Annotated in this window: 58 protein-coding genes and 3 pseudogenes (2 of these 61 cut by a window edge); 37 read left to right on the top strand and 24 right to left on the bottom strand. The window is 65.7% G+C overall.

Going from position 1 to position 56,041, the window contains the following annotated elements; all coding sequences use genetic code 11:
- The 11 genes and pseudogenes from BLS42_RS17075 to BLS42_RS17025 all read left to right on the top strand — a co-directional run.
- Positions 1–45 carry the 3' end of a toxic anion resistance protein gene (locus BLS42_RS17075; RefSeq protein WP_090583288.1) on the top strand. It extends 1,152 nt beyond the left edge of the window, so the window shows 45 of its 1,197 coding nt (coding positions 1,153–1,197); the start codon falls outside the window, past its left edge; it ends in the stop codon at positions 43–45.
- A gap of 34 nt (positions 46–79) precedes the next feature.
- Positions 80–601, top strand: coding sequence for a hypothetical protein (locus tag BLS42_RS17070; RefSeq protein WP_143019227.1), 522 nt, complete (start codon positions 80–82; stop codon positions 599–601).
- 8 nt (positions 602–609) lie between these two features.
- The gene (locus tag BLS42_RS17065; RefSeq protein WP_256336533.1) at positions 610–1,152 is read left to right on the top strand and encodes a TerD family protein; all 543 of its coding nucleotides are present in this window, start codon (positions 610–612) and stop codon (positions 1,150–1,152) included.
- Between the two features lie 200 nt (positions 1,153–1,352).
- The gene (locus tag BLS42_RS17060) at positions 1,353–1,910 is read left to right on the top strand and encodes a hypothetical protein (protein ID WP_218122128.1); all 558 of its coding nucleotides are present in this window, start codon (positions 1,353–1,355) and stop codon (positions 1,908–1,910) included.
- An 85-nt stretch (positions 1,911–1,995) separates the two neighbouring features.
- Complete coding sequence (locus BLS42_RS17055; RefSeq protein WP_256336531.1) at positions 1,996–3,126, top strand: HpcH/HpaI aldolase/citrate lyase family protein; 1,131 nt, start codon at positions 1,996–1,998, stop codon at positions 3,124–3,126.
- Complete coding sequence (locus BLS42_RS17050) at positions 3,123–5,768, top strand: phosphoribosyltransferase domain-containing protein (RefSeq protein ID WP_176803497.1); 2,646 nt, start codon at positions 3,123–3,125, stop codon at positions 5,766–5,768. Before BLS42_RS17055 ends, BLS42_RS17050 begins: the two co-directional genes overlap by 4 nt.
- Positions 5,765–6,658 (top strand): HAD family hydrolase, encoded by an 894-nt coding sequence (locus tag BLS42_RS17045; protein ID WP_218122127.1) that lies wholly within the window; start codon positions 5,765–5,767, stop codon positions 6,656–6,658. Before BLS42_RS17050 ends, BLS42_RS17045 begins: the two co-directional genes overlap by 4 nt.
- A gap of 94 nt (positions 6,659–6,752) precedes the next feature.
- Positions 6,753–8,144: a GmrSD restriction endonuclease domain-containing protein gene (locus tag BLS42_RS17040; RefSeq protein ID WP_256336530.1), complete on the top strand. Its 1,392-nt coding sequence runs from the start codon at positions 6,753–6,755 to the stop codon at positions 8,142–8,144.
- Positions 8,080–8,641 (top strand): annotated as a pseudogene (locus tag BLS42_RS17035) (histidine phosphatase family protein). Before BLS42_RS17040 ends, BLS42_RS17035 begins: the two are co-directional and overlap by 65 nt.
- Positions 8,642–9,000: 359 nt before the next feature.
- Positions 9,001–9,657, top strand: coding sequence for a TM2 domain-containing protein (locus tag BLS42_RS17030; protein ID WP_090583276.1), 657 nt, complete (start codon positions 9,001–9,003; stop codon positions 9,655–9,657).
- A 217-nt stretch (positions 9,658–9,874) separates the two neighbouring features.
- Positions 9,875–10,282, top strand: coding sequence for a hypothetical protein (locus tag BLS42_RS17025; protein WP_090583275.1), 408 nt, complete (start codon positions 9,875–9,877; stop codon positions 10,280–10,282).
- Between the two features lie 293 nt (positions 10,283–10,575).
- Here BLS42_RS17025 and BLS42_RS17020 read toward each other — a convergent pair whose 3' ends face one another.
- The 4 genes from BLS42_RS17020 to BLS42_RS17005 form a co-directional block, all read right to left on the bottom strand.
- On the bottom strand, positions 10,576–10,839 hold the full coding sequence (locus BLS42_RS17020; protein WP_090583273.1) for a hypothetical protein: 264 nt from the start codon (positions 10,837–10,839) through the stop codon (positions 10,576–10,578).
- 66 nt (positions 10,840–10,905) lie between these two features.
- Positions 10,906–11,169, bottom strand: a complete 264-nt coding sequence (locus BLS42_RS17015) for a hypothetical protein (RefSeq protein WP_143019225.1) — start codon at positions 11,167–11,169, stop codon at positions 10,906–10,908.
- 59 nt (positions 11,170–11,228) lie between these two features.
- A complete protein-coding gene (locus tag BLS42_RS17010) occupies positions 11,229–12,047 on the bottom strand; it encodes a zinc ribbon domain-containing protein (protein ID WP_090583269.1) in 819 nt (272 codons plus the stop codon).
- Between the two features lie 135 nt (positions 12,048–12,182).
- Positions 12,183–12,632: a hypothetical protein gene (locus BLS42_RS17005; RefSeq protein ID WP_090583268.1), complete on the bottom strand. Its 450-nt coding sequence runs from the start codon at positions 12,630–12,632 to the stop codon at positions 12,183–12,185.
- A 280-nt stretch (positions 12,633–12,912) separates the two neighbouring features.
- On the opposite strand from BLS42_RS17005, the gene BLS42_RS17000 reads away from it, so the two are divergent.
- Positions 12,913–13,806 (top strand): potassium channel family protein, encoded by an 894-nt coding sequence (locus tag BLS42_RS17000; protein ID WP_090583266.1) that lies wholly within the window; start codon positions 12,913–12,915, stop codon positions 13,804–13,806.
- Between the two features lie 170 nt (positions 13,807–13,976).
- Here the strand turns inward: BLS42_RS17000 and BLS42_RS16995 are convergent, their stop codons facing one another.
- On the bottom strand, positions 13,977–14,357 hold the full coding sequence (locus BLS42_RS16995; RefSeq protein WP_090583341.1) for a VOC family protein: 381 nt from the start codon (positions 14,355–14,357) through the stop codon (positions 13,977–13,979).
- Between the two features lie 377 nt (positions 14,358–14,734).
- On the opposite strand from BLS42_RS16995, the gene BLS42_RS16990 reads away from it, so the two are divergent.
- Together BLS42_RS16990 and BLS42_RS16985 are read left to right on the top strand one after the other, a co-directional pair.
- Positions 14,735–16,477: a RecQ family ATP-dependent DNA helicase gene (locus BLS42_RS16990; RefSeq protein WP_090583264.1), complete on the top strand. Its 1,743-nt coding sequence runs from the start codon at positions 14,735–14,737 to the stop codon at positions 16,475–16,477.
- 59 nt (positions 16,478–16,536) lie between these two features.
- The gene (locus BLS42_RS16985) at positions 16,537–17,004 is read left to right on the top strand and encodes an SRPBCC family protein (protein WP_218122126.1); all 468 of its coding nucleotides are present in this window, start codon (positions 16,537–16,539) and stop codon (positions 17,002–17,004) included.
- Positions 17,005–17,079: 75 nt separating this feature from the next.
- Here the strand turns inward: BLS42_RS16985 and pdxA are convergent, their stop codons facing one another.
- A complete protein-coding gene (gene pdxA / locus BLS42_RS16980; RefSeq protein ID WP_090583261.1) occupies positions 17,080–19,584 on the bottom strand; it encodes a 4-hydroxythreonine-4-phosphate dehydrogenase PdxA in 2,505 nt (834 codons plus the stop codon).
- Positions 19,585–19,851: 267 nt separating this feature from the next.
- Between pdxA and BLS42_RS16975 the strand changes: the two genes are divergently transcribed.
- The 13 genes and pseudogenes from BLS42_RS16975 to BLS42_RS16915 all read left to right on the top strand — a co-directional run.
- The gene (locus tag BLS42_RS16975; RefSeq protein ID WP_090583258.1) at positions 19,852–21,426 is read left to right on the top strand and encodes an ABC transporter substrate-binding protein; all 1,575 of its coding nucleotides are present in this window, start codon (positions 19,852–19,854) and stop codon (positions 21,424–21,426) included.
- Between the two features lie 3 nt (positions 21,427–21,429).
- On the top strand, positions 21,430–22,365 hold the full coding sequence (locus BLS42_RS16970; protein ID WP_090583256.1) for an ABC transporter permease: 936 nt from the start codon (positions 21,430–21,432) through the stop codon (positions 22,363–22,365).
- Positions 22,362–23,312 carry an ABC transporter permease gene (locus BLS42_RS16965; RefSeq protein ID WP_090583254.1) on the top strand — a complete coding sequence of 317 codons (951 nt, stop codon included), beginning with the start codon at positions 22,362–22,364 and terminating at the stop codon, positions 23,310–23,312. The genes BLS42_RS16970 and BLS42_RS16965 overlap by 4 nt, the downstream gene beginning before the upstream one ends.
- Before the next feature lies 1 nt (position 23,313).
- Entirely contained in the window at positions 23,314–24,192 is an 879-nt protein-coding gene (locus BLS42_RS16960; RefSeq protein WP_090583252.1) for an ABC transporter ATP-binding protein, read from the top strand.
- Positions 24,185–25,012: an ATP-binding cassette domain-containing protein gene (locus BLS42_RS16955; RefSeq protein WP_090583250.1), complete on the top strand. Its 828-nt coding sequence runs from the start codon at positions 24,185–24,187 to the stop codon at positions 25,010–25,012. The genes BLS42_RS16960 and BLS42_RS16955 overlap by 8 nt, the downstream gene beginning before the upstream one ends.
- 58 nt (positions 25,013–25,070) lie before the next feature.
- On the top strand, positions 25,071–26,060 hold the full coding sequence (locus BLS42_RS16950; protein ID WP_090583247.1) for an aldo/keto reductase: 990 nt from the start codon (positions 25,071–25,073) through the stop codon (positions 26,058–26,060).
- A 41-nt stretch (positions 26,061–26,101) separates the two neighbouring features.
- Complete coding sequence (locus tag BLS42_RS16945; RefSeq protein WP_090583245.1) at positions 26,102–26,878, top strand: HpcH/HpaI aldolase family protein; 777 nt, start codon at positions 26,102–26,104, stop codon at positions 26,876–26,878.
- 27 nt (positions 26,879–26,905) lie between these two features.
- Positions 26,906–28,222 carry a sialidase family protein gene (locus BLS42_RS16940; RefSeq protein WP_090583339.1) on the top strand — a complete coding sequence of 439 codons (1,317 nt, stop codon included), beginning with the start codon at positions 26,906–26,908 and terminating at the stop codon, positions 28,220–28,222.
- Between the two features lie 16 nt (positions 28,223–28,238).
- Positions 28,239–28,949 carry an SDR family NAD(P)-dependent oxidoreductase gene (locus tag BLS42_RS16935; protein WP_090583244.1) on the top strand — a complete coding sequence of 237 codons (711 nt, stop codon included), beginning with the start codon at positions 28,239–28,241 and terminating at the stop codon, positions 28,947–28,949.
- Positions 28,950–29,058: 109 nt separating this feature from the next.
- Positions 29,059–29,844 carry a DeoR/GlpR family DNA-binding transcription regulator gene (locus tag BLS42_RS16930; RefSeq protein ID WP_090583242.1) on the top strand — a complete coding sequence of 262 codons (786 nt, stop codon included), beginning with the start codon at positions 29,059–29,061 and terminating at the stop codon, positions 29,842–29,844.
- 195 nt (positions 29,845–30,039) lie between these two features.
- Entirely contained in the window at positions 30,040–30,285 is a 246-nt protein-coding gene (locus BLS42_RS16925; RefSeq protein WP_256336529.1) for a response regulator transcription factor, read from the top strand.
- Between the two features lie 90 nt (positions 30,286–30,375).
- On the top strand, positions 30,376–30,534 hold the full coding sequence (locus BLS42_RS20860; RefSeq protein WP_371129604.1) for a hypothetical protein: 159 nt from the start codon (positions 30,376–30,378) through the stop codon (positions 30,532–30,534).
- Positions 30,535–30,689: 155 nt separating this feature from the next.
- A pseudogene (locus BLS42_RS16915) lies at positions 30,690–31,568 on the top strand (flavin-containing monooxygenase); the annotation flags it as partial.
- Between the two features lie 350 nt (positions 31,569–31,918).
- Here BLS42_RS16915 and BLS42_RS20855 read toward each other — a convergent pair.
- The 3 genes from BLS42_RS20855 to BLS42_RS16900 form a co-directional block, all read right to left on the bottom strand.
- Positions 31,919–32,248 (bottom strand): cupin domain-containing protein, encoded by a 330-nt coding sequence (locus BLS42_RS20855; RefSeq protein ID WP_371129606.1) that lies wholly within the window; start codon positions 32,246–32,248, stop codon positions 31,919–31,921.
- 558 nt (positions 32,249–32,806) lie between these two features.
- Complete coding sequence (locus tag BLS42_RS20670; protein WP_256336527.1) at positions 32,807–33,034, bottom strand: hypothetical protein; 228 nt, start codon at positions 33,032–33,034, stop codon at positions 32,807–32,809.
- A gap of 122 nt (positions 33,035–33,156) precedes the next feature.
- Positions 33,157–33,537: a VOC family protein gene (locus BLS42_RS16900; protein WP_090583335.1), complete on the bottom strand. Its 381-nt coding sequence runs from the start codon at positions 33,535–33,537 to the stop codon at positions 33,157–33,159.
- A gap of 418 nt (positions 33,538–33,955) precedes the next feature.
- Between BLS42_RS16900 and BLS42_RS20850 the strand changes: the two genes are divergently transcribed.
- The 6 genes and pseudogenes from BLS42_RS20850 to BLS42_RS16870 all read left to right on the top strand — a co-directional run bounded on the left by BLS42_RS20850 (position 33,956) and on the right by BLS42_RS16870 (position 36,619).
- Positions 33,956–34,243, top strand: a complete 288-nt coding sequence (locus BLS42_RS20850) for a sigma-70 factor domain-containing protein (protein WP_090583240.1) — start codon at positions 33,956–33,958, stop codon at positions 34,241–34,243.
- The gene (locus BLS42_RS16890; protein ID WP_090583238.1) at positions 34,143–35,102 is read left to right on the top strand and encodes a sigma-70 family RNA polymerase sigma factor; all 960 of its coding nucleotides are present in this window, start codon (positions 34,143–34,145) and stop codon (positions 35,100–35,102) included. Before BLS42_RS20850 ends, BLS42_RS16890 begins: the two co-directional genes overlap by 101 nt.
- Positions 35,103–35,111: 9 nt before the next feature.
- Positions 35,112–35,612, top strand: a complete 501-nt coding sequence (locus BLS42_RS16885) for a hypothetical protein (RefSeq protein WP_090583236.1) — start codon at positions 35,112–35,114, stop codon at positions 35,610–35,612.
- Positions 35,609–35,815, top strand: a complete 207-nt coding sequence (locus tag BLS42_RS16880; RefSeq protein WP_090583234.1) for a hypothetical protein — start codon at positions 35,609–35,611, stop codon at positions 35,813–35,815. Before BLS42_RS16885 ends, BLS42_RS16880 begins: the two co-directional genes overlap by 4 nt.
- 62 nt (positions 35,816–35,877) lie before the next feature.
- Positions 35,878–36,081, top strand: a pseudogene (locus tag BLS42_RS20665) (glycerophosphodiester phosphodiesterase); the annotation flags it as partial.
- Positions 36,082–36,154: 73 nt separating this feature from the next.
- Entirely contained in the window at positions 36,155–36,619 is a 465-nt protein-coding gene (locus BLS42_RS16870; RefSeq protein ID WP_090583232.1) for an SRPBCC family protein, read from the top strand.
- A gap of 163 nt (positions 36,620–36,782) precedes the next feature.
- Here BLS42_RS16870 and BLS42_RS16865 read toward each other — a convergent pair whose 3' ends face one another.
- From BLS42_RS16865 to BLS42_RS16835, 7 genes are all read right to left on the bottom strand, one after another.
- Positions 36,783–37,202 carry an ester cyclase gene (locus tag BLS42_RS16865; RefSeq protein WP_090583230.1) on the bottom strand — a complete coding sequence of 140 codons (420 nt, stop codon included), beginning with the start codon at positions 37,200–37,202 and terminating at the stop codon, positions 36,783–36,785.
- 315 nt (positions 37,203–37,517) lie between these two features.
- A complete protein-coding gene (locus BLS42_RS16860; protein WP_090583228.1) occupies positions 37,518–37,931 on the bottom strand; it encodes an ester cyclase in 414 nt (137 codons plus the stop codon).
- A gap of 86 nt (positions 37,932–38,017) precedes the next feature.
- Positions 38,018–39,379: an MFS transporter gene (locus BLS42_RS16855; RefSeq protein WP_256336526.1), complete on the bottom strand. Its 1,362-nt coding sequence runs from the start codon at positions 39,377–39,379 to the stop codon at positions 38,018–38,020.
- 49 nt (positions 39,380–39,428) lie between these two features.
- Positions 39,429–40,196 carry an amino acid ABC transporter ATP-binding protein gene (locus BLS42_RS16850; protein WP_090583224.1) on the bottom strand — a complete coding sequence of 256 codons (768 nt, stop codon included), beginning with the start codon at positions 40,194–40,196 and terminating at the stop codon, positions 39,429–39,431.
- On the bottom strand, positions 40,193–41,212 hold the full coding sequence (locus tag BLS42_RS16845; RefSeq protein WP_256336525.1) for an amino acid ABC transporter permease: 1,020 nt from the start codon (positions 41,210–41,212) through the stop codon (positions 40,193–40,195). The genes BLS42_RS16850 and BLS42_RS16845 overlap by 4 nt, the downstream gene beginning before the upstream one ends.
- 6 nt (positions 41,213–41,218) lie before the next feature.
- Positions 41,219–42,121 carry an ABC transporter substrate-binding protein gene (locus BLS42_RS16840; RefSeq protein WP_090583222.1) on the bottom strand — a complete coding sequence of 301 codons (903 nt, stop codon included), beginning with the start codon at positions 42,119–42,121 and terminating at the stop codon, positions 41,219–41,221.
- An 81-nt stretch (positions 42,122–42,202) separates the two neighbouring features.
- Complete coding sequence (locus BLS42_RS16835; RefSeq protein WP_090583220.1) at positions 42,203–43,474, bottom strand: alpha-hydroxy acid oxidase; 1,272 nt, start codon at positions 43,472–43,474, stop codon at positions 42,203–42,205.
- A gap of 106 nt (positions 43,475–43,580) precedes the next feature.
- Between BLS42_RS16835 and BLS42_RS16830 the strand changes: the two genes are divergently transcribed.
- Positions 43,581–45,236 (top strand): PucR family transcriptional regulator, encoded by a 1,656-nt coding sequence (locus BLS42_RS16830; RefSeq protein ID WP_090583218.1) that lies wholly within the window; start codon positions 43,581–43,583, stop codon positions 45,234–45,236.
- 44 nt (positions 45,237–45,280) lie between these two features.
- On the opposite strand, the gene BLS42_RS16825 is transcribed toward BLS42_RS16830, so the two are convergent.
- The 3 genes from BLS42_RS16825 to BLS42_RS16815 form a co-directional block, all read right to left on the bottom strand.
- The gene (locus BLS42_RS16825; RefSeq protein WP_090583215.1) at positions 45,281–46,639 is read right to left on the bottom strand and encodes a diacylglycerol/lipid kinase family protein; all 1,359 of its coding nucleotides are present in this window, start codon (positions 46,637–46,639) and stop codon (positions 45,281–45,283) included.
- Between the two features lie 182 nt (positions 46,640–46,821).
- Positions 46,822–47,157 carry a cupin domain-containing protein gene (locus BLS42_RS16820; RefSeq protein ID WP_090583214.1) on the bottom strand — a complete coding sequence of 112 codons (336 nt, stop codon included), beginning with the start codon at positions 47,155–47,157 and terminating at the stop codon, positions 46,822–46,824.
- Between the two features lie 89 nt (positions 47,158–47,246).
- Positions 47,247–47,564, bottom strand: a complete 318-nt coding sequence (locus tag BLS42_RS16815; protein WP_090583213.1) for an acylphosphatase — start codon at positions 47,562–47,564, stop codon at positions 47,247–47,249.
- A gap of 213 nt (positions 47,565–47,777) precedes the next feature.
- Here BLS42_RS16815 and BLS42_RS16810 point away from each other — a divergent pair, with 213 nt between their 5' ends.
- Entirely contained in the window at positions 47,778–48,038 is a 261-nt protein-coding gene (locus BLS42_RS16810; protein ID WP_090583212.1) for a YegP family protein, read from the top strand.
- A gap of 113 nt (positions 48,039–48,151) precedes the next feature.
- Here BLS42_RS16810 and BLS42_RS16805 read toward each other — a convergent pair whose 3' ends face one another.
- Together BLS42_RS16805 and BLS42_RS16800 are read right to left on the bottom strand one after the other, a co-directional pair.
- Entirely contained in the window at positions 48,152–48,922 is a 771-nt protein-coding gene (locus BLS42_RS16805) for a hypothetical protein (RefSeq protein ID WP_090583331.1), read from the bottom strand.
- Between the two features lie 15 nt (positions 48,923–48,937).
- On the bottom strand, positions 48,938–49,726 hold the full coding sequence (locus BLS42_RS16800; protein ID WP_090583211.1) for a hypothetical protein: 789 nt from the start codon (positions 49,724–49,726) through the stop codon (positions 48,938–48,940).
- Between the two features lie 164 nt (positions 49,727–49,890).
- Between BLS42_RS16800 and BLS42_RS16795 the strand changes: the two genes are divergently transcribed.
- Positions 49,891–51,141 carry a mechanosensitive ion channel family protein gene (locus BLS42_RS16795; protein ID WP_256336524.1) on the top strand — a complete coding sequence of 417 codons (1,251 nt, stop codon included), beginning with the start codon at positions 49,891–49,893 and terminating at the stop codon, positions 51,139–51,141.
- A gap of 123 nt (positions 51,142–51,264) precedes the next feature.
- Positions 51,265–53,118, top strand: a complete 1,854-nt coding sequence (locus tag BLS42_RS16790; RefSeq protein WP_090583210.1) for an alpha-glucosidase — start codon at positions 51,265–51,267, stop codon at positions 53,116–53,118.
- Between the two features lie 301 nt (positions 53,119–53,419).
- Here the strand turns inward: BLS42_RS16790 and BLS42_RS16785 are convergent, their stop codons facing one another.
- The 3 genes from BLS42_RS16785 to BLS42_RS16775 all read right to left on the bottom strand — a co-directional run.
- Positions 53,420–54,217, bottom strand: coding sequence for an alpha/beta fold hydrolase (locus tag BLS42_RS16785; RefSeq protein WP_090583209.1), 798 nt, complete (start codon positions 54,215–54,217; stop codon positions 53,420–53,422).
- A gap of 143 nt (positions 54,218–54,360) precedes the next feature.
- A complete protein-coding gene (locus BLS42_RS16780; protein WP_090583206.1) occupies positions 54,361–55,272 on the bottom strand; it encodes a pullulanase X25 domain-containing protein in 912 nt (303 codons plus the stop codon).
- 165 nt (positions 55,273–55,437) lie between these two features.
- Positions 55,438–56,041: the 3' end of a SulP family inorganic anion transporter gene (locus BLS42_RS16775; protein ID WP_090583204.1), read on the bottom strand. The gene runs 1,130 nt beyond the window's last position; 604 of the gene's 1,734 nt are visible here — the last part of the coding sequence; its start codon lies off the right edge, out of view — the gene reads right to left on this strand; the stop codon is at positions 55,438–55,440.

Here is a 56,041-nt window from a genome sequence, read left to right as displayed (position 1 = left end):
GCCCGCCCCTACCTGGACAGGGTGCGGCAGCAGGAGGGGAATTAGTGGCCGTCAGCCCTGAGCAATAGGCTTACAGGCTATGGTCGCAAATTTCTTAAGTTCGTTGTTCGGCGGCGGAGCGGCACCCCGCTCCGCCGCCGTTGCGGGAGCCGAAACTCCACTTGTCACGGATCCGGCTGCGGACGAACTGGCAGTCACCGGGGCCGCACTCGAAGAGCTGCGGCGGATGGTACTGGGCAATGGCGCGCAACTGCCCACTACCGTGGCGTCACGACTCCTGCAGTTGGCCGACATCCTGCGTGCCCTGATTGGCTACATCGGCCGGTCGGGCGCATCGACGGAGCAGCGCGTGCTGCTGAACGCCGTCATCACCGACTATCTTCCGTCCCCGCTGCGGGCATATCTAGTGCTGTCCGCTGGGTCTCGGCGAGACGAATCCACCGACACAGCCGTGTTGCTGGAACAGCTCGACACGCTCTACTCCACCGTCCAGAACCTGGACAATCAGGTCCGAACGGGCGCCATAACGGAACTGGCTGTCCACGGCCAGTTCCTCAGGGACAAATTTGATATTGATGGTCTTCATCTGGAAGGACGCTAGTGGCTTCGATGGTCGCGGGCAGCAACGCCGCCCTCACTGCTGAGAACCCCGGGCTGGACAAAGTGCTGCTGGGAATCGGCTGGGACATGGTCCCTAGCCGCGGCGCGCAGGCAGAGCTGGTTCCGATGGTAATCATGTGCGGAACGGGCGGCCGCGCCATTTCGGATGACCATCTGGTTTTCTTCAACCAGATCGCCAGCCCCGATGGCAGCATTTCCTTCGCGGGAGCAGAAGATCAGGAACAGATCGACGTCGACCTCAACCGGGTGCCCGAGACGGTCCACAAGATTGCCGTGCTTCTCTACGTGGATCCTGAGGTGCGGGGACCAGGAACCTTCGGGGCCGTCAAGAACGCCTACCTGCGGGTCGCCACCGACCAAAACCGGGAGCTACTTCGTTTCACGGTGCCGCGGGGGAACCTCGACAAGATCAACGCCATGATTCTCGGGGAGCTCTACAGGCATGCCGGGGGCTGGAAATTCCGTGCCCTCGGCCAGGGGTACGAAGCCGGGCTCGCAGCCGTTGCCGCCGACTTCAAGTTGAAGCTCTGAGCATGGCTCTAGACCGAACCTCGCTCCGGACCGACATCGGATACCTCAGTCGGCGCCGGAAGGCAGCGGCGCAGCCTGAGCCCCTTCGACCCACTGCGCAAAGTTCAGCCACGTCCTTACATCTTGGCGCTAGCCGGGCGGGTTCCGGCGGACTCACGCTTGGTGCCAGCCCGGCTCCCCCACCGTCCGCGAAGACCACAGTGGCTTCAAAGCCAGGGCCCCGGCCCGCGCCGGCCACGTCGGAGCGGCTGTTCCCGGCCCCGGATTTTGGCAGTGTCCGCGAGTTGGGGGAAGCCAACCCGGTAGTTCGCCTGAACGCGAGACAATCCGCGATTGGCTCGCTCTTGGTGACCGGCGTTCGCTCCGTGGCATGGGAAGACCAACAGCTCACCACGGGTGCCCACCACGTGGACGGGCACAAGGCCGGCACCGCCGTCGTCACCCCCGGAAACCGGCCCCTGGCCGGAGTGCAGGACGCGGCCGGCATTGTGTCCCTGCGCCATGTCCGGCTCCTGCGCAGGGTCCTGTTCGTCGCGGGAGAGACCCCCCTGACGGTCGGCGTCTTCGACGGCACCGCCGCCGCGGTTGCTGCCCGGAACCATGCTGGGTTGCGGAGCGTTATGTATCTCGTGCGGGTCGGCGCGGTCCTTGAGCTTCGCGCCGAGTTCGTCCCGGCAGACGCCTCCGACGCAGCCATCTGGGCTATTTTCGGTTTCACGATGACAATTCCACTGGACCAACGGGTCCTCCGGCGCTGATCTGGCAGCGCGCTACTGCAATAACTAGGGGACAATGCAGCACTTCAAAGCCTTGGCCGAATCCGTCAAGGATAGGCTCTTCCACGTGCGCCCAGAACTGCTTCACCGCACCTCGGAGCCCGGCCTGCTGGCCGTCGCGCTGGGTGCCACCCTGTACTCGCCGGCCACGAGGAACTCACTGGCACAAGGAATCCGGAAACAAGCCGGGGCGGGTTGCCTGAGCATCGTGATCTGCCTCGAGGACGCCGTTCCCGACGAGGAAGTGCCCGCCGCAGAGGAGAACCTGCTCGCTGCACTGGCCGAACTGTCCCTGGACGATCCGGGCGAGCTCCCGCTGATCTTCATCCGGTGCCGTACGCCCGAACAGCTGCTCGACGTCGGACGCAGGGCAGGCGCGGCTCTCGCAGTTGTCTACGGCTTCGTCCTGCCCAAGTTCGAGAACGAGACAGGGCGGGGGCGTGCCTTCCTGGCGGCACTGCAGCTGTTGAACGAAGAAGCCGGGCGCACCGGAGACTCAACAGAGCTGGCCCTGAGGGCGATGCCGATCATCGAGGACCTGTCGACAACCCATCTGGAGTCACGCGTCCGGGTGCTGACGGACAATCTGGCCCTGGTCGAAGAGTTCCGTGAACTGGTGTTGTGCGTCCGGATCGGTGCCACGGACATGTCCAGTGCCTTTGGCCTGCGGCGTTCCCGAGACCTGACTATCTACAACGTCAAAGTGGTCGCGAACATCATTGGCGACGTCGTGAACATCTTCGGCCGCCCGCATGACGGCTGGGTCATCTCCGGCCCAGTCTGGGAACACTTCGTCAATACGGAACGGGTCCTGCGGCCCCAACTGCGGTCCACGCCCTTTGAGGCCGTCAACGAGGGCGAACTCCGAAAGCGCATTCTGATGGACAATCTGGATGGCCTGATTCGCGAGATCGAACTGGATCTCGCGAACGGCCTGCTGGGCAAGACCGTCATCCATCCAAGCCACGTGCCAGTGGTGCACGCCATGTGCGTCGTGAGCCACGAGGAATACCTCGATGCCCTGGACATAGCCGGGAGCGCGGGCGGAGGCGTAAGGGCATCGTCTTATGGAAACAAGATGAATGAGTTGAAACCACATCGTGCATGGGCGGAGCGCACCCTGTTGCGTGCCAGGGCCTTCGGGGTCGCGAGGCCCGGCGTCAGTTTTGTCGAACTACTGGAAGCGAGCATGCGGTGAAGCAACTCTCGACGGATGCTCCCTGGAGCGGCGGCTACGTGCGCGATGCACTCGGCGTCCACGTGGCTTCGGACCACAATCGCAGCGTGCTGCCCGTAACGGCACTGGTCGGGCTGGCGCTGCGGCGCAACCCTAAAAGGGCCCACCTGCTTGTGTCCCGCGTGCTCGCTAAGCACGTCCCCACCGAACCCGGGATCGCGACGGCGGCGGGGCAGCTTCTGGGGCTGTTGGTCCGCAGGGAACTCCAGGTCACCGCCGCTGCCGGTCCGGACGCCGGCGCCGGATCACTCGCCGCCAGATCACTGACCGCCGTCATTGACGAGGCCGCGGGCAGGCTGGCTCGCCTGCTGGACGGCGGCACCGCCCCGGACGGGGGCACTGCCCCGAATGAGGACGGGCGACGCCGCAGGATGGCCGACGTGGCCGGCCTGGGCGAACTGCTCGCCCGATGGCAAACAGAACTTCCCGGGGTCGTGACCATCGGTTACGCCGAAACAGCCACCGGGCTTGGCCAGCTGGTGGCCGGGCAACTGGGAACCTATTACATCCACTCCACCCGGCTGAGCTGCAGCGGGGTGGAACCCTACGGCGCGTTCGAGGAAATGCATTCGCACGCAACCTCTCACCAGTTGCTGCCGACCAGCCGCGCCGCCCTGGACCTGGCCGAGACCGTGGTCCTGGTGGATGACGAGCTGAGCACCGGCGCCACGATCATCAACACCATCCGCGAGCTGCACCGCACCGCACCGCACCGGCACTACGTCGTCGCCTCCCTAGTGGACCTGCGCTCCACCGCAGACCTGGACCGCTTAGATGAACTGGCACGCGAACTCGGCTCCAGGATCAGCGCCGTGGCACTGGCGCAGGGAAGCATCCAGCTGCCGGAAACGCTCGCTTCAGACGCGGCGGAACTGATCAGCAGCATCCCGCTCCCGCGCGCAACCGTCCCCGGACCGGGCCGGATCCGGCTGCTGGACCTGCACGGAATCGTGCCACCAATCCGTAGCGCCCGCTTTGGCGTCGCCGGGCGTCCCGATCCGGACCAGGCGGCGTGCATCGCGGGAGCCTTGGCTGCGGCACTTGGCGGCAGCGGCGGAACGGGGGCCCGGGTGCTGGTCCTCGCCACGGAGGAATTCATGGCACTCCCCCTGGCGGTCGCCGCCCGGCTGCAGGACCTGCGCCCTGACGCCGACATCCGCTATTCCACCAGTACCCGCTCACCGATCGCCGCGCTGGACGAACCGGACTACGCGATCCGATCGGCGATTGCCTTTGGCAGCGACGACGACGCCCCGGACGGGCCCGGACCGCGGTTTGCCTACAACTTCATGCACCCCCAAGGGCGATTCGATACGGTGCTGATCATGGCGGAACCCGGCACCGCGGAGTCGGGGCTTTTGGGCCCCGGCAAGATCGCCGAGGCCGTTGCTAGTAGCGCCGACGATGTCCGGCTGGTCATGTTGCCGGTCCAGCCGCCATTCCCAACGCCGCTGATTGGCCCCGACTTCGGCTCCTATCTGCCGGAGGACGTCGAATGGCTACTGAAGGACCTGAGTTCCGCGCAGCTGGAGGCGCCGAGGGAAGAGCGTGAAGCCGCCATCCAGTCCGGCAAGGCCAGTTACGCCGAGTCGCTGCCGCAGGAGTTCGAACCCTCGCCCGAGTACGGCGCCTTGTTCCAGGCCGCGCTAGAGAGCTCGGCCGCCCGGATTGCGCACGCCGTCGGAACGCTCACCGAGCAGGTCCTGAAGCTGCGCGGCAACGCACCCGTGTTGGTTTCCCTCGCCCGCGCCGGAACTCCCGTAGGCATCCTGATGAAGCGTTGGGCCTGGGAAGTCCACGGACTGAAGCTGCCGCACTATGCCATCAGCATCGTGCGCGGGCTCGGCATCGACCAGACCGCCCTCGGCTACCTCGCGTCCCGGCACCGCCCGGACGACATCATGTTCGTTGACGGCTGGACCGGCAAGGGAGCCATCGCCCGCGAACTCGCCGCCGCCGTCGAACTCTTCCGACAGACCGATGGGCCGGCGCTCCGGCCCGACCTTGCAGTCCTCGCGGACCCGGGGCACTGCGTCCGGATCTTCGGCACGCGGGATGACTATCTGGTCCCCTCGGCCTGCCTGAACTCGACCGTCTCCGGTCTCGTCTCCCGCACCGTTTTCAACAAGGCGTTAATCGGCCCCGGCGATTTTCACGGGGCCAAGTTCTACTCGGAGCTCTCCGGCAGCGACGTCTCCCGCGACTTCCTGGCAGCCATCACGGCCCAGTTCGCTGGCGTCCGGGAGGACGTCCTGCGCGCAACAGCCTACGCCCCCTCTGACGTCACGCAGCTCCCCGAAGCAGACTGGTCCGGATGGTCCGCCGTCGAGCAGATCAGCCGCAGCTTCGGCATCAACAACGTGAACCTGGTCAAACCGGGTGTCGGCGAAACCACCAGGGTCCTCTTGCGGCGCGTGCCGTGGAAAGTGCTAGTACGACCCGAGGCTGTGCCGGAGCTGGCCCATGTGCTGCACCTGGCCGAGCAGCGCGGCGTCGAGGTGGTGGAGGTCCCTGACCTGGCTTACAGCTGTGTCGGGCTGATCCATCCGCTGCACACGCCGGGAGCAACCGGCGCCGATGGCAAGGCCGTGGTGGACGTATGAGCGTCCACTCGAGTGGTGCGCCTGTCATGGTGGCCAGCGACCTGGACCGCACGTTGATCTATTCGGCGAACTCCATGGCGCTGGTGGGAAGCGACCATCTGGCGCCCCGGATGGTGGTCGCCGAGGTGTATGACGCAGCACCGCTGTCCTTCATGACCCGGACAGCGGAGGATCTGCTGGAGGGGATCGTGGAGCGGAGTGTCTTCGTGCCCGTCACCACTCGCACCCAGGCCCAGTTCTCCCGGGTGCGGCTGCCGGGGTCCGGGCAGGGGTACGCCGTAACCACGAACGGTGCCGTGCTGCTGCACGACGGCGAGCCGGACGGCGATTGGTCGCGGCACATCCGGCGGTCTTTGGGGTCAGACTGCGCGCCCCTGGACGACGTGTTGGGGCACCTCAAAGGTGTCGCGGCAGTCCCAGCTGTCTTGAGGGTCCGGACCGCCGAAGAGTACTTTGCGTACTCGATCGTCGACCGGGAGGCGCTGCCCGACGGGTACCTGGACGAGCTCAGCGCCTGGTGCGAGGCCCGCGGCTGGACGACGTCCCTGCAGGGGCGGAAGCTCTACTGCGTGCCGGCCCCGATCACCAAGGAAGCCGCAGTGGACGAGGTCCGGCGGCGGAGCGGATCAGGTCTTCTTGTAGCCGCGGGCGACTCCAGGCTGGATGCGGGCATCCTCGAGCTGGCGGACATCGCGATCCGTCCATCGCACGGCGAACTCGACAGCGATTCGTTCACCCTGCCGAACCTGACCGTCACGTCGGCGTCGGGCGTGCTGGCGGGCGAAGAGATAGCGCGGTTTTTTTGCGGCGTCCTGACGGGAACGGGAAATTACACCAGCATCTTCGCAAGCGGCGAAACGTCACCTGCCATGCGCATGCTGGGAAATTGAGGAGAGACCATATACTCCCTATGACGCTGAATTGCGTCATAGGTCTGGCCCCCAGCGACGTCGCTGAAGGGCCGAAATACATGGGGAAACACAAATGAAGAGCCACCGACGCCTCAAGGGTAAGCCGGATTCGTACTACGCGATGCAGCCGCGGAAGCCGAAAATGTCAACATTCATTGTCGGAGCTCTGGCTTTGGGTGCCATGGCGCTGGGCGCTGCCAGCAGCGGAGTGGGTGGAGCAATGGTGTTGCTCGCCATATTGGCTGCGCTTACGGGTCTTTACATCGTGGTCACAGGCCGCCGCTCGTGGGCAAGATTGCCTGGCAGCCGAAAAGTTGGCGGCATCGTTCTCGCTGGCTCTCTGGTGCTCTTCGTTGTCGGCGGAATTACGCTGCCGCCCCGGTCGGCAGAAAGCATTGCTGCCCAGGCCGCATCGGAGAACGAAAAACGAGCAGCAGAGGAAGCAAACCGCGCCGCCAGCGCGTCTCAGTCACCCTCCGCCACTCCCTCCGCCTTTCCCACCCCCACTCCAACGCCGACGGACACGGGCGAACCACTCGACCCTGACAACGTCACGGAACTCGCCAAAGGCGTCAGCTACAAGGCGCCGAAGAGCCAACCTGCATACGCCACCAAGGCACTCGATCTCCTCGCCACTCTTCCCATCAAGGAAACGGCATCTTCGCCCGGATACAGCGCCCGGGCCTTCTACGGTCAGGCGTGGGCAGATGTTGACCGGAACGGGTGCGACACTCGCAACGACATCCTGAAGCGCGACCTAACCGACGTAGTGTTCACGAGCGGCTCGACGTGCAAGGTCGATAACGGAATCCTTGCCGACCCCTACACAGCCACGACGATCAACTTCCAACGAGGACCCGAAACCAGCAATGCCATCCAGATCGACCACGTAGTCGCGCTAGGTGATGCGTGGCTCAAGGGCGCGCAGCAGTTGACGGAAGCTCAGCGGATGGCCTTTGCCAACGACCCCCTGAACCTTCAGGCCACAGACGGACCGACCGACGTCCAGAAGGGGGATGGCGATGCTGCTTCGTGGCTGCCGCCGAACAAGACTTTCCACTGCAATTACGTTGCACGTCAAATTTCGGTTAAGGCCACATACGAGCTGTGGGTGACGCAGGCCGAGCACGACGCCATGGCCCATGTGCTGGCCGATTGCGCCGGCCAGTTGGTTCCGACAAGTGAGAAGAAAGTGGCCGTGGTAGCGGCCGCAAAGGCTTCAAACGCGCCGAAACCCGCGGCAAAAGCGGCTGTGCTGGTTCCGGCGCCGGCGAAACCCGTTCAGGCGCCCCGATACGTCGCTCCTGCACCTGCTCCTGCACCGGCACCCGCACCCGCACCCGCGGCAGCGTATTACGCCAATTGCACCGCGGTGAGGGCAGCGGGGGCCGCCCCAATCTATGCAGGCCAGCCCGGTTACAGCCGCAAGCTCGACCGTGACGGCGACGGCGTCGCTTGCGAGTAACAAATATCGCCGCTGTGGGCAGCGCCGGCTGCAGGGTTCCACTGATATTCCACTGAACGACGTCGGCGGCGGGCAGGCGCGCGACGCCGTCGCCACCCTGTCCGGCTACGAATGGGACGCCATCCTATCCTCGCCGCTCAGCGGTGCCGCGAATACCGCCGATCTGATCGCGGCCGGACTCGGGCTCAGCGTGGACCGGCGCGTCCCGGAGCTCACCGAGCGGTCGTTTGGACGGGCCGAGGGGCTGCAGGCGGGCATCGAACTCGAGGCCCTGCGCATCCCGGCGGTTCCGCGGCGCCGAGAGAGACGACGAGGCCGCCACACGCGGGCTTTCGGCACTGGAAGTCCTGGCAGCGGAGTTTGCCAGCCGCCGCTTTGTGCGGTCTAGTGAATCTTCCATGGGAATGCCGCCACTGGTCCGTATTCCAGCGCCGGATGGCAATGGTGCCGCTGCGTTTAAGCGGAACCGGGTCCGAATTCGGAGGGCACTGTCATGACCGAGTATGTCTACCTGAACCATGACCATTCAGACTCCTGATTGAGGACGACTCTCCGTCTCAGAGCGTCAACTGGCTGACTACTATTGAACGCTGGCAATTTCCCAAAAGCGACCCAGATGTTCTTTCCTAACCTGATTGAATCCGACTTTGCGGATTGCGTGTAAAATGCGCTTTGCGGGTATCTACGCCCGCGACGCTATTGGGGGAAGCGAACATGCTTGTGACCGTTGCCTGGCGCGATGTTCCGCCTCCGCGGCCCGCGTACCAGGCCGGCTCCCCCTTTGCGCGTCCATCACCGCACCCATCCCGCACGCTACACATCGCACGTCGGTCAGGTGTCCTATGAAAGGACTCTCATGAGCCAATCCCCGAACCTCGCCCCCTATACGCCAGTCCACGGCTATGAAAAGGCGCAGCAGAGCAACAAGTCGTTCCTCGTGACATGGCTCCTTTCCCTCCTCGTCGGCGTTCTCGGCGTAGACCGGTTCTACCTGGGCAAGATTGGAACCGGCATCCTCAAGTTGGTCACGTTCGGTGGGCTGGGCATATGGGCCCTGATCGACCTCATCCTCGTGTTGGCAAACAAGACCCGCGATAAGCAGGGTCTCCCGCTGGAGGGCTACGACAAGCACAAAAAAATTGCCCTGATCGTCACCGCGGCCTTCCTCCTCGTGAGCATCATCATCAATGCCAGCCGCGCCGGAGCGGCCTCAACGTCCGCGACGGCCCCGGTGACGTCCACGCCCGCGGCTCCTATTGCTGCAGCGCCCGTGGCGACCGCACCTGCTACCCCGGTCAAACCCCAGACGGCCGTAATTCCGACTGCAGTTAAGGGCATGAATGCTCAGGCCCTCGACGAGGATCTGACCGCTTTGGGATTTGAAAACGTCATCTACAACTCCAATACGGGCAAGACAGTCCTCTTGCTAGCCAACTGGACAGTTACCGGAATCGATAACCCAGGCGCAAAGCAACCTGTTGGCAAAGCCGTTGTGGTTCACGTAACCAAGTAGCGTTGCGGCGGGTGCAGACGGCCACACTCGGCCGTCTGCACCCGACAGTCCATCCGGTCCTGGCGATGGACGTCCGGTTGTCCGTGTCGGAAACCTGCCTTGCCCACTTAGAGAATCTAACGCTCCCCCAGCAGCGGCGCGAAGTCCCCACGGCGCTGCAAACTGGGACCAGCTGGGTCCTGCCATTCATGGCTACTTCGCGCTGACGCTGGCCGAGATGGATGCCGCCGACCGGCTCAGGGCGGCGCAGCGGCTTCTGGCCCGCTGGGGCGCCGCTTCGGCCGTCGAGGCGAGCGTCGTAGTGGAAGCGGGCGAGCGGATGCTCGACTTCTTCGCCCAGCACTACGCCGGTGCGACGGTCACCACCGAGCAATCGGTTACGTGGCGGAACGCAGACAACCAGCTCATGGAAGCGCGGATCGACCTCCTGCTGGAGACGCCTGCCGGCTATGTGCTGATGGACCACAAGTCCTACCCGGGCAAGGACCCTGTCGGTCACATTAAGGACAAGTACATCGGCCAGATGCAGGGGTACGCCGAGGCGACTGAGTCCATCACCGGGCGGCCCGTCGTCGAGACGCTGATCCACATGCCGGCGCTGGGGAAAGTGTTCCGGATTAGCTGACCGAACCTCCGCACCTTTGTTAGGAGCGCCCACGGTACCGGGCAGACGGAGCGGATGAAGGCCGCCCGGCAGCGCGAGCCAGCCCTCGGCTACGGTAAATTCGAAGGGCCGCTCCGTAGCCCAGCGGCAGCCCCTGCCCATGAAGCCACGACAGCAGTACCTCGATGACTGCGGCCAGGCTGAGGTCCTGGAGGTCGGTGACGCCGCCGTTAGGCTCGTTGCCGGCGTCGTCCGCTGCGGCACCCCAGCCGATCCGCCAGTTGTACGCCGTCCAGCCGTCCTGCTGGGCGACCTCAAGGTGGTAAGCCGGTGCCGGTGTTCATAGCCTGGGCATACCGCCCTGACGGAATCGCATCCAGGCCCTTGGTCCGCACGGTGACCCAGTCGCGGTCCCCGCTGATCGACTGGGCCACGGCCACCAGCTCTGCCGACGATTCCACCTCCCTCCACTCTGTCTGCCGCGTGCGCAGTTGCGCCCACCACTCCAGAGCCTCTTCCGGTTCAACCTGAAGCATCAGTTCAAGCTGCGCATCGGTAACTTCCTGCGTCTCGAGCACTTCTCCCCCTTATCCGCCTTCGGAGTCATTGTCCGAGGGAGCACCGACATTTGTGTTCCCGGGTCTTCACCACCAGCGGTGGCGGCAGTCCGGGTTCTGGCATACCCACTTTGGCGCGCCCGTCTCCGTCTTGCCGGAGGCCGGGTTCTCGCGGGACTCCATGAGGATCATGCAGCCTTCGAACACGGTCTTGGGCACCCTTTCGCGCGCCGAAGGCGGCATCATCCCGTAGGCGATACGCCAGGCTTCGTTTCCGCACATCGGGCACCGCCGAGTGACGGCGCGTTTCTTCCTTGCGCTCGGGTCCGGGGTCGTTGCATCGGGAGTCATGGAAGGACTGTAGGTCGACGCTCTGACATAGACCGACATTTCCGTAACTACGAATAGCACTAGGTCTTGTCTTTGGCCCACCATAAGAATTCGGAAGCGTGCTGCTGGTGCCGGAATCCCTCGCCGAGAAGTGCAATCAGCAAGTCGTTGCTCCACAGGATGAGGCGTCCAATAGTCCAGTCGACTCTCTCGGGGTCTGGCAGTTCGAGATCCCAGATCGAACGTGCAATCTCCCGCTTTCCCGCCTCTCCGGTGTACTTGAGGATCGTCAGGTACCTGTCGGGGTAAACGATGCACAGAACTTTCGTAAGGAGCGACTCCTTGAAACCCTTCATCCCCAAGGAGTTGGTATCGGTGATGAGGGCAGTGAGACGGTCCTCCAGATCGGCGGGCGATGTGCCGCGAAGCAGATAGTCGACTGCCTTGCGGACCTGTTCCGCGCCGTCGTCCGCCCCCATTTGATTCCATGCGTCGTTGAAGACGGACATGTTCCCTGGGTTGGCGCCGATGTTGGAGTTGGCGAAGTCCTTGAGATCGCGTGGGTTCGCTCCTGGCAGGCCCTCGGCGCCGAAGACCCGCTGGTACTTGGCCCAGTACGGCGCGACGTTCGGCTCAGGTTCGGGCTCGCGCTCGAGAAACTGAGCCTTGAGTTCGTTAGCCCGTTCGAGCTTTCCCGGATCAACGTCCCCAGGCTTCGGGAACCGCTTCTTGATGTCCTCGAGCGTTGGCAGCGGAATCCTCTGCCGGGCCGGTTCACCTCGGAGCCACTCGTGTCCACAGTTTGTACACTTGACCTTCTTCTGCGTCCCCGTCAACCGCTCGACGAGCTCGACGTGCTCGTCGGTCTGGCAGTTGGAACAATCGAGATTAAGTGCCATAAGGCATACCTTCCGAACGCGCTGAATATAGCCGACATAGGCCACCCAAACGTTGGCAGCCTCGGCCCGTCCGCTGCCCGGCCAATTGAATATGCCAGAGTCGATGCCACGTGGGCGTCACGTGGTGGCGTTGATTTAGTTCTTTTTCAGCTTTACTGTTTTTGTCGTTCCAAGCATAGAGACCTTGTAGCTGATGGTGTCGCCCTCGTATGTGAACTCTTTGGTGTCGTCAGTGGATGCCAGAAGCGCTGACTTAGTCGCCGCAGCATCCCGCTTCGAGGTCCACTTGTACGGTTCACTCGCATCGTTCGGGGCTTTGAACGTCCCGACCCAATATGCCGAAGTCGTATCGCCGGCGTCGGTAACCCATTCGACGGTGATTGTGTCGCCGGCGATCGTGGCTTGCTGGTAGGACTTTTCACTGGCGGAGTTGCTCTGCTTCCAGGCGCCGGTCAGTTCTGGGGCCTTGGGTGCTTCTTCAGCCGCCTTGGAATCGACGGCGCTGGCGGGGGTGGTGGCTGTTCCGCCGCATCCGGTCAAAGAGAGGGCGACAGCGAGGGCAATGGGTGCGATGAGCTTCTTCATAGCCTAATCCTGAAGCAAACCTCGGACGTTCCTTGGCCACGGTCTGGTGTCGTGGCAGGTGAGTTGCCTCACAGGGCGGCAGTGTCACCTTGATGAACGTCGATTCCCCGAATCCTGGGCGGCGAAGAGGCGGACCTTCACGCTAGGCACCCAAGTGCTCGCAGTCTGCCCGGGGAGGTCTGCGAGCAGCTGGGGAACCCGCCCTGCGGGGGCTATCCCACGGGCCTGTTGCCCGGAACATATGGCTGCTCCTCAAATAGCGTCGCCTCTAAGATGAGGCATGGACTTCGAGGACACGCTCTGGACGGTTTTGGGGGCCGGGCTGGTTCTGCTGATGCTCGTTGACGTCTTTCGTACCCTCCTTTATCCGCACGGTTCCGGTCCTCTGGGCCGGGCGATCATGCGTGGATTCTGGCTTGTATCGAGAAAACTGCGGGGCCGGGGCTCCTTCATCGCAGCACCTTTGGCGATGGCCGCTGTCATTGGTGCTTGGGCAGGCTTGGCGGCCATCGGCTGGGCTCTGCTATACCTGCCTCATCTGACGGACGGTTTTATTTACGGGGCCGGAGTTCCACTTCGGGCCGACTTTGCCGAAGCCCTCTACATCTCTATGGTCACTCTTTCCACTGTGGGTTTTGGCGATATCGTGGCGGCGGATCCGCTGCTCAGGCTGGTTGTTGCCCTCCAGGCCGTCGCCGGTTTCGGGTTGCTGACCGCAACGGTCACTTGGATCCTGCAGACATTCCCAGCCCTGAACCGCCGCCGGGCCCTTGCCCACCAGCTGAACCTGTTCAGGGAGGCTGCAGGTCCGGCAGGTGTATTGGCGATGGATCCCAGTCACGCTACGGGACTGTTGGAGGCAATTGCCGGAAACGTGGCTACGGTGACCATAGACCTGCTTGCGTTCCATGAAACCTACTACTTCCGTGAAATTGAGCAGCGCGGCTCCTTGCCCGCCACTGTGGCCTACGCACAGGAAATGGCATCCCAGGCCCAGCGCAGCGAGAGCCCTGAATTGCAGTTCGCTGGACGGATGCTCCACGCGGCGCTGGACGGACTCGCGGAGGTCCTTCGCGGCAAATTTGGCCATTCCGGAGCCACATCTTCCGATGTGTTCGACAGCTACGAGCTGCATCACCGGCACCGACGGCCGGGGCAGCCGGACAAGAACTAGCCTGCGGGTAGCCGCTACCGCGTACCCTGCCGTTCTGACCGCGCTCTTTGCCCTGTCCGCGCTGGTAACCACGCTGAAACCGGCTCCCGCCTTGAAGGCGGGGTCCGGTTCCATCCGGCTTCGTTGCCCCCAGCGATGCCATGAGTCGTTGATCCGTGCCCGACTCCGGCCTACGCGCGCTGGGAGATGTTGATGATGTTGTCCTCGCTGTCCAGGAACCAGGCCGCCTTCCCCCAGTCAGCGGAGGCAACGCCGTTCTCCGTCTTTAGGCCGGGAAAATCGTAATCTTCAAAGACGACGCCGCGGCTTCGCAGTTCCTCCATCTCGCGTTCGAGGTTGTCCGTTTCCCAGCCCATCTGGGTGTTCTTGGCTGTCCCGGCATTCTCTGTCTGGTACATGAGGAATCGGGTTCCTTGGCCGCAGCTGTACATCACGCTGCCCTCCTCCATGGACTCGGAGGGTTCGATTCCCAGCTTGTCCCGGTAGAACTCCTTCGCCCTGTTGATGTCCTTCGCGGGGAGGACAGCGATGATGTTTGCATCCGTGAGCATGATGATTCCCTTCAGTGCGCAGATGACCGCAGCGATGGCGATGCTCCCCCCGGTTTCGGTCCCCGGAATCCTTATCCGGGCCCGTGACCGTCCCTTGCGCCGAGCCGGGGCAGCCACCTGGGACTCTTCCACGCCGCGCCACCCATCACCAGCGTGAGGGGTCCCCGAAGTTATGTGGCCATTATGGACCGGTCTGGGTCTGCAGAAGTAGGGGTGCTTGGCATCCGGCTGAAGGTCCTGGGCCGGCCCCGATTTACCTGAAGCACCACCGGTCGGGCCTATCTGCCAGCCTCTAATCGAGGAGCGGGAAGGGTTATGCTGGGACCCTCGGCTGAAGACACCCGGCCATCGGATCGCACCCCCATGGAGCTGCCATCATGACCGAGTTATTTGCCCCCGCAGACCCCACTGACACAGTCACCAGCACTGACGCCGCCCTCCGCCAGCTCGCGGCCGACGCGTTCGGGCTCCCCCACCTCCGCCCCGGCCAGCTCGCGGGTATGGAGGCCCTCGTCGCAGGCCGGGACGTCCTCGCCGTGATGCCCACCGGCTACGGGAAGTCGGCCATTTACCAGGTGGCCGCGCTGCACCTGCACGGGAAGCAGGAGAACCCTGACGGGAACCCCAGCCAGTCCGGCAGCGCACGGCGCGGTCCCGCCGTCGTGGTTTCCCCGCTGATCGCCCTGCAGGAGGACCAGCTGGACCGACTGCTGGAGGCGCTGGGCGGGGAGGCCGCCGTCGCCATCAACTCCGGCCACAGCGATTCCGAGGTGAACGATGCCTGGGACGCCGCCGAACGCGGCGACGCCGCCCTCATCTTCCTCGCCCCCGAACAGCTCGCGAAAACCGAAACCGTCGAACGACTCGCGGCCCTGGGTGTCGCCCTGTTCGTGGTGGACGAGGCACACTGCGTCTCCTCCTGGGGCCACGACTTCCGCCCCGACTACCTGCGCCTCGGCGAGGTCCGCGGACAGCTGGGCAACCCGCCCGTCGTCGGCCTCACCGCCACCGCCTCTCCCCCGGTGCGCGACGAAATCCAGCAGCGCCTGCGCATGAAGGACCCGTTGGTGCTGGTCCACGGCTTCGACCGGACCAACATCAGCCTGGACGTGGTCCGCCACCTCACGGACAGGGACAAGCGCCGCGCCGTGACGGAGCAGGTGGCCGAGCTCAAGGGCCCCGGCCTGCTGTACGCCGCCACCCGCAAGGACACCGAGGCCTACGCCGCCGAGCTCACCGAACTGGGTCTGCGCGCCGAGGCTTACCACGCCGGCCGGAAGCAGGGCGAGCGGGACCGCGTCCATGAACAGTTCTTGGACGACGAACTCGACGTGGTGGTGGCCACCACGGCCTTCGGCATGGGCATCGACAAGCCCAACGTCCGCTTCGTCGTCCACGCCGACATCCCCGAGTCGCTGGACAGTTACTACCAGGAGATCGGCCGCTCCGGGCGCGGCGGCGAACCCGCCTCCGCAGTCCTCCACTACAGGGCCGAGGACCTGGGCCTGCGCAAATTCTTCGGCACGCACACGCCGGACGAGGAATCGCTCCTGGCCGTCCTCCAGGCGCTGCGGGCCGCCAACGGGCCCCTGACGCAGAAAGCCCTCGCCGAGCAGACCGGATTCTCCCTACGGAAGCTCACCGGTCTGCTGAACCAGCTGCAGGAGACCCGCGCCGTCCGGACCGGCAAGCGCGGCATCCGGCTGGAAGCGGGCGCGAAGCTGCCCACGGTAGTGGAACGCGCCGTCGAACACGCTGAGGCGCGCCAGCGGGTGGACCGCTCCCGCATCGAAATGATGCGCGGCTATGCCGAGACTGACGGCTGCCGGCGCCAGTTCCTGCTGGGCTACTTCGGCGAGGACCTCCCCGAGCCCTGCGGCAACTGCGATACCTGCGCCGACGGCTCCGCCGTCGAGGAGGATTACGACGACGGCGCAGCGGCCGCCACGGGCGGGGAACCTTTCCCGCTCCAGGCCGCCGTCATTCACAAGGAATGGGGGCCGGGCCTGGTGATGCGACACGAGGAGGATGTGATCACGGTGCTGTTCGAGCAGGAGGGCTACAAAACGCTGTCCCGCCAGGCCGTGACGGAAGGCAAGCTGCTGACGCTTGCGCCGTGACCGGCCACTGCCGGCCCGATCCGCTTCCGTCAGCGTCCGCAGAATGCCAGAGTTGAATGATGACTGAGGAAACCGGGAACGAGGAAACTGGCGGGCTGATCCTGAACCTGGAGTGCACGCTGGCCGCTCTCCCGGAAGAAGTCTTCAGGATGCTGACGGAACCGGCCGAACTGGTGAAGTGCTGGGGTCCGCACGGCTTCATCATCCCGGCAGCCGAACTGAACCTCGCGGAAGGCGGTCGCTACCGATTCCGCATGACGCCCCCGGACGGCGAACCGTTCCACCTCTCGGGCGAGTTCCTGGAAATCGATCCTCCATGGCGCCTGGTGTACACATTCCGCTGGGAGGAACCGGCGCCAGACGACCGGGAAACCGTCGTCGACCTCTCACTCGGAAGTACCGGCAAAGGCACGCGCCTAGTGCTCTCGCAGGGACCGTTCCTGACGGAGGAACGGCTGGCCCTGCACCGCAACGGTTGGACCGAGTCGTTCGAAAAATTGCAGGCGGTCTTGGATAGTCGCACCTGAGCAAGCCCGGCCGCTGCCCCTGCTTTAGCGAACGCGAGCGGCCATTAAATGGCCGCCCCCGTTGCGTGGAAACTATTAAGCCTGCAGCACCGGGCTAGGCGACATCTCCGCGGCTTGGCGCAGGGCCTCGATCATGCTGCGCACGTCCACGATGCCTTTGCCGGCGATGTCGAAGGCCGTGCCGTGGTCCACGGAGGTGCGGATTACCGGCAAGCCCACGGTGATGTTGACGCCGGCCTCGATGCCCAGGACCTTCACGGGACCGTGGCCCTGGTCGTGGTACATCGCCACGATCAGGTCGAAGTCGCCGCGGCCGGCCAGGAAAAAGGCGGTGTCCGCCGGGAGCGGGCCGCGGGCGTCGATGCCATCGGCCTGCAGCTTTTCGATGGCCGGGGTGATCTTCTCCGCTTCCTCGCCGTAACCGAACAGGCCGTTCTCCCCCGCGTGCGGGTTGATGGCGCAGACGCCGATCTTGGGGTTCGCGACGCCGGCGCGCTGCATGGCGCTGTGTCCGCGCCGCACGGTCCGCTCCACCAGGCCGGGCTCAATCTTGTTGACGGCGTCGATCAGGCCGATGTGCGTGGTGACGTGGATGACCTTGACCTTGGGTGTGGAGAGCATCATGGACACTTCCTCGACCCCCATAAAGTGCGCCAGGAGTTCGGTGTGGCCCGGGTAGACGTGCCCGGCCTTGTGCAGCGCGGCCTTGTTCAGCGGGGCCGTGCAGATCCCCTGCACCTCCCCCTTCATCCCCAGCTCGCAGGCGATCCGGATGTAGTGGTACGCGGCGTTGCCGGCCTCGGCCGATTCCACACCCCACGGCAGGTCATGCGAGAGCAGCTTCGGATCAATCACGTTGATGCGGCCCGGTTCAAACACGGCCTCGGCCACCTCCTGGATCTCCACGATGTCCGCCTGAACGCCCAGCGCCTTCGCACCCAGTTCGAGCCGGTACACGTCGCCGATGACGACGGGGCGGCAGTCCCGGTAGGCGTTTTCGGCCAGCAGCGCGCCCACCGTGACTTCGGGGCCGACGCCGGCGCCGTCGCCCATGGTGACGGCGATGACGGGGCGGGCGTCCTGTTTCGTGGCATTCGACTCGGTGGCATTCAACGCTGAATTCATGGCTTCTCCAGATTTTTCGGAAGGGTCGAGTGGTTCGTGATGTGCACTGCCGGCCGTTTCACTGGCGCGGCGGCTTTGGATCGAGTGGTAGAGCTGAAGGAGGGCGAGGTCGTCGCCGAAGCTGCCAGGCTTGGTGCCCACCAGCCGGCCGTCGTCGGCGAGACTGACCACGGCACCGTGCTGGACGGCGCCCAGCGGCACGAGCATGCGGATTCCGAGCGTGTCCAGCACCTCTCGGGCCGTTTCGCCTCCGGTCAGGACGAGATCGGGCAGGACGACGTCGGACACAGCTCCGTCGGGCGCCAACTGCCGGGAGTCCAAGGCGCGGGAAACAAAGCGGGCCAGGTTCCGGACGATCGCGCCTGCTTCGCGGGGATCCACTTGCTCGGCAGCAACCGTCAGTGCCACCGGTTCGCCGGCGGCCAGGGCCTCGCGCACGGAGCGGAGCAACGGGTCCGCCTCGTCGTCCTGCAGCTCCCCGGGGGTCACCCCGACGAGCCGGAAGCCTCCCTCTTGCAGCTCCCGCAGTTGCCTGCGTGCGGCTTCCGAGGCGGAGCCGACGACGGCGAGCACGGGCCGCGCGGCACCGCGCCCGGCAAGGTTTGAGGTGCCGGAGTCCGCAGACGAGTTCGCTGTGGGGTTCTGCGCGTTTCGCGCAGCCCCGGCGCGCCGAGTGCCCGTTTTGATTTCAAGTTCCGTCCGGTCCGCCAGCCCCACCCGCAGTGTCCGTGCGAGGACGTCGGCAATCCCGCCGGTGCCGACCAGGACGATGCGCCGGCCTCCGGCGGAAAATCCCAACCGGGTGAGCGCCTCGACTGCGGCTTCCAGGTCTGCCTCGGTCTCCCCGTCGACGATCACTGTCGTGGGGACGCTGCCCGAGAAGAGGTGGCTGAGCCTGGCTTCCAGGCCCGAGGAGCGAAGCGCCGCGAGATCCAAAATCTGCAGCTCGGCGACAGCACCTCCACCAGCGGGGGTGCCGGCTGACTCCGCCAGCACGTCCGACAGATGTGCCGGCGGCGCGGCGCTCTCGGCCTTCCAGAGTGCCGTGTCGGACAGCGGGACTCCGTCGACATAGGGACGTCCGTCCACGACGCCCCGGCGCAGACGGGGCAGCGCGCCCGCAACGAGGACGTGGAAGCCGAGGCCCGTCAGGGCACCCACTTCGGGACCGATGTTGCCCCGCCAGAGCGAGTCGATCTTCTTGAATAGCACCGCTGGGCCGGCCAGGCCTGCACCTGCCACATCCGCTCCCGCATATGCCCGGGCCACGGCGGCCGCGGCGTCCGCCGGGGAGGAGGACCGCGAGTGCGTGTCAACCACGGTCACCTCAGTTACCTCGGTCCCCTGGGAAGAAGGTTCGAGCAGGATCTGTGTGCTGAAACCGTACTGGGCGAAGCACTGTGCCACCTCGGCGGCGCCGGAAAAGTCGTCGGCCTGTATGAGGACTACTGCCATGTTCCCTCCTCCCTGCGTGGAATCGATGAATCGGAGCGATGGGTCGAACCGATGAATGCAAAAAACGATGAACGGGCTCGTGAATGAGCTACCGATTTGAGCTGCCAATCCGGCCGATGGTGGCCCGGTGGTGTTCCCATCATGACACAACTGCGCGAATCGCGCTACGACTATTGCGCATAACGCGCATTCGTGGCAAGGTGATCCATGTAACACGGCGCAGGCCATCCGGCCCTCAGCCGTCCCCGTTCTACCGAGAGGTCAACGATGACCGTTCTTCCTCAAGGAAGTGAGATTTCCCGGCGCCGCCTGCTGCAACTCGGCGGACTGGCCGGACTTCTCCTGGGCACAGGCACCGTCGCCGGGTGTGCCGGCCCCACCGGCCTGCCGGGCCCCAGCACCCTGACCCTGGCGCTCAACCGGTCCCTGGTCAGCCTGGACAACAAACTCAACCAGTTCGACGCCGCCGTCACGGTCCAGCGCGCCGTACGCCAGGGCCTCACTGCCATCGGCCCCGAAACCAAGCCCGTGCTGGTCCTGGCCGAAAGCTTCGTCATGACCTCGCCCACAACGTGGACGGTCCGGCTCCGCGAAGGCATCAAGTACTCCGACGGCACTCCCCTGAAGATCGAGGACGTCGCCACGGCCCTGAAGATGTACCAGCAGGTCCAGGGCTCCTTCGTGGCCGGCTTCTTCCCCGAGTTCCCCACCGTCGTGCCCGTGGATGACCGGACGTTCCGGATGGAATCCAAGAAGCCCATCCCCATCCTGGATTCGCTCATGAGCATGATCCTGATCAGCCCCGCGGCCAAGAACAAACCCGAAGAACTCCAGGAGGGCGTGGGCACCGGCCCGTACGTCGTGACCAAGTTCAACCGCGGCGCCGGCACCTACAGCCTGCGCCGCAACGAGAATTACTGGGGTCCGGCCCCCAAAGTGGACAACGTCGAGGTCCGGTTTCTTCCCGAGGAATCCAGCCGCGTCATCGCGCTGCGCAGCGGCGAGGTAGATGTCATCGACTCCATCACGCCCGACTCGCGCGAACAGCTGGCCGGACTTCCCGGCGTCGTCCTTAAAGAGGCATCCAGCCTGCGGCTGAACCAGATCTTCTACAACTTCCGCAAGCCGGCCGGGCACCCGCTGGCCGACGCCCGGGTCCGTGAGGCCCTTAGCTGGGCCATCAACGGCGAGGCGCTGGTCAAGGACGTGCTGGTGAACTCCGTCAGCCAGGCCGAGGGCGTCACCCCGTCCAGCCTGACCGGCTTCGCCAAGACCGGCACCTACATCTACGATCCGGAGAAGGCCAAGGCCAAGCTCAAGGAGCTCGGCGTCAACGACCTCAGCCTGAAGATCATTTGGGAAACCGGCGAATTCGCGTCCGACACCTCCGTGATGGAGGCCCTGGTGGAGATGTTCGGCAACATCGGCGTCAAGGCCCAGCTCCAGCAGTTCGAACCCGGCGGCAACATCCTGGCCTGGCGCCAGGGCAAGGAAGGCGACTGGGACCTGCTGGGCAACGGCTTCAGCAGCCCCACCGGCCTGGCCATCACCATGATGCAGGGCATGTACGCCGGCACCGCGGAGAAGGAAAAGACCCGCGACACCTACCAGGGGTACGTGGTTCCGGCTGTGCAGGCCAAGATCCAGGCCGCCGCCTCCGAAGTCGATCCCGTCCGCCGGCAGCAGCTGATGGAAGTTGCCCAGCAGGCCATCTGGGAGACCTGGCCGTGCGCCTGGGCGTTCGTGCCCAAGTCCGTGCTGGCCCACCGGGAGCGGGTGGGCGGCCTTTCGCTGGCACCCACCAACTCCTACCCGCTTGCTGACGTCCGGCTGGAGGCCTGAATCATGACCAAGTACATCCTCAAGAGGCTCGGGCAGGGCCTGCTGACCGTGTTCCTCACGGTCTCCACCGTGTTCGTCCTGGTCCGGCTGGCCCCGGGCGACCCTGCCGTGGCCTACGCCGGACCGCTGGCCACCACCGAACAGCTGGCCAAGGTCCGGGAGCAGTTCGGCCTGGACCTGCCCTTGATCCAGCAGTACTGGATCTTCCTGCAGCAGCTGTTCACCGGCAACCTCGGCACCTCGTACTCCTTCCAGGCCCCGGCCATTCAGGTGGTGCTGGAACGGCTGCCGTACACGCTGACCCTGGCCACGGCCTCGATCCTGCTCACCGCGGTGGTCGCGATCCCTCTGGGCGTCTGGATGTCCCGGCGGCCGGACACCAAGAAGGAATTTGGCGTCAACGTCCTGACCATCGCCGGGCAGTCCATGCCGGACTTCTGGACCGGCATCATGCTGCTCACCTTCTTCGCAGTCCTCATCCCGATTTTCCCGGCCTCCGGCTTCGCCACCTGGAGCGCGCTGGTCCTGCCGACCGTCACCATCGCCATCCTGCAGATTGCCCTGATCTCGCGGATGGTCCGGCGGGAAATGACCACGAATTTCGCCGCACCCTACCTGACGGTGGCCCGTTCCCGCGGCGTCCGGAATTCCCTGCTGACGTGGCGCTACGCCATGGGCAACTCCGCCATCCCGGTCTTCACCGCCCTCGGCACCCGCTTCGCGGCCATGCTCAACGGCGTGGTGGTGGTGGAAGTGGTGTTCGCGTGGCCCGGCGTCGGCTCCCTGATTGTCCGGGCGCTGGAAACCCGCGACTACCCGCTGATCGTGGCCACCGTCCTGGTCACAGCAGTACTGGCGGTTGGAGTCCAGCTGCTAATCGACCTCGCCTACCCCCTGCTTGATCCCCGCATTCGTCTTGGAAAGGCGGCCACCGCATGAGCCTCAGCGACACCGCAGTGCCCCCTGCCGGGGGACCCTCGGGCCTCCCCGCCGAGCCTCCGGCCAGAAAGTCCTCCCCCAGCGCCGTCACCAAGGAGCTGATCGCCAAGGCCGGCGCCACCCGCCGTCGGGCCGGCGCCAAGTTCAAGATCCGCACCGGCGTCATCTGCACGCTGCTGGTGGTCGTTCCCATCGTGCTGGCCGCGTTCCTGCCGCTGCCTGACCCCAGCCACCAGGACCTTGCCCAGCGCCTGCTTCCCCCGCTGACCGAGGGACATCTGTTCGGCACCGACCAGCTGGGCCGCGACCTGCTTTCCCGGATCCTGCACGGCGGACAGGTTTCGCTGACCATCGGCGTCCTGGCCGTGGTGGTGTCCGGCACCATCGGCATCATCTTCGGCGCGGCCGCGGGCTACTTCGGCGGCAAGCTGGACAGCGTGGTCTCGCGCCTGATCGAGGCGCAGATGTCCCTCCCGCTGCTGATGATGCTGCTCCTGGTGGTCGCCCTGTTCGGGCCGTCCATTCCGGTCATCACGTTCGTGATCGCCATCGCCCAATGGCCCGAGGTGGCGCGCCTGACCCGGTCCATGGTGCTCGTGGAACGCGAAAAGCCCTACGTCTCGGCCGCCCGGATCCTGGGCCTGCACCGCGTCCAGATCCTGATCCAGCACGTTATCCCGAACGTCATCAAGCAGGCCACGCTGGTGGTGCTGCTCCTCCTGGCCCAGGCCGTGCTGCTGGAGAGCGCCCTCGCCTTCCTCGGTGCCGGCCCGCAGCGGCCGTTCGCCACCTGGGGGCGCATCATCTCCGACGGCCAGGACTACCTCACCACCGCCTGGTGGCTGGTGACGGTGCCCGGCCTGGTGATCGCGATCATGGTGGTGGGCGTGAACCTGCTGGGCGACGGCCTCCGCGACCGTCCCCGCCGCAAGAAGAAGGGTGCTTGAGATGAACGCACTGCCTGTCAACGAACACGTTGAACAGCCGCTTTTGGAGGTCCGCGACTTCCAGGTGGAACTGATCACCGACGCCGGCATTGTCCGGGCCGTCGACGCCGTCAGCTTCTCGATCCACCGGGGCGAGACGGTCACGATCATTGGTGAGTCCGGTTCCGGTAAGTCGACGACGGCGATGGGCCTCCTCGGGCTCCTGCCGGAGGACCTCGCGGTGCTCTCGGGCTCGGTCCGGATCGACGGCGTGGACGTGATCGCCGATCGCAAGGCCATCGACAAGGTCCGGGGCAGGACGCTCGCGCTGATCCCGCAGGACCCCATGACGGCCCTGAGCCCCGTGCATTCGATCGGCAACCAGCTCTCCGAGGCCATCAGGATCGCGGGAGCCGCCTCCAAGGACCCGGGCGCCGTCCGTGCCCGCGCCATCCGGCTGCTCGAACAGGTCCACATCCCCACCCCGGATGCGCAGCTGAAGAAATACCCGCACCAGCTCTCCGGCGGCATGCTCCAGCGCGTCCTGATCGCCATCGCGCTCGCCAGCGAGCCGCAGCTGCTGGTGGCCGACGAGCCCACCTCCGCCCTGGACGTCACCGTGCAGGCCGGCATCCTGGACCTGCTGCTCGAGCTGCAGGAACAGCGCGGCATCGGCATCCTGATGATCACGCACGACCTCGGCGTGGCACGGCTGATCTCGGACCGGATCCACGTCATGAAGGACGGCGCGTTCGTCGAGTCCGGAGAAGTCCAACAGATCGTGGAGAACCCGTCCACCGAGTACACCCGCAAGCTGCTCGCCGCCGTGCCCGTCCTGGGCGCGTGGGACGAAACGCCGGCTGCCACCACCCTGACCACGACTGGAGCCAGCAATGACTAAGCCGTTCCTTTCCGTCGAAAACCTCGTGGTGGACTACCACGTTTCGAAGGGAACCTTCCGGGCCGTGGACGACGTCTCGTTCTCGGTCGAGAAGGGCAAGACGATCGCCGTCGTCGGAGAATCCGGCTGCGGCAAGTCCACCATCGCCAAGGCGCTCATGCGCCTGGTCACGCCGACCAGTGGCCGGATTGAGCTGGACGGTACGGACCTGGCGCGGCTGAGCGAAGCCCAGCTCCGGCCCCTGCGCTCCAAGTTCCAGATGGTCTTCCAGGACCCCTACGGTTCCCTCGACCCGCACCTCACGGCGCAGGAAATCGTGGCCGAGCCGCTGAAGCTCCAGGGCGTCAGATCGCGGCGCGAGCGGCACAAAGCCGCGGCCAGCCTGATCGACCAGGTGGGCCTGCCGGCCAATTCCCTGGACAAGCACCCGTCTGAGTTCTCGGGCGGTCAGCGGCAGCGCATCGGGATTGCCCGGGCACTGGCGTCCAAGCCCGAACTGCTGGTTTGCGATGAGGCCACCAGCGCGCTGGACGTCTCGGTGCAGGCCCAGGTGCTCCGCCTGCTCAAATCGATCCAGGACGAAACCGGCATCACCTACGTGTTCATTTCGCACAACCTCGGCGTGGTGCAGGAGATCAGCGATACCGTGATGGTCATGCAGCGCGGCAAGCTCGTGGAGCACGGAACGACGGCGCAGGTGCTGACCGCGCCGAAGGAGGACTACACCCGCCGGCTCCGCCGCGCCGCCCTCGATCCGTCCACCATGAGCGGCCTGAAGCCGCGGCACCTGGTGTCGTCGCTGGCGCTGAAGACCGCCTGAGCCCGCTGTTCATCCACCCGTCAACTAGCCCGTCAACGCAATCGCGAGGAATCAACCAATGAGCATCCAGCCAGAAGGTACGCCAGTGGACGGCCTGAAGCTACCGATCTCCAGGCTCGTCCTGGGCACCATGACGTTCGGCGACACCGCCGATGAGGCCACCGCGGGACGCATGGTGGACGAGGCGCTCGCCGCCGGCATCACCACCATCGACACCGCCAACGCCTACGTCGGCGGAGCCACCGAGGAGATGCTGTCCCGCCTCCTGAAGGACCGCCGGGCCGACGTCGTCCTCGCCTCCAAGGCGGGCATGCCGCATCCGGACCACGGCCAGCACGCCCCGCTGTCCAAGGAAGGACTGCGCAACAGCGTGGAGGGCAGCCTCCGCCGGCTCGGCACGGACAGCATCGACCTGTTCTACCTCCACCAGCCGGACCGGGTCACCCCGCTGCAGGAAACCCTGGGCACCGTGGCCGAGCTCGCCGCCGAAGGGAAAATCGGCGCCCTGGGCGTGTCCAACTTCGCGGCCTGGCAGATCGCCGACGTCATTCACGTGGCCCGCGAAGTGGGCGCACCGCGTCCGGTGGTCGCGCAGCAGCTCTACAACCTCGTGGCCCGCCGGGTGGAGGAGGAATACCTCGAATTCGCCGCAACGCACCAGGTCCACACCATGGTCTACAACCCACTCGGCGGGGGCCTGCTGACCGGCAAGCACAGCTTCGACGCCCGGCCCTCCGAAGGCCGATTCGGCGACTCCAAACTCGCCGCGATGTACACCCAGCGCTACTGGGACAAGCAGCTGTTCGAGGCCGTGACGGCCCTGGCCGGCATAGCCGAGGGCGCGGGCATCAGCCTCGCCGAACTGTCCCTGCGCTGGCTCGCCTACCGCAACGGCGTCGGCTCCATGCTGCTCGGCGGATCGAAGGTGGAGCAGTTGCAGGCCAACATCGCCGCCGTGGCCAAGGGCCCGCTGCCGGAAGACGTCTCGGCGGCGTGCGACGCCGTCGGCGCCGGCCTCCGCGGCCCCATGCCCGCCTACAACCGCTGACATACGCAACCACTCCCCCGACTGAAGGCAGAAGAGACAACATGACATCGGAACTCGCCACCGAATTCGCCCGCAAGATCCGCGCCCGCGAGCAGGCCGTCGGCTACTGGGCCGTTCTGGACGCGCCCGTGGCCACCGAGCGGATCAGCCGGCTCGGCTACGACTACGTGGCGCTGGACGCGCAGCACGGACTGCTGGGCTACTCCGGCATCCTGAACGGGCTCATGGCGATCGACGCCGGGCACACGGCCGTTGGCATGGTGCGGGTGGAGGACAACAACTTCACCGCGATCGGCAAGGCGCTCGACGCCGGCGCCGTCGGCGTCATCGTCCCGCTGGTCAACACCGCGGCTGATGCCGCCGCAGCCGTCGCCGCGGCCAAGTACCCGCCGATGGGCGGCCGGTCCTACGGCCCCATGCGCTCCGCTCTGCGGATCGGCCCGGTTCCCGCCGACGCGAACGCGGCCACCCTGGTCTTCGCCATGATCGAGACCCCCGAGGGGCTGGCCAACGTCAAGGAAATCTGCGCGACGCCGGGGCTGGACGGCATCTACGTTGGCCCTTCCGACCTCGCCATCGCCGTGGGCGCCGCGTACCCCGGTGACCCCGCGGTCGAGGCAGAATTCAACGCCGCACTGGAGACCGTCGCAGAAGCAGCCGCGTCCGCCGGTGTCGCCGCGGGGATCCACACCCCGGCCGGCGAGGTCGCCGCGCAGCGGCTGCGCCAGGGCTACACGTTCACCACCATTGCCTCCGATCTGACCCACCTGGAGCTGGCCGCCAAGGCCCACCTGGTTGCCGCCACCGCAAAGGACTGAACTGTGTCTTCAACCCACTCGACCCGCATTCAGGCTCCCAGCACCCAGGCTCCCGGCGCCCCTGGCTACACCACCATCACGCCCGACGGCGCGGTGAAGGAAGCAGGCGGCAGCCTCTACGCGTACCTGCCGGCGCCCACCGTGCAGAGCCACGCGGCGAACCTCCTGACGCTGCCGGACGGCCGGCTCGGCTGCGTGTGGTTCGGCGGGACCCAGGAAGGCGTGGCGGACATCTCCATCTGGTTCTCCGCCCTGGAACCCGGCAGCCGCCAGTGGTCGCCCGCCGAGCAGCTCTCCGACGACTCCGCCCGCTCCGAGCAGAACCCCATCTTGTTTGCCGCCCCGGACAACCGGCTCTGGCTGCTGTACACCGCGCAGAAGGCCGGCAACCAGGACACTGCCGAGGTCCGCCGCCGCATCTCCACGGACAGCGGCCGAACCTGGGGCCCGGTGGAGACCCTGTTTCCCGCCAACGCCACCGGCGGCGTGTTCGTCCGGCAGCTGCCGGTGGTGCTGCCGTCCGGCCGCTGGATCATCCCGATCTTCCGCTGCATCACAACGCCCGGCGAGAAATGGGTGGGCAACAGCGACGACAGCGCCGTCATGATCTCCGACGACGCCGGCGCCACCTGGACTGAGCATGTCCTGCCGGGCAGCCTGGGCTGCGTCCACATGAACATCCAGCCCGTGGCCGACGGGTCCCTCCTGGCCCTGTTCCGCAGCCGCTGGGCCGACTCGATCTACGAATCCCGGTCCACCGACGGCGGCACCACCTGGAGCGAACCCGTTCCCACCGAGCTGCCGAACAACAACTCCTCCATCCAGTTCGTCGCCCTGGCCGACGGCCGGCTGGCGCTGGCCTACAACCACAGCCGGGCCGAAGCCTCCACCGAGCGGCGGCTTTCGCTCTACGACGAGATCGACGACGACGGCCTGGCCGAGGAACAGGGGCAGATCACCGAACCGGTGGTCGCTGCGGGATCTCCTGCCGGAGCGGTTGCGGGCGATTCAGTTCAAGGAAACAGCGGCGAACGGAAGGCCTTCTGGGGCACCCCGCGGTCCCCGATGACTCTCGCGATCTCCGAGGACTCCGGCCGCAGCTGGCCCATCCGGCGCAACCTCGACGTGGGCGACGGCTACTGCCTGTCCAACAACTCCCGCGACGGCCTGAACCGCGAATACTCCTACCCGTCCATCCACCAGGGCCCGGACGGCGCCCTCAACATCGCGTACACCTACTTCCGGCAGGCCATCAAGTACGTCCGCGTGGATCCGCAGTGGGCCTACGACGGCACCGGCACGCCCGGCGAAACGGCTGACCGGGCAGACGACGGAAAGCAGTAATGGACGGGGCACAGTAATGACCGAACCAACAGCAGCCACTGAGCTAACAACGGCCGGGCCGCACGCCGTCGTCACCGGCTGCAGCTCGGGCATCGGCAAAGCCATCGCGGTCCGGCTGCTGGCCGATGGCTGGCAGGTGACCGGGCTCAGCCGGAGCGAGCCCGGGCTCGGGGCGGGCTTCCAGTGGCGGCAGGCGGACCTCTCGGACCCGGCGTCCCTGGCCGCCTGCGTCGAGGACCTGCCTCCGGTGAATGCCCTGGTCCACGCGGCAGGCTTTCAGCGGACCGCGGTCCTGGGCGAGCTGGATCCTGAGGCGCTGGCCGGGATGTTCACCGTGCATGTGGCGGCCGCGAGCAGCCTGGCCAATGCCCTTGTCCCGCGGATGCCCGACGGCGGTCGCGTGCTCCTGGTGGGCAGCCGGACCTCCACCGGCTCCCCCGGCAAGAGCCAGTACGCGGCCACCAAGGCCGCACTGCTGGGCATGGGCCGGACCTGGGCGCAGGAACTGGCACCGCGCGGCATCACGGTGAACGTGCTGTCCCCCGGACCCACAGACACGCCGATGCTCGCCGATCCGGGCCGGTCCGCCACGCCGCCGCAGCTGCCCGCCCTCGGCCAGCTTGTGGACCCGGAGGACGTGGCGGCACTCGCCGCATTTCTGCTGGGGCGCCACGGGAAATCCATCACGGGACAGAACTATGTGATCTGCGGCGGCGCGTCCCTATGAGCGAACGCACAGTGAACGGATGCGCGCCGGGCCCGAATAGCATGAGGACAGCAATGTACCGCTCGGTACAGCAACGGATGCGAGAGCAGCCGGTGAAGGAGAGCCAACGATGACTACCGCCAAAGCCAGGCGCGAAGAGATCTACCACCTCGCCGTGACCACGGGCCTGGCGTCCGTGGAGGAACTGTCGCGCCATTTTGCCGTGACCGCCTCCACGATCCGGCGGGACCTGGCCCAGTTGAACGAACAGGGAAAACTCGCCAGGACCTACGGCGGCGCCGTGGCGCTCGGCGCGCACCCCGAGCCGTCCCTGCGGCAGCGGACCGGCGAGGCCTTCGAACAGAAGCAGGCCATCGCCGCCTGGGCGGCCGCCGAAGTGAAGGAGGGCGAAAACATCCTGCTCGACGGCGGCTCGACCGTCGGGGCCATGGCGCACGCCCTCCGGGACAGGGAGAACCTCTCCGTCACCACTCCTGGCATCAACACGCTCCAGGAACTCGCCGACTCCCCCGGCATCCAGGTGGACTGCCTGGGCGGACGCCTCCGCGGACTCAGCCAGACCTTCGTGGGTCCCATTGCGGAGGCCGCCCTGGAGCGGATGAGCTTCGACCGGGTGTTCCTCGGCGCGGACGCCGTCACGGTGGACGCCGGCCTGTGCGAGGCCGACCAGGCCCAGACGCGGCTCAAAGAACTGATGGCACGCCGCGGCAACACTGTCTACGTCCTGGCGGATTCCACCAAGCTCGGCAAACGCCCGTTCCATGCCTGGGTGCGGCTTCCTGCCCCCTGGATCCTCGTCACGGACAACCGCGCGGACCCGGAGCAGGTTGAGCTCTTCAGGCAATCCGGCGTGACGGTCCAACTCGTTGACTTGGCGCCGGCGCAGGCCGCCTGACGCAGCGGAACCTGACCTAACGACGCCGACGCCGACGCCGACGGCGAACGGCGCCGTCGTCGTCGAACGGCTGTCCGCGTTTCCCTGAGGGGAAACGTGGACAGCCTTTTGTAGTTCGTTTGCCTTTACTCGAATTGTCGGCGGCGCGCCACGTGGTCAGTGGCCCGGCGGCGGCACTCGACTTCCCGTACGTCGGTGACCGGGTCGCCGTACTGTCGCTCGCGCAGGGCCCCGCACCTTGCCGCCCGCGAAACCGAGGTGGTGCAGCTCGTCTCCGCCGGACTGAGCAACCGGAACATCGCTACCCACCTGTTCATCAGCGAGAAAACGGTGGCCCGGCACCTGAGCAATATCTTCACCAAGTTGGGCCTGACCTCCCGAGCCGCGGTCACGGCCTACGCCTACCAGCATGGACTCGCCCTGACCTCCCTCCCTGCATAAAATTACCCATTTCCCGCCCGCCGGATTTCTCCCCGGGAAATGGGTGATTCGCCCGATTCGCCGCGGCGCGACGAAAATAGCGTTAATGACATGAACGTTTCAGTGCTCGCAGGAATGGTTTCCACCGGCCTCTTCGCGGTGAGCCACCTGCCCATGCTGCTCAAGGCCGTACGCACGAGGGATCTTGACTCCTACAGCCTCGGCTATCTCGCGCTGAGCAACGTCGCCAATGCAGTGCACTCCGTGTAAGTCTTCAGCCTCCCTCCGGGGCCGATCTGGCTATTGCACTCCTTCTATGTCGTCGCCTCCGCGCTGCTGCTCATCTGGTACCTAAGCTTCCGGTCCGGACCCGCCGGCCACCCGGCGCAACAGCAGTATCAGCGTTCATAACCACCCCACTGCACATGCAACACCAAGGAGGCACCACCATGAACACCACCCCAGCAACTGACACCGGCGGCGTCGTCGGCACTGCCGCCGTTGACACCGTCATCATCGGCGCCGGACAGTCCGGCCTGGCGCTGGGCTACTATCTGGCGCAGCAGCACCGGAACTTTGTCATTCTTGACGCCGGCACACGGGTCGGCGACGCATGGCGGAGCCGCTGGGACTCGCTGCGCCTGTTCACCCCGGCCAAGTACAACGGCCTGCCCGGCCCGCCGTTCCCGGGCGACCCCCTCGCCTTCCCCACCAAGGACGAGCAGGCGGACTATCTGGAGGACTACGCCTCCCGGTTTCACCTGCCGGTTCGGCCCAACACGGCCGTCACCCGGCTGAGCCACGACGGGCAGCGGTTCCATGTCACGGCTGGGACGCAGCGCTGGACGGCGGCGAACGTCGTCCTGGCCACGGGTGCCTGCCAACTGCCCAAGACGCCGGGCTTTGCGGCGGAACTGCCGTCCTACGTCGTTCAGATCCACTCCCACAACTACAAGAACCCGGCCCAGCTCAAGCCCGGTCCCGTCCTGGTGGTGGGGGTGGGCAACTCCGGGGCGGAGATCGCCTTGGAGACCAGTCGCACGCATGAAACCTGGCTGGCGGGCAAGCCGAGTGCCGAGATCCCGTTCCGGCACGGCCGGACCGCGGCCCGCTTCTTCCTTCCGGTGGTCCGCTTTGCCGGGATGCACGTGCTAAACACCAACACGCCGGTCGGGCGTAAGGTGCTGCCCAAGATTGCTGCCATGGCTACGCCGTTGATCCGTACCAAGCTCGCGGACCTCGGCGCCGCCGGCGTCCACGTGGTACCGCGGGTCACCGGAATTCAGGACGGCGGTGTAATACTCGACGACGGTCAGAGCCTTCCGGTGGCAAACGTCATCTGGTGCACGGGCTTCACCGAGGCCTACCCATGGCTGGACATCCCGGCGCTGCCCGCGAACGGGCGGGAACAGCAGCACCGCGGGATCGTGGATGCCCTGCCGGGCCTGTACCTGCTGGGGAAAGACCTCATCTTCGCGGCAGCATCGGAAACCCTGCCCGGCGTGTGCCGGACGCCAAATACCTGGCGAAGCGGCTCGCCGCCACCCGGGCTCCGCAGCACGCAGCGGAGGTCCAGAGCGGGCCGGCGGCATAACGCACGTGGACACGTCCTTGGCGCACCGGGACCGGCGGGCGTCGGCACGGGGAATGTGGGTCAGGTGGTGAGCGGCGGCCCGATGATCTCGATGTTGTGGCGTGCAGCGATCGCGGTTAGTGCCGGGCCGTCGATGGGTTCAGGTTCCGGCAGTTCCCTCCGCGCTGCGGGTGCTCCCGCCTCGGCGGTGAAGGTTTCGAAGCCGGCCGGCACGGTGATCACCAGGCAGCGGAAGGGCTCGTGAGGGCCCGCCAAAAACGAGTGGGTGGAACCTTGGGGAAGAAAGGCGAAATCACCCCTTTGCACGGTGAAGCGCTCACCGTCGCTCTCGAAGAGAGCCGTACCCGAAATAATGTAGAAGGATTCATCCTCAACCAAATGCCGGTGCATCGGCGGAGAGTAACCCGCCGGATGCAAAATCTCTACAACGGTCAGCCGCTGCTTCGTCTCGGGGCCGCCTGCCTTGACCATGACCAGTGCGTTCGTGAACCACAGTGCGGTCCCTTCGTCGGCTGCAAGTTTGTATGCCCTGCCCTGTACTTCGGTGGCCGGCGCGGTCGTACCCTCGAACCTGTCCATGACGCTCCTCAGCTTGGAAGTGCCTGCAATGCTACTCAGGATCCCGATCCGATCAATGCCGTGCAGCTTACTGGCGTCCGCACCCACCACAGGGTGGAACCGACATAGCACCGTCGGGACCCATCCTCACGATGGGTCCCGACGTCCCCGAAGGGCTGCCAGCCCTGCCTTTCCGGGCCCGCCAGGCGTTCCCTCGGCCCTTAGCGCTGCTTGCCCGTTTCGGTGCCCGTGACGTTGAGCGAGGCATCCAATTTCACCGTCGCTGTGTCCCAACGGCCTTTCGGATATGGGCCTCGTAGGCAGCCGCCTCTGCGTCGGTTTCGATGCGGACGACGTTCACCCCGGGGTTGGCGGCCGTCGCTGCCGCTTTCACACGGGCGGCAGTGTCATCTGCACCAACTGCTCGGTGATGCCGTTGGCTTGGTGGCTGCCCTTGTGCTGGGAAGCGGACGGTGTTGTGGAGGTCGTTGCGCCGTCCGGAGCGGCCATTGCGAGATACATGCCGCCGCCGGCGAGAGCGGCGGTTAATCCTGCGCCTGCTGCGACGTTTCGAGCTACGAGCCCAAGGGCTGATTCACTGATTTCCAGGGGGCCCACGTTCTAGACTCTCGTGGGCACGCTGAAGCCGGCTCCCGCATTGAAGGCGGGGTCCCGTTCCCTCCGGCTTCGTAGCCGGCGCCAGCGATGCTTTGCGTAGTTGATCGGTGCCAGACTCCGGCCTACGTGCGCTGGGAGATGTTGATGATGTTGTCCTCGCTGTCCAGGAACCAGGCTGCCTTCCCCCAGGATGCTGTGGCGACGCCGCTCTCCGTCTTCAGGCCGGGAAAGTCGTAATCTTCAAAGACGACGCCGCGGCTTCGCAGTTCCTCCATCTCGCGTTCGAGATTGTCCGTTTCCCAGCCCATCTGGGTGTTCTTGGCTGTCCCTGCATTCTCTGTCTGGTAAATGAGGAATCGGGTTCCTTGGCCGCAGCTGTACATCACGCTGCCCTCCTCCATGGAATCGGAGGGTTCAATTCCCAGCTTGTCCCGGTAGAACTGCTTCGCCCTGTTGATGTCACTCGCGGGGAGGACAGCGATGATGTTTGAATCCGTGAGCATGATGATTCCCTTCAGTGCGTAGATGACCGCAGCGACGGCGTTGCTCCCCCCGGCTTCGGTCCGCGGAATCCTTGTCCCGAGCCCGTGGCCGCTCCTTGCGCCGAGCCGGGGCAGCCACCTGGGACTCTTCAACGCCACGCCACTCATCACCAGCGCGAGGGGTCCCCGAAGATTATGTGGTCATTATGGACCGATTTGGTCGTGCGGAAGTAGGGGTGCTTGGCATCCGGTCGAAAGGTCTTGGACCGGCCCCACGAGGTCCATGTCCTGCGCCATCCGGATGATGTCGATGCCGCTGAAATCGACGCTGCGGCCGGTGGGCTCGACCGCCCTTCCAGAGTCCGCCATCGCCCCCGAAATTGTCGCACCGGCCTCTTAGTCTGGCTTCAGTAGCTTGAACCGTCCGACAGGGGATGACATGGCTGACCTGATCCATGAGGCAATCGATGGAACGCCGTCCCCGCCTGCTGTAGCGGACTCGGTCCCAGAATCCTTTGAGCGGAACGACTCTGGCCGGCCGGAATTACTGGCTGCAGGCGGCGGGTTCACCGACGACGCCGTCGCGGACTACCTGCGTCGGCTGAGCCGATACGACTTGCTCACCGTTGAGCAAGAAGTGGAACTGGCGCAAGAAAATCGAGGCGGGGCTTTTCGCGGAGCACCTCTTGGCGGACTGTACATCCCGGCCGGGGCAGGACGTCAGTGAGCTTCGGACCATCGTCCTCTTGGGTAACCGTGCCGCCGACGCGCTTCTCCACGCCAACCTTCGGCTCGTAGTGTCCATCGCCAAGCACTACACCCGCCGGGGCCTCGACCTTCAGGACATCATCCAGGAAGGAAACCTAGGACTGCTCAAAGCCGTCCACAAGTTCGACTTCACCATGGGTTTCCGATTCTCCACCCACGCCACGTGGTTCATCCGGAGCGCCATCATCCGGGCGCTGGCTAATCAGTCGCGTCTTATCCGGCTGCCAGTGAACGTCGTCGATCAACTGCAAAAAGTGACGTCAGCGCAACGGACGGCCGCTCTGACCGGGACCGTCTGCAGCAACGAGGAGCTTGGCCAGCTGACGAACAATTCGCTCGCAAAGATTGAGTATCTGTTGACCTTGGATACGTCGGTCTATTCGCTGGACTCCGAAGTGCCTGACGGCCGGGGCGGAACTGAAACTCGGGCCGAACAGCTGTTGGACCCTTCTGATCCTGACGCGTTCGATTTACTCTTCCACCAACAGCTGAAGGCGCAAGTACATGCCGTCCTTGACACGCTCGAGGACCGGGAGGCCCGGGTCATTGCGATGCGCTTCGGCATCAATGGTGGTGCCGGGAACACCTTGGACGCCGTCGCGAAAGCGTTCGGCCTGACCCGCGAACGCGTGCGACAGATCGAGGTCTCTGCGATGGAGAAGCTCAAACACCCGTCCCGGTCCAACGCCTTGCGGCCGTCTCATCTTGACGATGACAACTCATTCGGCGGCCAGCCCTCAACCGCCGAAGAGACGGCGTCGCCGTCCGAGCACGCCGCGCTGACCGGAGCAGCGGTGACCGTCCGAGCTGCGGCTTAGGCTGGTCGCATGCCACCAACTCCGTCTCCGACACCGATCGAGGTCTTCGTGCACACCGGCCCCGCCGAGTGGTGGCAGATTCTTGCCGCTCTGGGCCCGCTGGCGGTGCTCCTCGGCGCGGTGGTCGCTGGGGTCATCGGCTGGCGGACCCTGAAGCAGAAAGCTGAAGCGGACAACCGCGCCGAATGGTGGAATCGGGCCCAGTGGGCCTTGGACGCCGTCTACTCCGGGGACAAGAAGCGCGGCACCATCGGGCTGAAGGTCCTCAAAGTCCTGGGTGAAAGCGAATTGGCCGGCGACGGCGAGCTCGCCGTCCTGGAAGCCGCATCGGAGAAGCCTCTCGACCAAGCGGCGCATGCCCGTACGGCCCGCGCGACGGCCGAAGCGCAGTCCTCGCCGGTGGCTCCGGCGCGCCTCACGCCGGCGGGCGCCACAGTGGACGGCGAACCCGCACCGGGCGACAATGAAGAAGTCCACAAACCCGGCGAACGTGAAGGAGGAGCACGATGAGCACCGCAACACCCCCGGTCCATCACGGCGCACACGCCGCGTCTTCACAGGTCGAACCGGAAGAAGTCTTCGACGAAGATGACCGCGCCATGCAGATCGCGGCGGCCCAGCTTCGTGAAGTCACCGACCGCCGGCTTGGCAAGGTGACCCCCGAATGGGTTAAGGCCCTCGCCCAGGAACAACCCCGCGGCCACACCGACTGAGCGCTGCAGGCCCCGGGACTCGCTACGGTCGGCGGAGGACGTCCGTGGTTTGTTCGGCGGCCTGGACCGTCAATACCACAGAGGACATGAAGCGCCTGATGGACCTCGGCGTGGACGGCATCATCAGTGACTACCCCACCCGCCTGCGAACGGTAATGGAAGAGCGCGGCCTGAAGCTCCCAAGGCCTACGCGACTGGGATCTAGCAACACTAGATCTAGCAACACAACGAAGGGGAATTTTCCTGGTCATGCGGCATGCTGCTGACGCTCGCGACGTGGCAGGCGACTGCCAGCCCGATCCGCTTCCGTCAACGTCCGCAGGATGCCAGAGTGGAACGATGAGTAAGCCAACTGGGAATGAGAAAACCGGCGGGCTGGTACTGAACCTGGAGTGCACGCTCGCTGCTCTCCCGGAAGAAGTCTTCAGGATGCTGACGGAATCGGCCGAACTGGTGAAGTGGTGGGGTCCGCACGGCTTCGTCATCCCCGAGGCGGAACTCAACCTCGTGGTGGGCGGCCGCTACCGCTTCGTCATGACGCCACCGGACGGCGAACTGTTCCATCTCTCCGGCGAGTTCCTGGAGATCGATGCTCCATGGCATCTGGTGTACACATTCCGCTGGGATGAACCGATGCCGGACGACCGGGAAACCGTCGTCGACCTTTCGCTCGGGAGTACCGGCAAAGGCACGCGCGTAGTGCTCTCGCAGGGACCCTTCCTGACGGAGGAACGCCTTGAACTGCACCGCGGCGGCTGGACTGAGTCGCTTGAGAAGCTGCAGGCGGTACTAGATAGTCGTTGATATGTCTCGCCGGCGCCGGCCGCCTGACCTAACGATCGACGCCGACGTCGCACGCTGCCGACGTCGAACGGCTGTCCGCGTTTCCCTGCGGGGAACGTGGACAGCCATTTTTGCTGCGCGCGTCGGCCCTGTTGTTCGTCGCCCTCGCGTGCGTAGGCCCTGATCAGGCAACCGCCACGGCGCCAATCTGCTGCATGAGGCTCAGGTTGTCCGTGGTGCCCCAGTGCTCGGCCACTTTTCCTTCCTCGACACGGATGATGTCAGTGCAGTCGAACTCGACGCTCTTGCCCGTTGCCGGGATGCCGGCCAGTTCCCCGCGATGCGTACCCGTGAGAATCACATGGCATGCCTCCATGTTTCCGGCGGCCACCCTGGGCTCGATTTCCTTGACCTTGATGTCCGGGAAAGCCGTCCGCATCGTGTTCACGAAGTACTTAACGCCTTCCTTGCCCGGCGGTTGCCCGGGTAGGGCCTCCTCGTGATCCACATAGCTGTCCGCGGCCAGCTCGTCAATCAGGGCGAGGTTTCCGCTCTCTATGACGTCCTTGTAAAACCGCTCAATCAATCCAACACCTTCAGACATTTCCGACTCCTTTTAGGTGAGAGACCGAAATCAGATCCCCCCAGACCATTCCCCAGGGAGCTCTCGTTTCTGGCGCCCCCGCCGGGCAGAAGCCTGCGAGGAGCGCCGAGACTTACTGTGGAGATGCCAGCGGGGATCGGGCGAAAAGCCTCGTTAAGGCAGAAGATATTCCGGGGCTTCGAGGGTGTCAAGATGCCCTGATTACCGCCGTTCCGGGCCCAGCAGCGACACGACAAACACCATGACGGCAAGGGGCCCTTCCGCGCGGAGTGGCCCCTCGCCGCACAAAATTGCTGCGCGTTACTTCGGTACGGCTTACTTCGGTACGGCGCCGATTTGTTGCATGAGGGTCATGGTGTCCGTGGCTCCCCAGTGCTCGACTACTTTGCCGCCGTCGACGCGGATGATGTCGACGCCGCTGAATTCGACGCTGCGACCGGTGGGCGCGACGCCCATCAGTTCTCCCTGGTGCGTTCCGGTCAGGACCACGTATTGTGCCTCGAGATTTCCATCTACCAGCGCAGGTTCGGTGGTCTTGGCCTTGAGGTCCGGGAATGCCGCCCGCATCGTGTTGACGAAGTACCCGACGCCGTCCTTGGCGGGCGATTGTCCGGGTAGGGGGTCGTGATCGACAAAGTCATCACTGACCAGCTCATCAATAAGGGCGAGATTTCCGTCCCCAATTATCTCTGTGTAAAACCGCTTGATCAATCCAGTCCCGTCAGCCATTTCCGACTCCTTAAAGTGGATGAGACCGCAGCCCAAGTTTCCCACTCCGGCCATGGCACATCAACGGTTCGCGCATCCGGCGGACCTTAGGCCCGCCGCTCCCGCCACCGCAGCGACACCACAAACACCACCGCACCCAGCCCCAGCATCACGAACACCATCAGTCCCCAGTTTGCCTGGGTCACGCCGCTGCCGTAGAAGATGCCGATCAGCACGGTGGCCGTGATCGCGCCCAGGTAGCGGCAGGTCTGGAAGATCCCGGCGGCCACCCCGCGTTCCTCCGGCCGGGTGGACACGTACATGCCCTGGCTCGAGGAAATGGCGACCACGCAGTACGGCACACCCAGCAGGGCGGTCAGGGCAAGCACCAGCGGGACGGCGAGGGACACCGTCAGCAGCCACATGCAGGCCGACGCCGCCATGAGCAGCACGACGCCGGCGATCAGCACCCGCCGCACGCCGAACCTGTCGATCGCGCGGACCGCGAAGGGCGTCCCGACCACGGAGATCGCCGCGAGCGGCAGCATGAGGATGCCCACGACGCCGGGATCGTAGCCGCCGGCGGTCTGCAGCAGCTGCGGCAGGCCGAAGAACGCGAAATAGTACACGCCGTTGAACAGCGCGAAGCCCAGGTAGACCAGCAGCAGCGGCCGGTTGCGGCCCAGCAGCCGCAGGTCCAGGAACGGCGGGCTGAACCGCAGCTCCCGCCACGCGAACAGCGCCGCGAGGACCAGCCCGCCGCCCAGCAGCCCCCACCGGTAGGCGGGCAGCACATTCAGCAGCGCCATCATCACCAGCACCAGGGCACCGATGAACGCGCCGATCCCAGGCAGGTCCGAGTCCCGCACCAGTTCCGACACCCGGCCGCGCTCCCGGGCACCGTCCGCCGGGGCAAAGCGCCGGACCACGAGGATCGCCACCAGGGACAGCGGGACGTTGACCAGGAACAGCGCCTGCCACCCCACCAGGCTCACCAGCAGGCCGCCCACCACGGGCCCGACGGCAGCCGCCGACGTGTTCGCCATCTGGATCCGGCCCAGCGGTCGCGTGGACTTCACGTTCGCCTCCCGCGCCAGCGCGGCGACCATGACGACGGCGCTCGGGTATGCGGTCGCTGTGCCGAGGGCCATGAACGCCCGCGCCACACACAGCAGCGCGAAGTTCGGCGCAAAGGGAGCGAGCGCACAGGTCACGGCCACCAAGGCCATGCCCAGCAGGAACAGCCGCCGCGGGCCGAACCGGTCCGCGAGCCGGCCCATGAGCGGCTGTCCAGCCGCGGAGGTGAGGTAGAACGCGGTGATCACCCAGGTGACCGTGGCGACGTCGAGCCCGAAATCCTCGCGGAGCACCACGAGGGCGACGGCGATCATCGAGGAGTTCAGAGGGTTCAGCGAGGTGCCAAGGCTGAGGCCGGCGACGGCGAGGCCCGCCCGGGGAGAGTTGCTCACGGCAACAGTCTGTCCCATAGCCGCCCGTGCCCGGAAACCCTGTGACGCCTCAGAGGACCTTGGAGAGGAACGCCTTGGTCCGGTCGTGTTGCGGATCGCTCAGGATCTGGCGGGGAGCTCCGGCCTCCACCACCACGCCGTCATCCATGAAGACCAAGGTGTCCGCCACCTCGCGGGCGAACCCCATTTCGTGGGTCACCACAATCATGGTCATGCCACTCTTGGCCAGTCCTTTCATGACGTCCAGGACCTCGCCCACCAGCTCCGGGTCCAAGGCACTGGTCGGCTCGTCGAAGAGCATCAGCTTCGGGTCCATAGCCAAGGCACGGGCAATGGCCACCCGCTGCTGCTGGCCGCCCGAAAGGTGCGCCGGATAGGCATCGCCCTTGTCCCCCAGCCCCACGCGCTCCAGCAGTTCCACGGCCCTTGCCGTGGCGGCGGCCTTGGAAATCTTCTTCACCCGCATGGGAGCGAGGATGATGTTCTCCACCGCAGTCAGGTGCGGGAACAGGTTGAACCGCTGGAAGACCATCCCAATTTCCTGGCGTTGGAAAGCGGCTTCCTTGAGCTTGAGTTCGTAGAGCTTTTCGCCTTTTTGACGGTAGCCGACCAGCTGTCCATCGACCGAAAGCCGGCCGCCATCAACCACTTCCAAGTGGTTGATACACCTCAGGAACGTCGACTTGCCCGAACCGCTGGGCCCCACAATGCAGAGGACCTCCCCAGGGTCTACCTCCAGGCTGATCCCGCGCAAGACCCTGTTGGAACCGAAATTCTTGGAAACCTTCTCCGCAAGCACCATTGGCACGACCGTCATCCCTTACCTCCAAAATCTGTGCCGAGCGGTGTGCCCGGTGCGCCGGGTCCGGCCGTCGGTGCCTGTTCAGGCGCGGCTGGTGCCTTGCTTGCCTTGACCCGTCCGGTTCCCCGGGAGAAGCGCTTCTCAATGAAGTGCTGGCCGACCATCAGGACGGAGGTGAAGAGCAGGTACCAGAGGGAAGCCACAATCAGCAGCGGGACCGGAGTGAACGTCACGGCTGAAATGCCACGGGACACCCCGTAAAGGTCAATGCTCAATGGAATTGCGGCCACCAGGGAAGTGGTCTTGAGCATCGAAATAACTTCGTTGCCGGTAGGCGGAATGATGATTTTCATGGCCTGCGGAACCACGACGTACCGCATGGTCTGACCCCAGGACATCGCCAGGGCCGTCGAAGCCTCTGCCTGGCCCTCGTCCACGGACAACAGGCCGGCACGCACGATTTCAGACATGTAGGCGGCCTCGTTCAAGGCCAGCCCGATTACCGCCGTGATGAACAGGTTCGTGAAGATATCGTTCGGTACGGTGACCCACGGCGTCGTGAACGGAATCCCCAGCGTAAACACCGGATAGATCAGGGCCACGATGCCCCAGAAGACCAGCTGCACATAGACGGGAGTTCCCCGGAAGATCCAGATGTACAGCCAGGCAATGCTCTTCAGTACCGGATTTGGTGAGAGTCGCATGATCGCCAGCAACAGGCCCAGGACAATCGCGCCGATCATCGAGTAGATGGTCAGCCACAACGTCACCCACGCAGCCTGGCTGATTCGGCGGTCGAAGATGTACTTGCCCACATCCGGCCAGCCATAGTCCGAGCGTTGGGCAGCGTCCAGGACAAAGACCGCCAACCCAAGCAGCAGAACCACGGCAATCACGATCCGCCACGGGTGCCGCAGCGGGATCGCGACTATCGCCTCCGCCGGCGAGGTGTCCGTGTCCTGTCCGCTCCGGGCCCGCAGCTTCTTGTCAGGTTCCGACTCAATCATCCTGTCGGATTCCGGCTCGCTCATTTGCTATCACCCTTTGGCTGCCACATTGAGTGTTGCCGTCTTCACGCCACCGGATTCGACGCCCCACTTGGACAGGATCTTGTTGTACGTGCCGTCGTCGATCAGCGACTGGAGCGCCTTCTGCAGGACCGGCGTAAATTCACTCCCCTTGGCAACGGGCATACCGTACGGCGCCACCTCAAAGGCGTCGCCGGCGGTCTGCAGCTTGTCCTTGGTCTTGGAGATCGCATATAGAGTAACGGGCGAATCGGCGCTCATCGCGTCGACCTGTCCCACCACGAGGGCGTTGGTCGCCTGGTCCTGCGCGTCGTACTTGAAGATGGTGATCGCCGGCTTGCCTGCATCCGTGCAAGCCTTCGACTTCGCCGGCACCTCATGCGTGTCCTCATAGGTGGTGGCCTGGACGGCGACCTTAAGACCGCAGGCGTTGTTCGGGTCCACGGTCTTGCCCTTCGGGGAGGCCCACTGGATGCCGGCAGAGTAGTAATTCACGAAATCCACCTGCTTTTCGCGTTCCAGCGTGTCGGAGAACGACGACATTCCCATGTCATCCTTCCCTGCCTTCACCGCCGGCAGAATGTTATCGAAGGTGCCGATGTCGAAGTTGACCTTCAACCCCATGACCTTGCCAAGGGCGTTGGTGAGGTCAACAGACCAGCCTGCCGGCTCACCGTTATCGTCCTTGAACTCGTTGGGCGGGTAGTTGTTAGCCATGCCGACGTTGAGCACGCCTGAGCTCTTCATTTTTTCCGGGAGCGACGCGGCAATGGAGTCATTCTTTTGCACGTCGACGGCGTCAGCGGTCCCGGTGGCCCCGCTGGTGGCGGCGGGTTCGCTGTTGTTGACACAGCCCGAGAGCGAGAGCGCCGTGGCTAGGGTGAGAACGGGAAGAAGGTATCGGGTGCGCATGGCTTCCTTAGCTATTCAGGGATTCTCTAGGCTCCCGCGACGCTGCGGGAGGGCACTGTGTGCCTGGTTGTTCAGAACTCATTAATTCGTGCTTTCCGACGCTCTTGTCTCCAGAATCTCTCCGGAATGACGAATGTCCCGAAGAATTTCCCCGCCGCGAGCCTTCAGCTCGGAAACGCTGGAGACGCCCACTAACGTCATCGTACGCCGGAGTTCATCCCCGAAGATTTCAATGACGCGACCGACACCCGGCGATCCGGCCGCCACCAGCCCGTACAGGTAGGCCCGGCCGATCGAACAGGCGTCGGCTCCCAGTGCCAGAGCCTTGAGGATGTCGCTCCCCCTGCGGATGCCGGAGTCCACATAGATCTCGATCGAATCGCCCACCCGTTGCCGCGATTCCTGGAGGACATCCATGGGGCTCAGCATGTGGTCGAGTTGGCGTCCGCCATGATTACTCAGCTGCACGGCGTCCAGGCCAATACGGGAGGCCTTGGCCACGTCGGCCGGGTTGACACAGCCCTTCAACACGATCTTGCCGTGCCAGGCCTGCCGCAACGCTTCCAGTTCCTTCCACCCGCTGGTCGCATCAGAGTGGCCAAGAATGTGCTGCCACATGGACGGGGTGACCACAGAGGTGGCTGCGGCACTGCGCGGATCCAGGTTCGGGAAACTGATGCCGTCCGATTTCAGGAAGTTGACCCACCAGGAAGGGCGGCGGGCGATGTCCGCGATGGTTGAAAGCGTTAGAGCGGGCGGCGCGGTGAAGCCGTTGTGGAGGTCCCTCTCCCTCGAACCCAGAGCCCGTGTATCGACGCCGATAATCAGGGTGGTGAATCCGGCGGCCTCGCAACGGGCAAGTTTGTCCTTCAGCGCCTGGGCGTCGGAAGTGAGCCCAAAGTTGAACCAGCGGTCAAGGGTCGGGTGGTGCTCTGCGATCGTTTCCATGGCCACGGTGCTCAGTCCGGCCAGCCCGTAGGGGATGCGGGCCCGGTCGGCGGCAGCCGCGACGGCCAGCTCGCCCTCGGGATGGAACAACCGGGTGGCCCCGGTGGGGGTCAACGTGAGCGGCAGCGCGCTTTCTTTTCCGAGCAGGGTGGTGCTTGTGTCCGGGCCGGAAACCGGGCCCCAGCTGGGCATGAGGGCCCACGCGTCGAAGACGGCTCGGTTGCGGCGGAGCGTCACCTCGTCTTCAGATCCGCCGTCGAGATAATCGAAAATCCCGGCCGGCAGAACCCTGCGTGCCGACTTCCGGTATTCCTCCACATTGAAAGCGCCCGCCAGCACGCGCCGTTGGCGGGATATCACCGGGGCCTTGACCTGAATGAGCTGTTTGGCTTCGCTGAATTTCAATGACGGCCTTCCCTTTGCGTCCTGCGTTATGGTTCAGCGTAGGAAATGAAGCTCCGCACGACTATGGAGTTACCGACAAATTGAGGGGGCCCATCATTAGTAGCGAATGCCAAACGCCATCTGTGGTGTCCGGGTGACGACGCCGGCGGCGGAGCGGCATGCCCTGCCAACGTTGGCAGACGTCGCCCGCTCGGCGGGTTCAGAAATTCTCAGCCTCATGGAAATGCCGGCCGATGACCAGCAGATCGTCGCCGGCTCTGTTCTCTATGACTCGACGGCGCGGCCCACCAAGTTCCCGGGCGCCGTCGCCCTGGCCATCGGATTGTCCCTTTCCGGGAAACGTCTGGGCGCGAAGGTTCGAGAGCTCAGCGACGCCGGCTACGTGGCGATCGTTTACAAATCCAACGGCACCTCGGACGAAGTGTTGCGGGCAGCCGCCAGGGACAACGGGATGGCGCTTTTCCGGGCCTCCGACTCGGTGCCGTGGAACCAGCTCGCGGAGATCATGGATGCCGCAGTCATCCCGCACCGGCAATCGGGACGGACTCTGGTGGACATCCGGCCCGGCGACCTGTTCGACCTCGCCAACACGGTGGCGGCCCAAGCCGGCGGTGCCATCGCGATCGCCGATCCTGAGCAGACGATCCTGGCGTATTCGACCCTCCCGGACCAGCCCATTGACGAGACGCGCAGGAGTTCCATCCTGAGTCTGCAAGTGCCGCATTCGGTGGAAACGGACAATGACTACCGTCGTGTCCATGCCGCCACCGATGCGCTGGACGTGACGACGCAGGATCCGCTGCTCCGGCGCACGGCAATCGCGATCCGGGCCGGCGACTCCGTCCTGGGCTCGCTGTGGCTCCTTGAACTGGCGGACGACCACAACGAGGACGCCGACCGGATCCTGCGGGAAGCCGCCAACGTTGCCGCGCTCCACATCCTGCACAAACGGACCACCTACGTCTCGAACCTCACGCGCCAGATAGACCTGGTCCAGCCGCTGCTGTTCGATCCGAAACGCGCCGAACTGGCGGCCATCAGGCTCGGGATCTCGGCGCCGTCGATCTGTGTTGCGGCCCTGGGCGTGTGGCCGTCCGATGCCATCGCGGCCGAAACGCTGCAGTCCCGACTCCGGCTCTTCGACACGATCCGGACCGCCTGCGCCATCCGGTTGCCCTCGGCCGTCTGCGGGCTCTCGGACAACATCGTTTACATCGTCCTGCCGCAAACCACCGAATCGTCACGTCAGTTCCAACGCGGCGCGATTCTGAAAATCGTGCAGAATGCGCGCCGGCTTCTCTCACGCCCGGTCCTGGCTGCCTTGGGTGTTGCAGCGACGATCGACTGTCTCGAGGAGTCCAGGGTCAACGCGGAACTGGTCCTGTCCGAGCTTGTGCGCAACGTCGCGGAAGGGCGCATAGCCGCCGATTCCGATGACATCGTGGCCGACGACGACTCCCTCGGCTCGCGTCTGCTGCTGCGCCAGTTCGTCTCGGCGCTGACCACCGCCGGCCAACTGCCCGGGGCGCACGCGATCAGCATCGCGGCGTACGACGAACAGCATAAGAAATCCTTCGAGGAAACCATCTACGCCTACCTGAGCTGCGGCGGAAACGCGATCGACGCCGCCAAGTCGTTGGACGTGCACGTCAACACGGTCCGCTACCGCTTGTCCCGGGTGGAGCCGCTGTTCGGCATAGATCTCGACGACGCCGAAACGCGCCTGCTCGTGTGGCTGCAGTTGTGGGCAAGACACAACTAGTCGCCGTCCCACAAAGATTCAGGCTTGATCTGCCCGCGGCACTGTCACTCCCCGGCGGGCCCCGGCGCAGACGGTGCAGACGGCGCAGTCGGGTGCCGCCCCCATGCCAGCTCACGGAGTCGGACCAGGTCCAGGGAGGGCTGGGCCGGCGGGACGCCCGGACGGTTCCGCGGAACCAGCACCCGCAGCGCGCGGGGTTCAATGCTGCACCGCACCGGCGTGCTCATCAGCAGAGCCTCGCCGTCCACTCCGACGGGGATCTCGGGCACGTCGGCGTCGACCACCACCTCCGCCGCGGCGCGTTGGATCAGGCCGTGCTTCGTGGCACGGCGCAGCAGGCCGACCGCTTCACGGGTGCTGGCGGCGGAGATCGCCACCGCGCCGAGAACGCCGCGGTCCAGCCGGGTTCGGCGGCCCAGGCCGGCGAGGTCGTTGCTGCCGTAAGGACCGTTGCTCACCAGCACCGCCTGCGGTCCGTCCACCGTCACGCCGTCCGCCTGGGCTTGAAGCCGCGCACCCTTGTCGCCCCTGATCAGGTCCGGAAGCATCTCCAGCACGGTCCCGGCCTTGTCGTCCCGGTACGCCGGGCTCTGCACCACCTCGGCGTACACCCCGAACGATGCGTTGTTGACGAAGGTGCGGCCGTTGATCTTCCCGAGGTCCACGTGAAGCTCCACCCCGTCCCGGAGGGCGTCCAGGCAGCCCGTCGGGTCCTCCCGGTCCAGCCCCAGGTCCAGGGCGAAATGGTTGCGGGTACCGGCGCTGATCACCAGGAACGGCAGGTTGTGCTCGGCCGCGATGCCGGCCACCAGCGCCTGCGTTCCGTCCCCACCGGCGACGCCGAGCAGATCGGCCCCGCGCTCCACCGCTTGCCGGGCCAACGCGTCGACATCCACCGGTCCCGGACCTTCAAGAAGTGCCACCTCGGCGCCGAGTTCCTCCGCCTTCCGCTGGAGCTCGAACTTCACCACCTTGCCCCCGCCGGACCGCGGATTCATCACCAGGAAGGCATGCCCCCAACTGGGGGCGGGGTACTCGGCCATGGCCTTGCCCTCCCCCCTTTCCCGGAGGGCGGCGCGGGCACAGACCAGCGCAACTAACAGCAGCGCAATGGCGATCACCACCTCCCGCAGCAGACTCCCTTGGATGTACAGGGCCACGACCACCAGCGGGGCAAGCACCGCGAGCGCCAGCGCACCCCAGCGCAGCACACCGCGGCTGATGAGGAACCAGTAGATCGCAGCGACGGCCACCAACACGGCGCCCACACCGGTAATGACCAGCGCAATTGTGCCTGCAAAACCCGCTGCCACCAAGGGGACAGCCACCGCCAAGAGGGCCGCGACGTAAGCCGCCCTCGCCCACCACCGCCGGGTTGCCGGGACCTCCTCAAGGGACGGCATGACAGTCACGACGCGCCCCCGATCTGCGCTACTCCGACGACGGCCGTCCTCCCGGCCGCCGCCCGGCGCTCCCCTACACGCCAAGGGCACGGGCGCCTGAGCTCTCTGCCATCCCTGGAATTCACTTTCGGCCTCTCCTTCGCCTCGAATGGCTGCGGCCAACACAGAGTCGGGCCGGCGGTTCAGGTCCTGATCTTGGCTACCGTCATCAGGATCGCCGAGTCTTCCTCGGCCTCCAGGCTGTGCAGCCCCGCCGGCACGATCAGCAGATCGCCGGTCTTGCCCTGCCAGGATTCGTTGCCGGCACGCAGGCGCACACAGCCGCGGAGCACAAATACCGTCGCCTCGCCGGGGTTCTGGTGCTCGCTCAGCTGCGTCCCGGCCCTGAACGCCATGACGGTCTGGCGCAGAACTTTCTCGTGCCCGCCGAACACCGTGTCAGCGGCCCGGCCGCTCCCTGCCGCGAGGGCAGCCGTGATCTGCTGCCTGGCCAGGGCATCGATCGATATTTTCTGCATGGGCCACAGGCTACTCGCCTCACGCCGCGCTGCCGAGGGTCCTTCGCCCCGGACCCGGGTTACTGAACAGCTGGAGCCCTACTACGCCCCTAGTACGCCACGTCGAATCCGCCGAACTCCCCCGTCGCCGCCGAGATGGATTCTTCGACGTCCTCCACCCGGCCGGGCGCCTCCGGCGAGCGCAACCAGCGCCGCAGCTCCAGCACCACGGACTGCGGGCCCTCGGCCACGATGCCCACGGAGCCGTCAAAGTTGTTCCTGACCGTGCCGCTGAGCCCCAACTCCTCGGCCTTCCGGACGGTCCAGTACCGGAAGCCGACCGCCTGGACCACACCGGACACCCGGGCGTTCAGCCGCACGGGCTCGCCGGAATCGGCCGGAAATTGCGCACGGTGTTTGTCAGTCATGCTCCCAATGTAGCGCCCACCACGGCCCCGGATTTGGGCCCGCAGGTTTAGTCTCACCGCCCAGACACAACGGGACCTTTGCCCCTTTCCGCGCGGCCGACATCCGCGAAAGGCTGGTTTTTTGCACTGGAGCAGTTTGTCGAAGACCCGGCAACAGCACACCGAAGTGCTCTTACCCACCGGCGGTCACAACCGCCAGAAAAGGACAAGACAATGGCTGGACAATTCGAAATCTTCACCGACGCGGAATCCAACGTCCGGTTCCGGCTGCTCGCCGGCGACGGGACCGTGTTGGCAATTTCCCGAGCATTCGACGACAAACGCCAGGCGGCGAACGGCATCATGGCCGTGCGCGAATGCGCCGGCACGGGCCTGATCCGGGAAGCCCGCAGCAACCCGTGGACCGGGAAGCGCGGCAGCAGGAATGCCTCGCCAACAGGCCACCACCGCCACCGGCACTTGCCGGCCGTGTAGCGCCCAGTTAGTTTCGGCAGCCGGCCGTGCGGCCGGCTGCTGTTCTATGCCCCGCTGCTGTTCTGTGCCCCGCTGCGGCGGCCGCTTTGAGGGCGCCTTGTACCCGGCTGCGGCTACTTCGCCGGTTCCGTCGCGGCGCCCGTGCCCTTGGCGGCGGGACGCAGCGACGTGATCATCTTCCGGACGTCCTGGTACTCCGCCGTGGTGGCGTAGAGCTTCGCTTTCTCCAGATACGGCAGCCCGGGGTCCCCCGGCGTCGTGTTCTTTGCCGGGTCATAGGCCTGGCCGAACAGCGCGCCGCTGGGTGGCCAGAGGAACAGCTGGAACATCGGACACGACATGGGTCCGGTCTCCTCCGGCATCATGGTGATCCCGTACGACGCGTAGGTGGGCGGCGAAGCTTCCGCGGCTGCGGTGTCACCGCGCCCCTCAAAGACGTAACGCGGCACATTCTGGTCCGCCGAACCGGGTTCGGCGAGGGCCTGCATCGGCTCGGAATCGATGAGCATGTACGGCTGTTGGTCGCCGCATTCGGCGCCCGTGACGATGTTGGTGCGCAGCGCGGCCATCTGCTTCCCGGCGGCGTTCACCACGTCCACGAACTCACCGCCCAGCGGCGCCTCCCCCGCCGGGTCCCGGACCTCCCATGTGGCCGGGTAGTCGAAACTCAGCGTCCCGTCCGACGTCGTGAACGTCTTCCAACCGGACGACGACGGCGGGCCACCCGCCGTCGTCGAGGTGGCCGGCGTTGCAGTCCCCGGATCCGTCGCAGCGTCGGATGTCTCGGGTGGCACCGTGGGCGAGCCGCAGCCGGCCAGCAGCACAGCGGCGAGGACGAAAACAAGCGGAGCCTGAAGTACTGTGCGTCGCCGCTGCCTCACCATGAGTCCGGGCCGCACCTACTGCCCCGCCGGACGCAGCGAGGTGATCATTTTCCTGATGTCCTTGAATTCGGAGGTCTCCAGGTAGGCCTCCGGGCTGTCGACATGGGGCTCGTTCCCCGGGCTGGTGTCGAAGGGGTTGTAGACGCCTCCGAACGACGCTCCGCCGGGCGGCCAGGTGAAGTAATGGAAGATCGGGCAGGCATCTGGCCCGTGCGGCTTGGGTGCCGAGCTGATGCCGTACGCCATGACGTTGGCCTTCATGGGGTCTTTCTCTGCCGGATACAGGCGCAACTCAAAGATGAAGTTCGGCGTGACCCCCTCCTGGACCAAAGCCGGAACGGGCACCACATCGAGCACCTGGTAGGGGATCCGTTGCGGGCATTCCGAGCCCGTGGCCACGTTGGTTCGCAACGTGGCCAGCGACTTGCCATCTGCGGTGAGGACTTCCAGGAACACCCCGCCGGGCGAGGCCTCGGCGCCGCGGTCCTTGACGGTCCATTCGGCCGGGTAGTCGAACTGCAACTGCCCGTCCGGGGTCTTGAAGATCTTCCAGTCCGCCGCGGTCGGCGCGGGTGTGGCGGGCGCCGAGGGCGGCTCGGTGGGCGCGGCACCGTTTCCGCCCGGCGCGGACGTCAGCGGGGGCACGGAGGGCATCGACGGCGACGTCGTGCCCGGGCCTGGGCTCGCGGGCGCACCGCAGGCGCCGAGCAGTGCCGCAACCAAGAAGCCGGCCGACGCTGCCGTGCCGAACGCCGCGAGTCGACGCATGTCACCCTCCCCCTGGGATTCAAGTGGTTCGACCATTGTCGAGCTTCCGGACGCAAAAACAAGGGGCAAAAGTCCCGAGTTGGCGGCCAACCGGGCGCGGAACCTGCCGTGCCCGCCTCTGCCCGCACGGGCGTGACCGGACCCACGTTGACATCCCGGCGATTTCAAGTGCCGACGGAAAGCTTGCTAGAGCTTAAGTAATGCAAGAGTTCCTGACCCAAGCAATGCCGTTCCTGGCCATGGCCCTCGCCGTGGTTGCCGGGCTGGTCCTGTCTTGGCTGGTGCGCAAGATTGTGCTCCGGCTCAACCGCAGCAAGCCCGAACTGCGCGAGACGTCCCGGGTGGCCCGGCTGCCGTTGCGCTTGTCGCTGTGCCTGATCGGCGTCCGGATCGCGCTGGCCACAAGCAGCGGGGACCTCGAATGGCGCCACGGCCTGGACCATCTGCTGCTAATTGCGCTGATCGCTTCCCTGGCCTGGCTGGCCATCGCCATGCTGCTCATCATTGAGGCGATGGTCCTGAACCGGTACCGGGTGGATGTCGCGGACAACCGCCGCGCCCGGCGGCTGCGCACCCAGGTGATCCTGGCCCGGCGGATCGGCGTCGCCCTGATCGTGGTGCTGGCCCTGGGCAGCATGATGCTGACCTTCCCCGCGATCCAGGCCCTCGGCGCAGGGCTCCTTGCCTCCGCGGGCGTCATCTCGATTGTCGCCGGCCTCGCCGCGCAGACCTCGCTGGTCAACGTCTTCGCCGGCATCCAGCTCGCCTTCACGGACGCCATCCGGGTTGACGACGTGGTGGTGGTCCAGAAGGAATGGGGCCGGATCGAGGAGATCACCCTGACCTACGTGGTGGTCCACATCTGGGACGACCGCCGGCTGATCCTGCCCTCGACGTACTTCACCACCACCCCGTTCGAGAACTGGACCCGGCGGCAGTCCGAGGTCATGGGCACCGTGGAGTTCGACCTCGACTGGCGCGCTCCCGTCGAGGAGATGCGCGGCGAACTGAAGAAGGTCCTGGCCGAGACCCCGCTGTGGGACAAGCGCGTGGGGATCCTGCAGATCACCGACGCCACCGCCGGCTTTGTCCGCGTCCGCATCCTGGTCAGCGCCGCAGACAGCGCCTCCCTGTTCGACCTCCGCTGCCTGATCCGCGAGGAACTGGTGCTGTTCCTGCAGCAGGACCACCCGACGGCGCTCCCCCACGTCCGCCTCGAATCGCTGGCGTCGGCGTCGGCGTCCGCCTCCTACCCCTTGTCCGACGCCGGGACGGGGGCCAAGCGTCCCGGCAAGGCTGCCGCCACGGCCGAGCACCACCGGCACCCGGACCCCCACGACTCCCAGCTGTTCACCGGATCCATCGAGGCGATCCAGCGCTCCAAGGCCTTCTCCGGCCCGGGCGAGGACGTCTTCGAGGACCGCGACAACGCGATCGCCTCACAGAACTAGGCTGGGCCCGGACCGCAGACCGGGCAGGTCTTCCCAGCCTCCGCCAACTGGTCGATAATCAGACGTTGGCGGGACAGCAACAGCGCTGCCCCATTGTCTGCAGGACCAGCTGAGGAGTCCCCCATGACGGTCGAAGAAGCCCCCGCGGAAACACCTAAGGCGACGGCCAGCGATTGGTTCCAGAGCGCCGTCGTCTATCAGATCTATCCGCGCAGCTTTGCCGACTCCAACGGCGATGGCATCGGCGACCTCCGCGGCATCCTCAGCAAGCTGGACTACCTCCAGCGGCTGGGGGTCGACGTCGTCTGGCTCTCCCCGATCTACACCTCCCCGCAGGACGACAACGGATACGACATCAGCGACTACCGCAATGTGGATCCGCTCTTCGGCACCCTGGAGGAGCTCCGGGAACTGACCGACGGGCTGCACGCGCGCGGGATGAAGCTGGTGATGGACCTGGTGGTCAACCACACCTCGGACGAGCACCCCTGGTTCGTGGAGTCCCGGTCCTCGAAGGAGAACCCGAAGCGCGACTGGTACTGGTGGCGGCAGCCGCGGGAGGTCGACGCCGGGGCCTCCCGCCCTGCGGCCGCGGAGCCGAACAACTGGGGCTCGGCGTTCTCCGGGCCCGCGTGGGAGTTCGACCAGGCCACCGGGGAGTACTACCTCCACATCTTTTCGAAGAAGCAGCCGGACCTGAACTGGGAGAATCCCGAGGTCCGCGCGGCGGTCTACGAGATGATGAACTGGTGGCTGGACCGGGGCGTGGACGGCTTCCGGATGGATGTCATCAACTTCATCTCCAAGGACACCTCGCTCCCGGACGGGCCGATCGCGGACGGCAAGCTCTTCGGCGACGGCAGCCGCTCCTACATCGACGGCCCCCGCATGCACGAGTTCCTGCAGGAGATGCACCGGGAAGTCTTCGCGGCCCGGACCGGCGAACTGCTCACCGTGGCCGAAATGCCCGGCGTGACCGTGGCGGACGCCATCCTGTACACCGACCCCGCCCGGGCCGAGGTGGACATGGTCTTCCAGTTCGAGCACGTGGCGTTGGACCAGGAGGACGGCGACAAATGGCGGCCCAAGAAGCTCCTGCTCACCGAGCTGAAGCAGTCCCTGGGACGCTGGCAGGAAGGCCTGGCCGAGACCGGCTGGAACAGCCTGTACTGGGGCAACCACGACCAGGCCCGCGCCGTGTCCCGCTTCGGCGACGACAGCCCGCGGTACCGCGAGCTCTCCGCCAAGATGCTCGCAGGCATCCTGCACCTGCACCGGGGCACGCCCTACGTCTACCAGGGCGAGGAACTGGGCATGACCAACATGAGCTTCGGCGCGATCAGCGATTACCGCGACATCGAGGTCCTCAACCACCACCGCGAAGCCACCACGCACCTCGGCCACACCGACGCCGAAGTCCTCGCCGCCCTCGCGCCGCTGAACCGGGACAACGCGCGGACCCCCGTGCAGTGGGACGCCTCCCGGCACGCCGGCTTTACCACCGGGGCTCCCTGGATCGCGGTCAACCCGAACGCCAACCACATCAACGCCGCCGCCCAGGTGGATGATCCGGACTCGGTCTACAGCTTCTACCGCAAGGTGATAGCGCTGCGGCATGCGGAGCAGGTGGTCTCGCACGGGAACTTCACCATGCTGCTGCCCGATGACCCGCACGTCTACGCCTTCACTCGGGCACTGGCTGGTTCCCCGGGCAGTCCCTCAGACAGCACGGAGCTGTTGGTTCTGGGCAACTTTTCCGGCGAGGTGCGCGACGCGGAGATCGGGGACGAGGCCTGGGCCGATGCGGAGCTGGTCTTGGGCAACTACCCGTCCGACGGCGATTCGGCCGCGGCGGCCGACGGCGGTTCAGCCGACGGCGGTTCAGCCGCGAGTGCCGTGCGGGGCAGCTCTGCCGCGGGCGCGATACGCCTGCGGCCCTGGGAACTGCGCGTCTTGCGCCGGCGCAGCGGCGCCTGATTGCCTTATCCGGAACGCCAGCTAAGGAAGGAAGCCCGGCATGACCATTCCACCGACACCCGAACCCGATCCGTTTCCGCCGGAACCGGGCCCCACGACGCCGCCACCGGAGCCCGGGGACCCGTTCCCGCCGGAACCTGGCCCGGTCACGCCACCGCCGGTTCCGGGGCCTGATCCGGTACCTGGACCCGCGCCCACACCGTCACCGGCACCGGGTCCGTTCCCGACGCCCAATCCCCTCCCGATCCCGGACCCCGGCCCGGTGCCGCCGCGGCCGGACCCGACCAGGTTCTAGCGGGCGTCAACCGGCGGTAACGCCGTGCAGGAACCGGCGGACCTGGGCGTTGAAAGCGTCCGGCGCCTCGACGGCCGCCATGTGCCCAACGTCGGGAATCATCACGAGCGTCGAACCCGGGATCAGCCGGTTCATCTCGAGGGCCACGCTCAGCGGCGCGCGGACGTCCTCCGTGCCGTACAGCAGCAGGGTGGGCACCACGATGGTGGGCAGGACATCGCGATAGTCGGCATGTGCGTTCGCGTTCAACAGTGCCCGCATGCCGCTCGGATGGAAGTCAGCCATGATGGCGCCGGTTTCTTCCACAGCCGCTGGATCGGCATGGTCGGTGAATAAAGTGGGCAGCCACACCGGGATGAATTGTTCCGGCGGCTGGTCGAGTTCGGCGAGAACCTGCGCGTAGCGGCGCTCCACTTCCTCGGGCGGAAGGGATCCCGCCCAACCGGCATACGCCGAGACCAACAGCAGCGACGCAGGGACCGAAGGGTATGCCCGATACAACTCCAGTGCAATGCCGGAACCCATGGATAGCCCGAGGATATGCGGCCTGCCCGGCACCGCTTCCCGCAGGAATCCTGCCAGGGCGTTGCCCAGGTCCTCTCCGGTGAAGTCCGGCGGCGGATCGTCCGAGCCGCCGCACCCGGGCGCATCCCAGGCGACGACCGTGAATTCATCCGACAGCCCGTCGAGCTGCCGCCGCCAGATCCGGCTGTCTTCGTAGGCTCCGTGCAGCAGGACCAGCGGCGGACCTTGGCCCGCTCGCTGGTACCTGATGCGCAGGCCCGCAACCTCGACGGTATCCATGAGGCAATGCTAGGTCGATCCGAGGGCCCCGGGCAGGCTCATGATGCGCGGAGCGGCCCGCGACACGCAAATGACCCTGCGACACCCGAATTCGGGTGTCGCAGGGTCATTTGCGTGTCGGCAGGACGGTTGGGTGTCGGTGCCTACTGCAGGACGATGTCCCGGGTGCGGTGATCGTACTGAATGACGAGGAGGCCGCCGCCGTGGTGGACCTCGTGGTTGGGGCCGTCGAAGACGCCGAACGCACCGTAGTTTTCGTCCCAGGAACGGTTCAGTGCGATCTTGAAGGTGTAGTAGCCGGCAGGAATGTCCGCGGCGATCTTCCAGAGCTGATCCACCTGGTCCAGTTCCATCTGGGCTTCGTCATACTGCGGTGCCCAGTTGGCGGGCGCGCCGATCAGGACGTTGAAGTCCCCGGCAACCGCGACGGCTTCCGGCTGCTCGATGGTTTCGACGCTCACAGCCGGGGCTGCCGCCGTCGGAGCCGCTGCGGCAGCGTCCGTTGAGGCAGCGTCCGCGTCCTTCGCAGCGGGCTTGCGCTTCCGCACAGCCTTGGCAACGGGGGCCACAACTTCCTCGACAAGCTTGGCAGCCTTGCCAGCAACCTTGGCAGTTTTCGACGGCGCTTCCTCGGCCTTGGCGGCCGGCGTTGCGGCTGCCTTTGTCGCTTTCGCCGGCTTTGCCTCGGGAGCCGCCGGCAGCGGGGTGCCAGCCGGAACCGGAGTGCCGGCGTCGAGCGCTTCTGAGAAGGCGGCAGGCTCGGCGAAAGCAACCGTGGCGCGCTGGCCGTCGTCGGTGATGGACCAGCCGGAGCGGCCCTTGACCAGCCAGCCGGCCTTGACCAGCTTCGACGTGGCGGTGGTCAGCGTCTTGTGGCCGCGGGGAATGCCGCCGCTGAGGAGTTCACGCTCGTGGTCGTTGAGGGGCACCCGTGCGATTGCCTCGCCGAGTACGGCTCCGGCGTTCGGCTTCTCGCCGGTCCATACCTCCTCTGTCAGGACATCCAGCACGGCCTTAAGCCGAAGGTTGGTGTTTTCCGCGGTGTTCGCGCCCATGGGTCTCCTTTAGAAGCAATTGGTCCACCTGCATTTTGCCAAGGAAACGATGGTTTTTGCGAGCGGATCCTGTTAACTCTGTGTGTCGTGACCCACTATGACAGGGCCGAGCGGAGCGCGCGAGGGACCAACTCACCGCTACCCGCGAGTAGAAAGATGCCGGCGTCAGTCCCCGGTGCTCCATTCCGCGCCGGTCTGGGCCATGTACGCGGCTACGGCTGCCTCGGTGGTGGGATAGAAATGCTCCGGCTCGATTTCGCGGGTCAATCCGTACTTTTCGATCTTCTCCCGGGTCCTGTGCTTGACCTCGGCGAACACCAGGGAGATCCCCTGCGCGTTCAGCTCGACGTCCAGATCGAGCAATACGTCCGCGGCGGTGGTGTCCACGTCCGTGATCGGTTCGGCCGCGATGATGATCCACCGCGGTTTAGGTTCGGCTAGTGCCAAGTGCCGGATGTTGTCGCGGAACGGCCTGACGTTGGCGAAGAACAACGGGGCGTCCCACCGGTAGATCACCAGGCCGGGCAAGTGCTTCGCATCCGGGTGGACGCGGATGTCGTGGAACCCCTCGTATCCCGGCACCCGCCCGATCACGGTCTCGTACGGCCACCACGCCCGGCGGAAGATGTTCAGGATGGACAGCCCCACCGCAATGCCGATGCCGGGCAGCACGCCCAGGAACGCCACTCCGAGGAAGGCGGCCATGCACAAGTAGAACTCAGTTCGTCTCTGGTGCCAGAGACGAACTGTTCCAGGAATGTCGGCGAGG

It is taken from the genome of Arthrobacter sp. ov407 (assembly GCF_900102895.1).
Taxonomy (GTDB): Bacteria; Actinomycetota; Actinomycetes; order Actinomycetales; family Micrococcaceae; genus Arthrobacter.
This window is presented reverse-complemented; position numbering and strand designations above follow the sequence as displayed.

Coding starts and splice junctions, on each gene's coding strand:
- BLS42_RS17070 (WP_143019227.1), top strand. CDS start 80: ATGGTCGCAAATTTCTTAAGTTCGTTGTTCGGCGGCGGAGCGGCACCC.
- BLS42_RS17065 (WP_256336533.1), top strand. CDS start 610: ATGGTCGCGGGCAGCAACGCCGCCCTCACTGCTGAGAACCCCGGGCTG.
- BLS42_RS16785 (WP_090583209.1), bottom strand. CDS start 54,217: ATGGATACCGTCGAGGTTGCGGGCCTGCGCATCAGGTACCAGCGAGCG.
- BLS42_RS17025 (WP_090583275.1), top strand. CDS start 9,875: ATGGATGCCGCCGACCGGCTCAGGGCGGCGCAGCGGCTTCTGGCCCGC.
- BLS42_RS16860 (WP_090583228.1), bottom strand. CDS start 37,931: ATGGCTGACGGGACTGGATTGATCAAGCGGTTTTACACAGAGATAATT.
- BLS42_RS16900 (WP_090583335.1), bottom strand. CDS start 33,537: ATGCTCACGGATTCAAACATCATCGCTGTCCTCCCCGCGAGTGACATC.
- BLS42_RS16850 (WP_090583224.1), bottom strand. CDS start 40,196: ATGACGGTCGTGCCAATGGTGCTTGCGGAGAAGGTTTCCAAGAATTTC.
- BLS42_RS20860 (WP_371129604.1), top strand. CDS start 30,376: ATGAACGTTTCAGTGCTCGCAGGAATGGTTTCCACCGGCCTCTTCGCG.
- BLS42_RS16985 (WP_218122126.1), top strand. CDS start 16,537: ATGACTGAGGAAACCGGGAACGAGGAAACTGGCGGGCTGATCCTGAAC.
- BLS42_RS17040 (WP_256336530.1), top strand. CDS start 6,753: ATGAAGAGCCACCGACGCCTCAAGGGTAAGCCGGATTCGTACTACGCG.
- BLS42_RS16830 (WP_090583218.1), top strand. CDS start 43,581: ATGCCAAACGCCATCTGTGGTGTCCGGGTGACGACGCCGGCGGCGGAG.
- pdxA (WP_090583261.1), bottom strand. CDS start 19,584: ATGGCAGTAGTCCTCATACAGGCCGACGACTTTTCCGGCGCCGCCGAG.
- BLS42_RS16950 (WP_090583247.1), top strand. CDS start 25,071: ATGAGCATCCAGCCAGAAGGTACGCCAGTGGACGGCCTGAAGCTACCG.
- BLS42_RS20855 (WP_371129606.1), bottom strand. CDS start 32,248: ATGCACCGGCATTTGGTTGAGGATGAATCCTTCTACATTATTTCGGGT.
- BLS42_RS17010 (WP_090583269.1), bottom strand. CDS start 12,047: ATGGCACTTAATCTCGATTGTTCCAACTGCCAGACCGACGAGCACGTC.
- BLS42_RS16945 (WP_090583245.1), top strand. CDS start 26,102: ATGACATCGGAACTCGCCACCGAATTCGCCCGCAAGATCCGCGCCCGC.
- BLS42_RS16800 (WP_090583211.1), bottom strand. CDS start 49,726: ATGGTCGAACCACTTGAATCCCAGGGGGAGGGTGACATGCGTCGACTC.
- BLS42_RS16815 (WP_090583213.1), bottom strand. CDS start 47,564: ATGACTGACAAACACCGTGCGCAATTTCCGGCCGATTCCGGCGAGCCC.
- BLS42_RS16880 (WP_090583234.1), top strand. CDS start 35,609: ATGAGCACCGCAACACCCCCGGTCCATCACGGCGCACACGCCGCGTCT.
- BLS42_RS16820 (WP_090583214.1), bottom strand. CDS start 47,157: ATGCAGAAAATATCGATCGATGCCCTGGCCAGGCAGCAGATCACGGCT.
- BLS42_RS16965 (WP_090583254.1), top strand. CDS start 22,362: ATGAGCCTCAGCGACACCGCAGTGCCCCCTGCCGGGGGACCCTCGGGC.
- BLS42_RS16930 (WP_090583242.1), top strand. CDS start 29,059: ATGACTACCGCCAAAGCCAGGCGCGAAGAGATCTACCACCTCGCCGTG.
- BLS42_RS16885 (WP_090583236.1), top strand. CDS start 35,112: ATGCCACCAACTCCGTCTCCGACACCGATCGAGGTCTTCGTGCACACC.
- BLS42_RS16955 (WP_090583250.1), top strand. CDS start 24,185: ATGACTAAGCCGTTCCTTTCCGTCGAAAACCTCGTGGTGGACTACCAC.
- BLS42_RS17045 (WP_218122127.1), top strand. CDS start 5,765: ATGAGCGTCCACTCGAGTGGTGCGCCTGTCATGGTGGCCAGCGACCTG.
- BLS42_RS17005 (WP_090583268.1), bottom strand. CDS start 12,632: ATGAAGAAGCTCATCGCACCCATTGCCCTCGCTGTCGCCCTCTCTTTG.
- BLS42_RS16790 (WP_090583210.1), top strand. CDS start 51,265: ATGACGGTCGAAGAAGCCCCCGCGGAAACACCTAAGGCGACGGCCAGC.
- BLS42_RS16845 (WP_256336525.1), bottom strand. CDS start 41,212: ATGAGCGAGCCGGAATCCGACAGGATGATTGAGTCGGAACCTGACAAG.
- BLS42_RS17030 (WP_090583276.1), top strand. CDS start 9,001: ATGAGCCAATCCCCGAACCTCGCCCCCTATACGCCAGTCCACGGCTAT.
- BLS42_RS16935 (WP_090583244.1), top strand. CDS start 28,239: ATGACCGAACCAACAGCAGCCACTGAGCTAACAACGGCCGGGCCGCAC.
- BLS42_RS16870 (WP_090583232.1), top strand. CDS start 36,155: ATGAGTAAGCCAACTGGGAATGAGAAAACCGGCGGGCTGGTACTGAAC.
- BLS42_RS16975 (WP_090583258.1), top strand. CDS start 19,852: ATGACCGTTCTTCCTCAAGGAAGTGAGATTTCCCGGCGCCGCCTGCTG.
- BLS42_RS16960 (WP_090583252.1), top strand. CDS start 23,314: ATGAACGCACTGCCTGTCAACGAACACGTTGAACAGCCGCTTTTGGAG.
- BLS42_RS16995 (WP_090583341.1), bottom strand. CDS start 14,357: ATGCTCACGGATGCAAACATCATCGCTGTCCTCCCCGCGAAGGACATC.
- BLS42_RS20850 (WP_090583240.1), top strand. CDS start 33,956: ATGGCTGACCTGATCCATGAGGCAATCGATGGAACGCCGTCCCCGCCT.
- BLS42_RS16990 (WP_090583264.1), top strand. CDS start 14,735: ATGACCGAGTTATTTGCCCCCGCAGACCCCACTGACACAGTCACCAGC.
- BLS42_RS16780 (WP_090583206.1), bottom strand. CDS start 55,272: ATGGGCGCGAACACCGCGGAAAACACCAACCTTCGGCTTAAGGCCGTG.
- BLS42_RS16970 (WP_090583256.1), top strand. CDS start 21,430: ATGACCAAGTACATCCTCAAGAGGCTCGGGCAGGGCCTGCTGACCGTG.
- BLS42_RS16865 (WP_090583230.1), bottom strand. CDS start 37,202: ATGTCTGAAGGTGTTGGATTGATTGAGCGGTTTTACAAGGACGTCATA.
- BLS42_RS16810 (WP_090583212.1), top strand. CDS start 47,778: ATGGCTGGACAATTCGAAATCTTCACCGACGCGGAATCCAACGTCCGG.
- BLS42_RS17015 (WP_143019225.1), bottom strand. CDS start 11,169: ATGACTCCCGATGCAACGACCCCGGACCCGAGCGCAAGGAAGAAACGC.
- BLS42_RS16805 (WP_090583331.1), bottom strand. CDS start 48,922: ATGGTGAGGCAGCGGCGACGCACAGTACTTCAGGCTCCGCTTGTTTTC.
- BLS42_RS16795 (WP_256336524.1), top strand. CDS start 49,891: ATGCAAGAGTTCCTGACCCAAGCAATGCCGTTCCTGGCCATGGCCCTC.
- BLS42_RS16825 (WP_090583215.1), bottom strand. CDS start 46,639: ATGCCGTCCCTTGAGGAGGTCCCGGCAACCCGGCGGTGGTGGGCGAGG.
- BLS42_RS16840 (WP_090583222.1), bottom strand. CDS start 42,121: ATGCGCACCCGATACCTTCTTCCCGTTCTCACCCTAGCCACGGCGCTC.
- BLS42_RS17000 (WP_090583266.1), top strand. CDS start 12,913: ATGGACTTCGAGGACACGCTCTGGACGGTTTTGGGGGCCGGGCTGGTT.